Annotated in this window: 46 protein-coding genes and 1 pseudogene; 17 read left to right on the forward strand and 30 right to left on the reverse strand. The window is 57.5% G+C overall.

The window, feature by feature from the left end:
• The 6 genes from BF12_RS0112895 to BF12_RS0112920 form a co-directional block, all read right to left on the reverse strand.
• On the reverse strand, window positions 1-949 hold a 949-nt coding region (locus BF12_RS0112895; protein WP_024952630.1), incomplete at its 3' end, for a 2-hydroxyacid dehydrogenase.
• A gap of 67 nt (window positions 950-1,016) precedes the next feature.
• The gene (locus BF12_RS0112900) at window positions 1,017-1,991 is read right to left on the reverse strand and encodes a sugar kinase (RefSeq protein ID WP_035160126.1); all 975 of its coding nucleotides are present in this window, start codon (window positions 1,989-1,991) and stop codon (window positions 1,017-1,019) included.
• Between the two features lie 82 nt (window positions 1,992-2,073).
• Entirely contained in the window at window positions 2,074-2,949 is an 876-nt protein-coding gene (locus BF12_RS0112905; RefSeq protein ID WP_248623708.1) for a sugar phosphate isomerase/epimerase family protein, read from the reverse strand.
• A 56-nt stretch (window positions 2,950-3,005) separates the two neighbouring features.
• The gene (locus BF12_RS0112910) at window positions 3,006-3,875 is read right to left on the reverse strand and encodes a substrate-binding domain-containing protein (protein WP_500778379.1); all 870 of its coding nucleotides are present in this window, start codon (window positions 3,873-3,875) and stop codon (window positions 3,006-3,008) included.
• A gap of 390 nt (window positions 3,876-4,265) precedes the next feature.
• Window positions 4,266-5,861 carry an aldehyde dehydrogenase (NADP(+)) gene (locus BF12_RS0112915; RefSeq protein ID WP_035160127.1) on the reverse strand — a complete coding sequence of 532 codons (1,596 nt, stop codon included), beginning with the start codon at window positions 5,859-5,861 and terminating at the stop codon, window positions 4,266-4,268.
• 170 nt (window positions 5,862-6,031) lie between these two features.
• On the reverse strand, window positions 6,032-6,808 hold the full coding sequence (locus tag BF12_RS0112920) for an SDR family NAD(P)-dependent oxidoreductase (protein WP_024952635.1): 777 nt from the start codon (window positions 6,806-6,808) through the stop codon (window positions 6,032-6,034).
• A 767-nt stretch (window positions 6,809-7,575) separates the two neighbouring features.
• On the opposite strand from BF12_RS0112920, the gene BF12_RS0112925 reads away from it, so the two are divergent.
• The 4 genes from BF12_RS0112925 (at window position 7,576) to BF12_RS0112940 (ending at window position 11,391) form a co-directional block, all read left to right on the forward strand.
• Window positions 7,576-8,541, forward strand: a complete 966-nt coding sequence (locus BF12_RS0112925; RefSeq protein WP_024952636.1) for a Bug family tripartite tricarboxylate transporter substrate binding protein — start codon at window positions 7,576-7,578, stop codon at window positions 8,539-8,541.
• Between the two features lie 60 nt (window positions 8,542-8,601).
• Window positions 8,602-9,075, forward strand: coding sequence for a tripartite tricarboxylate transporter TctB family protein (locus BF12_RS0112930; protein ID WP_024952637.1), 474 nt, complete (start codon window positions 8,602-8,604; stop codon window positions 9,073-9,075).
• On the forward strand, window positions 9,072-10,571 hold the full coding sequence (locus BF12_RS0112935; RefSeq protein ID WP_024952638.1) for a tripartite tricarboxylate transporter permease: 1,500 nt from the start codon (window positions 9,072-9,074) through the stop codon (window positions 10,569-10,571). The genes BF12_RS0112930 and BF12_RS0112935 overlap by 4 nt, the downstream gene beginning before the upstream one ends.
• A gap of 121 nt (window positions 10,572-10,692) precedes the next feature.
• The gene (locus BF12_RS0112940) at window positions 10,693-11,391 is read left to right on the forward strand and encodes a FadR/GntR family transcriptional regulator (RefSeq protein ID WP_024952639.1); all 699 of its coding nucleotides are present in this window, start codon (window positions 10,693-10,695) and stop codon (window positions 11,389-11,391) included.
• Between the two features lie 141 nt (window positions 11,392-11,532).
• Here BF12_RS0112940 and dauA read toward each other — a convergent pair whose 3' ends face one another.
• The gene (gene dauA, locus BF12_RS0112945) at window positions 11,533-13,320 is read right to left on the reverse strand and encodes a C4-dicarboxylic acid transporter DauA (RefSeq protein ID WP_024952640.1); all 1,788 of its coding nucleotides are present in this window, start codon (window positions 13,318-13,320) and stop codon (window positions 11,533-11,535) included.
• A 403-nt stretch (window positions 13,321-13,723) separates the two neighbouring features.
• Here dauA and BF12_RS0112955 point away from each other — a divergent pair, with 403 nt between their 5' ends.
• Window positions 13,724-13,906: a ribbon-helix-helix protein gene (locus tag BF12_RS0112955; protein WP_024952642.1), complete on the forward strand. Its 183-nt coding sequence runs from the start codon at window positions 13,724-13,726 to the stop codon at window positions 13,904-13,906.
• Between the two features lie 163 nt (window positions 13,907-14,069).
• Here the strand turns inward: BF12_RS0112955 and BF12_RS0112960 are convergent, their stop codons facing one another.
• Window positions 14,070-15,404, reverse strand: a complete 1,335-nt coding sequence (locus BF12_RS0112960) for an NAD(P)/FAD-dependent oxidoreductase (RefSeq protein ID WP_024952643.1) — start codon at window positions 15,402-15,404, stop codon at window positions 14,070-14,072.
• A 311-nt stretch (window positions 15,405-15,715) separates the two neighbouring features.
• The gene (locus tag BF12_RS0112970; RefSeq protein ID WP_024952644.1) at window positions 15,716-17,143 is read right to left on the reverse strand and encodes a sodium:solute symporter family protein; all 1,428 of its coding nucleotides are present in this window, start codon (window positions 17,141-17,143) and stop codon (window positions 15,716-15,718) included.
• Between the two features lie 131 nt (window positions 17,144-17,274).
• Between BF12_RS0112970 and BF12_RS0112975 the strand changes: the two genes are divergently transcribed.
• The gene (locus tag BF12_RS0112975; protein ID WP_024952645.1) at window positions 17,275-18,246 is read left to right on the forward strand and encodes a LysR family transcriptional regulator; all 972 of its coding nucleotides are present in this window, start codon (window positions 17,275-17,277) and stop codon (window positions 18,244-18,246) included.
• Here the strand turns inward: BF12_RS0112975 and BF12_RS22935 are convergent.
• The 8 genes from BF12_RS22935 to BF12_RS0113000 all read right to left on the reverse strand — a co-directional run bounded on the left by BF12_RS22935 (window position 18,203) and on the right by BF12_RS0113000 (window position 25,687).
• Window positions 18,203-18,670 carry a LysR substrate-binding domain-containing protein gene (locus tag BF12_RS22935; RefSeq protein WP_248623709.1) on the reverse strand — a complete coding sequence of 156 codons (468 nt, stop codon included), beginning with the start codon at window positions 18,668-18,670 and terminating at the stop codon, window positions 18,203-18,205. The genes BF12_RS0112975 and BF12_RS22935 overlap by 44 nt on opposite strands.
• Window positions 18,588-19,127, reverse strand: coding sequence for a LysR family transcriptional regulator (locus BF12_RS22940; protein ID WP_248623710.1), 540 nt, complete (start codon window positions 19,125-19,127; stop codon window positions 18,588-18,590). Before BF12_RS22940 ends, BF12_RS22935 begins: the two co-directional genes overlap by 83 nt.
• Window positions 19,128-19,248: 121 nt before the next feature.
• On the reverse strand, window positions 19,249-20,130 hold the full coding sequence (locus tag BF12_RS23185; RefSeq protein ID WP_345917414.1) for a CocE/NonD family hydrolase: 882 nt from the start codon (window positions 20,128-20,130) through the stop codon (window positions 19,249-19,251).
• A complete protein-coding gene (locus BF12_RS23190; protein ID WP_282705502.1) occupies window positions 20,028-21,296 on the reverse strand; it encodes a CocE/NonD family hydrolase in 1,269 nt (422 codons plus the stop codon). Before BF12_RS23190 ends, BF12_RS23185 begins: the two co-directional genes overlap by 103 nt.
• A 1-nt stretch (window position 21,297) precedes the next feature.
• Window positions 21,298-22,698, reverse strand: coding sequence for a BCCT family transporter (locus BF12_RS20085; protein ID WP_248623711.1), 1,401 nt, complete (start codon window positions 22,696-22,698; stop codon window positions 21,298-21,300).
• A gap of 8 nt (window positions 22,699-22,706) precedes the next feature.
• Entirely contained in the window at window positions 22,707-22,880 is a 174-nt protein-coding gene (locus BF12_RS22945; protein ID WP_248623712.1) for a BCCT family transporter, read from the reverse strand.
• Window positions 22,881-23,084: 204 nt separating this feature from the next.
• Window positions 23,085-24,674, reverse strand: coding sequence for an aldehyde dehydrogenase family protein (locus BF12_RS0112995; RefSeq protein WP_024952646.1), 1,590 nt, complete (start codon window positions 24,672-24,674; stop codon window positions 23,085-23,087).
• A gap of 2 nt (window positions 24,675-24,676) precedes the next feature.
• On the reverse strand, window positions 24,677-25,687 hold the full coding sequence (locus tag BF12_RS0113000) for an NAD(P)-dependent oxidoreductase (RefSeq protein ID WP_345917415.1): 1,011 nt from the start codon (window positions 25,685-25,687) through the stop codon (window positions 24,677-24,679).
• Between the two features lie 38 nt (window positions 25,688-25,725).
• Between BF12_RS0113000 and BF12_RS0113005 the strand changes: the two genes are divergently transcribed.
• Entirely contained in the window at window positions 25,726-26,655 is a 930-nt protein-coding gene (locus BF12_RS0113005; protein ID WP_024952648.1) for a LysR family transcriptional regulator, read from the forward strand.
• A gap of 4 nt (window positions 26,656-26,659) precedes the next feature.
• Here the strand turns inward: BF12_RS0113005 and BF12_RS0113010 are convergent, their stop codons facing one another.
• Window positions 26,660-27,565 (reverse strand): LysR substrate-binding domain-containing protein, encoded by a 906-nt coding sequence (locus BF12_RS0113010; RefSeq protein ID WP_024952649.1) that lies wholly within the window; start codon window positions 27,563-27,565, stop codon window positions 26,660-26,662.
• Between the two features lie 133 nt (window positions 27,566-27,698).
• On the opposite strand from BF12_RS0113010, the gene BF12_RS0113015 reads away from it, so the two are divergent.
• The 5 genes from BF12_RS0113015 to BF12_RS0113035 all read left to right on the forward strand — a co-directional run bounded on the left by BF12_RS0113015 (window position 27,699) and on the right by BF12_RS0113035 (window position 32,412).
• Window positions 27,699-28,175 (forward strand): nuclear transport factor 2 family protein, encoded by a 477-nt coding sequence (locus BF12_RS0113015; protein ID WP_024952650.1) that lies wholly within the window; start codon window positions 27,699-27,701, stop codon window positions 28,173-28,175.
• 79 nt (window positions 28,176-28,254) lie between these two features.
• On the forward strand, window positions 28,255-28,896 hold the full coding sequence (locus tag BF12_RS0113020; RefSeq protein ID WP_024952651.1) for a glutathione S-transferase family protein: 642 nt from the start codon (window positions 28,255-28,257) through the stop codon (window positions 28,894-28,896).
• Window positions 28,897-28,924: 28 nt separating this feature from the next.
• On the forward strand, window positions 28,925-31,024 hold the full coding sequence (locus BF12_RS0113025; RefSeq protein ID WP_024952652.1) for a 2Fe-2S iron-sulfur cluster-binding protein: 2,100 nt from the start codon (window positions 28,925-28,927) through the stop codon (window positions 31,022-31,024).
• Window positions 31,025-31,239: 215 nt separating this feature from the next.
• Complete coding sequence (locus BF12_RS20090) at window positions 31,240-31,731, forward strand: DUF2628 domain-containing protein (RefSeq protein WP_024952653.1); 492 nt, start codon at window positions 31,240-31,242, stop codon at window positions 31,729-31,731.
• Between the two features lie 42 nt (window positions 31,732-31,773).
• Window positions 31,774-32,412 carry a DUF1294 domain-containing protein gene (locus BF12_RS0113035; protein WP_024952654.1) on the forward strand — a complete coding sequence of 213 codons (639 nt, stop codon included), beginning with the start codon at window positions 31,774-31,776 and terminating at the stop codon, window positions 32,410-32,412.
• Window positions 32,413-32,534: 122 nt separating this feature from the next.
• Here BF12_RS0113035 and BF12_RS20095 read toward each other — a convergent pair.
• The 6 genes and pseudogenes from BF12_RS20095 to BF12_RS0113065 all read right to left on the reverse strand — a co-directional run bounded on the left by BF12_RS20095 (window position 32,535) and on the right by BF12_RS0113065 (window position 37,271).
• Window positions 32,535-34,227 (reverse strand): annotated as a pseudogene (locus BF12_RS20095) (L-lactate permease).
• A 376-nt stretch (window positions 34,228-34,603) separates the two neighbouring features.
• Window positions 34,604-34,972: a hypothetical protein gene (locus tag BF12_RS0113045; protein ID WP_024952655.1), complete on the reverse strand. Its 369-nt coding sequence runs from the start codon at window positions 34,970-34,972 to the stop codon at window positions 34,604-34,606.
• A complete protein-coding gene (locus BF12_RS0113050; RefSeq protein ID WP_024952656.1) occupies window positions 34,917-35,270 on the reverse strand; it encodes a hypothetical protein in 354 nt (117 codons plus the stop codon). Before BF12_RS0113050 ends, BF12_RS0113045 begins: the two co-directional genes overlap by 56 nt.
• A 168-nt stretch (window positions 35,271-35,438) precedes the next feature.
• Window positions 35,439-35,864 carry a YkvA family protein gene (locus tag BF12_RS20100; protein ID WP_024952657.1) on the reverse strand — a complete coding sequence of 142 codons (426 nt, stop codon included), beginning with the start codon at window positions 35,862-35,864 and terminating at the stop codon, window positions 35,439-35,441.
• 168 nt (window positions 35,865-36,032) lie between these two features.
• Window positions 36,033-36,758 (reverse strand): pirin family protein, encoded by a 726-nt coding sequence (locus tag BF12_RS0113060; protein WP_024952658.1) that lies wholly within the window; start codon window positions 36,756-36,758, stop codon window positions 36,033-36,035.
• A 54-nt stretch (window positions 36,759-36,812) separates the two neighbouring features.
• Complete coding sequence (locus BF12_RS0113065; RefSeq protein WP_024952659.1) at window positions 36,813-37,271, reverse strand: DoxX family protein; 459 nt, start codon at window positions 37,269-37,271, stop codon at window positions 36,813-36,815.
• 105 nt (window positions 37,272-37,376) lie between these two features.
• On the opposite strand from BF12_RS0113065, the gene BF12_RS0113070 reads away from it, so the two are divergent.
• Entirely contained in the window at window positions 37,377-38,285 is a 909-nt protein-coding gene (locus BF12_RS0113070) for a LysR substrate-binding domain-containing protein (RefSeq protein ID WP_248623713.1), read from the forward strand.
• 14 nt (window positions 38,286-38,299) lie between these two features.
• On the opposite strand, the gene tdh is transcribed toward BF12_RS0113070, so the two are convergent.
• From tdh to BF12_RS23195, 6 genes are all read right to left on the reverse strand, one after another.
• A complete protein-coding gene (gene tdh, locus BF12_RS0113075) occupies window positions 38,300-39,325 on the reverse strand; it encodes an L-threonine 3-dehydrogenase (protein WP_024952661.1) in 1,026 nt (341 codons plus the stop codon).
• Window positions 39,322-40,548, reverse strand: coding sequence for a glycine C-acetyltransferase (locus BF12_RS0113080; protein ID WP_024952662.1), 1,227 nt, complete (start codon window positions 40,546-40,548; stop codon window positions 39,322-39,324). The genes tdh and BF12_RS0113080 overlap by 4 nt, the downstream gene beginning before the upstream one ends.
• A 109-nt stretch (window positions 40,549-40,657) precedes the next feature.
• Window positions 40,658-42,145 (reverse strand): Na+/H+ antiporter NhaC family protein, encoded by a 1,488-nt coding sequence (locus BF12_RS0113085; RefSeq protein WP_024952663.1) that lies wholly within the window; start codon window positions 42,143-42,145, stop codon window positions 40,658-40,660.
• A 360-nt stretch (window positions 42,146-42,505) separates the two neighbouring features.
• Window positions 42,506-43,963, reverse strand: a complete 1,458-nt coding sequence (locus tag BF12_RS0113090; protein ID WP_024952664.1) for a BCCT family transporter — start codon at window positions 43,961-43,963, stop codon at window positions 42,506-42,508.
• A 352-nt stretch (window positions 43,964-44,315) separates the two neighbouring features.
• Window positions 44,316-45,749, reverse strand: coding sequence for a BCCT family transporter (locus tag BF12_RS20105; protein ID WP_248623714.1), 1,434 nt, complete (start codon window positions 45,747-45,749; stop codon window positions 44,316-44,318).
• A gap of 14 nt (window positions 45,750-45,763) precedes the next feature.
• Window positions 45,764-45,892, reverse strand: a complete 129-nt coding sequence (locus BF12_RS23195) for a hypothetical protein (protein ID WP_282705503.1) — start codon at window positions 45,890-45,892, stop codon at window positions 45,764-45,766.
• Window positions 45,893-46,444: 552 nt separating this feature from the next.
• Between BF12_RS23195 and BF12_RS0113100 the strand changes: the two genes are divergently transcribed.
• From BF12_RS0113100 to BF12_RS0113120, 4 genes are all read left to right on the forward strand, one after another.
• Window positions 46,445-47,401, forward strand: a complete 957-nt coding sequence (locus BF12_RS0113100) for a GlxA family transcriptional regulator (RefSeq protein WP_024952665.1) — start codon at window positions 46,445-46,447, stop codon at window positions 47,399-47,401.
• Between the two features lie 244 nt (window positions 47,402-47,645).
• Window positions 47,646-48,680, forward strand: a complete 1,035-nt coding sequence (locus BF12_RS0113105) for a YHYH protein (RefSeq protein WP_051510994.1) — start codon at window positions 47,646-47,648, stop codon at window positions 48,678-48,680.
• A gap of 179 nt (window positions 48,681-48,859) precedes the next feature.
• The gene (locus BF12_RS23200) at window positions 48,860-48,994 is read left to right on the forward strand and encodes a hypothetical protein (RefSeq protein ID WP_282705504.1); all 135 of its coding nucleotides are present in this window, start codon (window positions 48,860-48,862) and stop codon (window positions 48,992-48,994) included.
• A 382-nt stretch (window positions 48,995-49,376) separates the two neighbouring features.
• Window positions 49,377-50,342: YHYH protein (locus BF12_RS0113120; RefSeq protein ID WP_024952667.1), on the forward strand; the 966-nt coding region annotated here is incomplete at its 3' end.

Raw genomic sequence — 50,342 nt, forward strand, 5'->3', positions numbered from 1 at the left:
GGCTTATCGGGTCATTACCCGCCAGCGCCAGTAGCATGTTATCCACTGCGCGTTGGGCCATTGAGGACCGCGTCTCATGGGTGGCCGACCCGATGTGAGGTAAGGCAACCACGTTGGGCATATGCGGGAGAGGAGATTCAACTGGCAGTGGTTCCTGCTCGAACACGTCCAGCCCTGCCGCGCCAATTTGCCTCGTTTTAAGAGCTTCAATCAGCGCCTGCTCGTCGATAACCTTGCCACGCGAGATGTTGATAAGAATGCCGTTGGGCTTCATACGCTCCAAGGCAGCTGAATCGATTAGCTTTTCGGTATCTGCATTCAGTGGCACGCTCACGCAGACGAAGTCGGAAGTTGCCAGTAGTTCTTGCAAGTTTAAGCGCAGTGCCCCCAGTTCCTTCTCTAGCTCGGGTTTTGGCGATGCCATGGTGTAGCGTATTTGCATGCCAAATCCCAACGCTCCTCTGCGTGCGATGGCGGCACCGATACGGCCGAATCCTACCATCCCTAGTGTCTTGCCATGAACATCGCTCCCGAAGAGATCAGGTCCAATGCTAGACTTCCAGTGACCGTCTTTTACCCAGCTGGCCAGTTCAACTGCTCGACGTGCAGTCGCCATGATCAGAAGAAATCCAGTATCTGCTGTGGTTTCGGTCAATACATCCGGTGTGTTGCACAGTAGAATGTTTCGTTCGGTCAATGTCGCTAGCGGATAATTGTCGTAGCCCACCGAGATGCTTGCGATGGTTTCCAGATACGGCGCGCTATCGATCAGCTGTGGTGTGACCTTGAGGCCAGCAGTGATGAGACCATGCGCTCTGGAAAGCGCCGCATGAAAGGCTGGGCTATCCGCGTCTTCATGATGCTCGAAGTAATCGACATCGTGATGCTGTCGGAGCTGTGCAAGCTGTTCCTCGTTGAGTCGGCGAAAGGCAACGATACGTTTTCTCATGAGGTGTCATTCCTGTGTCGATAAAAACAAAATTTTTGTGCTGCTTGGTGTCTGCTTGTCAGGCGGGCTATTGGGTGAGATCTTTCAGTTGATCACGGTTTGGCAAACCTTCCATGTCGCCTATAACCTGGACGGCCCGAGCTCCAATTAAATTGGCACGATGCAATGCTTCAGATGGAGTGAAGCCTTCTAATAAGGCGCTGATAAGACCTACGGCAAAGCCATCACCAGCTCCAACGGTATCTAGGACGCGTGTTACCGGAATACCTGCGACCGTGTAGGACTCAAGCTGGCCATTGAGGAGGCCTCGATAGTAGCTACCTTGTGGGCCGAGTTTGATAATGACAGCTCGCGCACCGCGTTCGAGATAGAAGTCAGCGATGGCTTCTGGTCTCTCATGACCGCTTAGAAGCCGCCCTTCAGATAGTCCAGGTAATACCCAATCAGCTTTTGCTGCCAGAGCATTGAGAGTCTCACGCATCACGTTTTCGTTTTTCCACAGGGAGGGGCGTAGATTGGGGTCGAACGAGATACTGGCTCCGGCATCGCGTGCCTTAACCATCATGTATTCTGAAAGCTCGCAAGTGACTGAAGATAGCGCGGGAGGAATGCCTGTGGCATGTAAATGGCGCAATTGCGAGAAGTCGATATCTTTCGCATCTTCAATGCATAGCTGGCTTGCAGCACTGTTACGGCGGTAGTACTCCACCGCAGGATCCTCGCTATCATTGGCGCGTGCCTTGAATACCAGTCCGGTGGAGCGTAGGGGGTCGGTATGCAGGAACTGGCAGTCCAACCCCTCATTACCGAGTGTCTTGCGTAGATAGCGTCCAAAGCTGTCGTCACCTACGCGACTCAACCAACCAACATGAAAACCCAGCCGCGCCAGCCCGATAGCGACATTGGTATCTGCGCCTGCCACTCGGCGATGGAAGTGATCTACGCATTCTAGAGCACCGGTTTCATCGGCTACCAGCATGGCCATCGCTTCGCCAAAAGCGATTATCTCCGGAGAATTTGTTTGAGGGTGTGATTTGTTCATGAATGCTCCTGGAGTGAGTGAGAGAAGAAAGATCCAGCATATGGTAAAGCGGTGACAAAAATCGCGATTAGAGACGAGGTATCTATTGAGTAGTAGTTATCGCTCTCAGTCGCTCGACTTCGCGACGGGTAATGCTTGGCAGGGCGGCTGACAGATAGCGGAAATCGACATTTCCTATGTCGTCTTTCGCAAGAGGGGATGTAGGTTGTAGGGGATATTCAATTGCGCGCATTACATCTTTAGGGAAATGGCGGAATATTGAAGACCACTCGATAAGGTCTGTATCACTTGGTACACGCGCGTGGCATTTTCCTGCGGTGTCAGTACTCACGCCTTTGCAGTGTACATAGCGTACATGCCGGCCAAGGCGCTCCGCGGCATGCTGTGCGCTGGCGCCACACCATTGCCAGTTGCCGATATCGAACGTCATGCCTAATGAACATCCAGCATGTTCGGCATCTTTCAAACAGGCAATCATCGCGGAGAGGGAGCCACCTTGTGAGGTCTGATCGTTCTCGATCAGTATTTGAGGGACTCCGCTATCGGCAAGCAAGGACGACAGCGCTTCCCAAGTATCTCGACCGGCCCCACGATAGTCACCCAGTGCGAACTTGATGCTTTCCGCACCCAGTGCATTTGCCTCGCGTAGTCGCCTAGATACGCTTTCGGCAGGACGCGTTGCATTCCAGAGTCCATCTGCGGTGGAATAAATGACGCCAAGTGCATGTTCTGCGCATTGCGCGCCTAGCATATCGAAAGCTTGGAAGTCAGTAGGTAATAATTCGCGACGAATCTCGACCTTGTCGGCCCCGGCCTCATGTATCCAGTCCAGGCTAGCGGCCTGCCCCCGTGCCAGCATCAAGGTACTACCGAAAGCAGAGGTGCAGACTGCAACCTGCGGAATAGTTGAAGAGCGATCAAGTTTTGGTACCGATACCATATCAAGATGTGAGGTCATCTTTCCTGATCTCCTTATGATGGTTAAGACATGTCTGAAATGAAAAGCTGATTGATTCAAATAGCGTGGGGGTCAGGACAGGATGTTGAGCCACGCTTGATCAATGTTGGGTGATAGCGGATATGGCGTGACTGCCCGACGTAAGCCTCACGATTGCGTTCCAGAAGGCAGGCAAAAGCCCGTCGCCCGATTTCTTCCGTGGGCTGTGCCAATGTCGTGATACCCGGCGTCAATAAGCTGCACCATTCCAATTCATCAATGCCTAGGAGGCCGATAGAGCCGGTATTCAGCTTGAGCTGTTTGAGGCAGCGTGCCGCCATCAACGTCATGTTGCCATTACCACACAGGATGGCAGGTCGACTTGCCGTGGATATGAATTGCTCCACCACGGGCACCAATGACGTCAAGCCAGCGGACATCGATAGCATGAAGGTCTTACCATTGATTGTGCTTTCCTGCGCGGTTAGCTGGTAGGTGAGTCGTGACAAGCGCTCCTGACGTGAGCTTGCGTGGTTCACCGGTTCGCTCAGGTAGAGAATGTCTCGATACCCAGTCTCAATAAGATGCGCTATAGCCATGTCGATGGTGGCATCATTGTCGAGTCCGACCATGTCAGCCTCTACCCCCGGTAATTGTCGGTCCAATAACACCATTGGTAAGCCAGTTGAGGCTAGCTCTGCAAGCTCTTGGCTGACACGTCCGCTGGCATTGACTACCAAGCCTTCAATGCCGTAACTAATTAACTGTGCGATATGGGCTTGCTCAAGGCGAGAGTCATTGTCAGTATTGCAAATCATCAAGGAGAAGCCTTGTTCGCGTGCAGCTTGCTCTATGCCGTGCATGACAGCCACCGAAAAGGGGTTACGGATATCTGCGACCAGCATGCCAATCAGGCCGGTGCGCCCCCCTTTAAGGCTGCGTGCCATTAGGTTTGGGCGATAATTGAGACGGGAAGCCGCCCGCGCGATGCGTTTCTGAAGATCGAGTGACAATTGCTCGCGAGCCCCTCCAAAATAACGTGAAACGCTTGTCTTGGATGCGCAAGCCTCTTGCGCAACTTGCTTTAGAGTAGCGCGGCGACTATGAGCGGGGGGGGCTAAGTTCATCTGGTGGCATGTCACGCTCGTATTATCGAAATAATGGTATCGTTCCCATCGTAGTGTTCCTTAATAAGGTTGCAAGCTGGTCTTTGGTCTTAGGTAATGGGGGCGCATAGTCATTTTCTTACGCCCCCAGGGTTGATCTACATCAGGGAGATCATGTGGTCGTAAGGCTTTTAGGCGGCGCAGACGCGGCTCTGCTTGGTTCAGGTCTCTTCACACTCGTTTGCCGTCCATCAGGCGCGGCAGGGCTTCAGGGTTGGCGTCGCGCAATGTCGGGCTCAGCAGTGCCTCCGGCAGGTCCTGGTAGCACACCGGACGCAGGAAGCGTTCGATGGCGGCACTACCCACGGAAGTCGTGCGGCTATCGGAGGTGGCGGGCCACGGGCCACCATGCACCATGGCCTGACAGACTTCGACACCAGTGGGCCAGCCATTGGCCAGGATACGGCCAGCGCGACGCTCGAGTACTGGCAGCAGCTGACGCACCGCATCGTGATCAGCGTCATCCATGTGTACGGTGGCGGTCAACTGACCTTCCAGGTACTCACAGACGGCACGCATTTCCGCAATGTCGCGGCATGCAATGATCAGTGCACTGGCGCCAAAGACTTCTTCCTGCAGAGCGGGTTCGCTCAGGAAATCACTGGCCGAGGTACGGAACAGTGCCGTCTGACACGGGCTGGCATTATCTGAATCCAGCGCACCACGCGCGACTTCCTTAACTTGCGGCAGACTTGAAAGCTGCTCGACACCCTTGCGATAGGCGTCATGAATGCCGGGTGTCAGCATGGTTTGGCAGCCACTTGCAGCGACGCTGTCGGCGGCAGTCGCGATGAAGCGTTCCAGTGCCTCACCTTCCAGCGCCAATACCAGGCCCGGGTTGGTACAGAACTGGCCTGCGCCCATGTTCAGCGAGCCGATGAAGGCCTGTCCTAGTGATTCGGCGCGTGCTTCAAGTACGGCCGGCATCAGCAGTACCGGATTGATGCTGCTCATCTCGGCGTAGACCGGAATTGGCTGCGGGCGATTCTGGGCCGTCTTGAGCAATGCGGTGCCGCCACTGCGCGAGCCGGTGAAGCCGACAGCCTGAATGCGCGGATCAGTGATCAGTGCCTGGCCGAGAATTCTGCCACTGCCATAGAGCAGAGAGAACACGCCTTCCGGCAGGTTACAGCGCTTGACGGCGCGCTGGATGGCCCCACCGACCAGCTCGGACGTACCCGGATGGGCAGAGTGCGCCTTGACGATTACCGGGCAGCCCGCCGCAAGGGCAGAGGCGGTATCTCCGCCTGCCACCGAGAAGGCCAGCGGGAAGTTACTGGCGCCAAAGACCGCGACCGGGCCCAGAGCAATGCGACGCTGGCGCAGATCGGCACGCGGCATCGGACTGCGTTCTGGCAGGGCGGGATCAATGCGGACATCCAGCCACTCGCCAGCACGTACGACACCGGCAAACAGACGCAACTGACCACAGGTGCGGCCACGTTCGCCTTCAAGACGCGCGCGCGGCAGACCGGTTTCCTGCAGGGCGCGTTCGGTGATCTGTTCACCGATGGCCTCGATTTCCTCGGCGATGGTCTCAAGGAAGGTGGCGCGTGATTCTGGGTCTGTCTCGCGGAAGCTATCGAAGGCGTCATGTGCAAGTTTACAGGCCAGTTCGACTTCTTCTGCACTGCCGGAGGGATAGCCCGGCTCAAGCGTCTCGCCATTGGCAGGATTGATGGCATGCAGCGGCTTGCCAGTGGCGAGCAGGCTGCGCTGGCCGATGAGCTGATGTCCGTGCAATGGCGATTGGTCTGAAAGTGACATATGAAATATCTCTTCTCTGTTGACTGTACAGGGGCGAAACAGCCCCGACACAAACGATGGCCACTGGGGCTTGGCATGTGTCGAGGCGGTGGCATCCCTGGCTTGCGAGAGCTTCTGACCCATTTGCGGTCTTGGTTCGCAAATGATGCTGTCTTATGCGTGACGCTGGTTTACGGACACATCTGGCCGCCATTGATATCGATCACCTGACCAGTGATGTAGCCACTGGTGGCATGCGATGCGAGGAACAGGAAGGTGGGAGCGCATTCTTCCGAGGTACCGAAGCGGCCCATCGGGATGCTGCCAGCAATCTTCGCCCGCAGTTCTTCGCTCTTGTCGGCATGGAAGACGGTGTCGATGGTGCCCGGGGAGACGATGTTGAAGCGCACATTGTCCTTGGTGAACTCCTTCACCCAGTTGCGATGCAGGTTGTGCAACATGGCCTTGGTGCCGCCATAAAGAGAGGCACCCAGGCCGCCACCTTCACGACCCGCGATGGAACCGGTGCTGATGACGCTGGCAGTGGTGCCGGATGTTGCAGCAGATGCCTTGAGGTGCGGCATCGCGTACTTGGTCGTCATGATTGCTGAGCGCAGGTTGAGGTCCATCACCAGATCAAAGGCTGCATCGTCGAGGCTCTCAAGGCCGGCACGAATGCCCAGGCCGCCGGCGTTGTTGACCAGCACATCCATGCCACCGAATGCCTTGGTGAAATCTTCAATGAGTGCGGCACAGCCTTCGCTGGTAGAGAGGTCGCGTGCGAAGTATTCAAAGCGTGCACCGGTGGCTTCCATCTGAGCGATGGCATCCTGTGCAGCCTCATCCTTTTGACGGCTGTTGATGCCGACCAGCGCGCCTTGGCGAGCAAATGCGACGGCAGCTGCTAGACCGATGCCTTTGGTGGAACCGGTAATCAGAACCTTTTTCTGCTGGAGATCGGTGAACATGGCAATTTCCTGAGTGATCAGTGTGTTGTTGTGTGGCCGGTATTAGTAAGCAAGTACTGCGGGCAATTGCTTTAAATGAGCCACTTGGAGAAGTAGGGGAGGAGGGAGGTATTGGCGAATATTGATACCTTCCGACCGGCAGGAGTCACCTTAGCTCACTCTTTTGTGATCGACAAACAAATAATAACAACTGGTGGGCGTGGTCTTCTCTACGTCAACGAAAGGGGATGCCAAAATGTGGTTGTGGTATCAGTTGAGATACACGTTAGTCGTATATCGAGGCAGAGGTGAGCGCATCGGCTGATACGAGTGTGACGAAATTGTTTGTTGTTTCGATATATTTGTTTATTTTCAATAGTTTAATCTTGTTTTTCTGAGTGGTTTTTCACCGAATGGAAAGGAGTGTTACGGCCATAGGATAAGGGTATCGCGATGAAGAGTCAGCTAACCTAGGGGAAGCACTACGGCATTCTCCTTCGAAACCTGTATTGAGGGTAGTCGTCACGATCATTTTTGGATTGGTCTAAAGTTCAAGTTGTCATAACTTGTAAAGTCATCGTATCCCGCTGACACTCATCTCAGTGCCAAGGCAGTGACTGCAACATCGTATCCGCTGCCAAATCGCTCGAGCGCCATTAGATAAGCAGAGTACGCAGTATCTCTGATGGAACCCTGCTCGCAGCTCAAGTGAAGATCGCAACATCCAATGCCTCACTGACAACAGCTCACCAACGCCCCCATAACAAGATAAAGAGAGAGTCCAAGCCATGCGTAAACTGTCACATGTCCTCTGTGCTTCAGTCCTCACCCTATCTGCTTCCGTCGCCATGGCGGCGGATTATCCCTACAAGCCGATTACCCTTATCGTGCCGTGGTCTGCCGGCGGTGGTACCGATTCGGTGGGTCGTCAGCTGGCGGCTGGGCTGCAACAAGAGTTGGGTCAGCCGGTCAATGTCGTCAACAAGACCGGCGGGTCCGGTGTTGTCGGTCATATGACCATGAAGATGGCACGCCCTGACGGTTATACCCTTGGGCTGGGCACGGCAGAAATTGCCACTTATCAGCACATTGGTACCGCTCAGCTTTCCTACAAGGATTTCACTCCGATTGCACTGCTCAATCTGGATTATGCGGCGTTCACCGTGAAGGCTGATTCCGAGTGGGAGACGCTGGATGACGCACTAAAAGCTCTCAAGGCCAATCCCAGCGATTACACCGTGTCTGGCTCTGCGCCGGGTGCTGCCTATCACCTGTCCTTCGCGGGCTTCCTTGATCAGCAGGGCATTAATCCGAATGACGTGACGTTGGTGCCAAGTGAGGGCGCCGCGCCGGGTCTACAGGAACTGGCCGCCGGTGGCGTCGACATGGTGTTCTCCTCCATGCCGGAATCCGAATCCATGCGTGCCTCGGGCCGGGTCAAGACACTGGCAGTGCTGGCCAACGATCGTCTGGACTCCTTCCCGGATGTCCCGTCCGCGAAAGAGTTGACGGGTTCTGAGTGGAACCAGGGGTCCTGGCGTGGACTGGTAGGCCCGAAGGGAATGCCAGAAGAAGTGACTGAGCGCCTTGAAGAAGCGACTGAGAAAGTCTGGAACTCCGAGCAATTCCAGACCTTCATGTCCAGCCGTGGCTTCGGCACTGTCTGGGAAGATGCGGAAGGCTTTGAAGCCTTCATGAAAGACCAGGATGAAAAGAATGCGGTCACCATCGAAAAGCTGGGCCTGGCCAATTGATCGTCCGGCCAATGATGACCTGCTTGTTTTTACTTCTGATGTTTTCATGAGAAACCGCACATGCGTACCAATGACAAGGTGACGGGTGTGGTGACGGCAGCCTTTGGGGCTGCCGTCATATATGCCTCTCTCGATCTGAAAAATCTTCCCCGCCAAGACTATGGTGCTGGCACCTTTCCAACGGTGATTGGCGGCTTGTTGGTGCTATTCGGTGCCATCCTGCTATTGCGCGGCCTCGGCAATCGCGAGGAGTGGCTTGCGTGGCAGCATCCTGTCCCTTTGATGCACTTCATTCTGACGTTGGCTGCCATTTGTGCCTCTGTGGTGGCCTACGTCTATCTGACGCCGGTGGTGGGGTTCCCCGTGGTGTCTTTTGTCCTGCTTTCTTTACTGCTTTATACCTTCCATCATCGGCGCTGGTTGCCGTCGATGGGTATGGCTCTGACAGCGACCGCCATTATCTGGGGCGTATTTGGTCAGTTACTACATGTGCCGCTTGAGCTGGGGCTGCTGGAAAAGGTGATCTACTCATGAGTGATCTACTACAAGCCGCCTCGATGGTCTTCACCTGGGAGGTGTGCCTCATCATTCTGGCCGCTTCACTGTTTGGACTGTTCATGGGCGCCATTCCGGGTCTGACGGCGACCATGGCAACTGCGCTGTTGGTACCGGTGACCTTCTTCATGGATCCGCTGCCGGCAATTGCCGCTATCGTGTCTGCAACGGCGATGGCCATTGTGGCGGGTGATATCCCCGGTGCTTTACTGCGTATACCCGGGACACCCGCCTCGGCGGTATATACCGAAGAAGCCTTTGCGATGGGCAAACAAGGCAAGATTGGTTTGGCGCTGGGTCTCAATGTGACCTGCTCGATGATCGGTGGCGTCATTGGCGTACTGATTCTGGCCTTCTGTGCACCGATGATTGCCGAGTTTGCGATCCAGTTCACCAGTGATGAGTACTTCTGGCTGGCGTTGCTGGGGCTTTCTTGCGCCATTCTGGTATCCGGCGCTGACCCGCTCAAAGGCGGCATCTCGATGCTGGCTGGCCTTGTCATTGCCATGGTCGGCATGGACAGTGTGTCCGGTCAGATGCGCTTCACGTTTGGTAACTACGATTTGCTGGCGGGTATCTCGATCTTGCCGGTGTTGATTGGCCTGTTCGCCATTTCCGAGCTGATTCGTCGCATGCCGGAAACACGTAATCGTGCACCGTTGTCACCACCAATCATCAAGAATCCCTTTGAAGGTGTGGGCAGCGCGCTGTGGAAGTACAAGGGAGGTGTGTTGCGCGGTGGTGCACTAGGCACCGTGATTGGCGCCTTGCCTGGCGCAGGCGCTGACATTGCTTCGTGGATTAGCTATGCCGTCAGTCGCAAGCTGTCCAAGACGCCGGAAAAGTTCGGTACTGGACACCCGGAAGGGCTAGTGTCTGCCAGTGCGGCCAATAACGCGTCTCTCTCGGGTGCTTATATCCCGGCACTGGTCTTTGGTATACCGGGCGATACGGTGACTGCCATCATCATTGGCGTATTGATGACCAAGGGCATTACACCAGGGCCAGATGTCTTTGTGACTCAGGGCCCGCTGGTGAATGCCATCTTCATGGTCTTCATCTTGGCCAATCTATTGTTGTTGCCGCTAGGTTTCATGGCCATCCGTGGCGCGCGTCATATCCTGTCGATTCCGACGGGCATCCTGTTCCCGCTGATTCTGATGTTCTGCATCGTCGGTGCGTTCGCGGCCAACAATGCCATGTTCGATATCTGGATCATGCTGGGTATTGGTGTGATGGGCTTCTTCATGGCCGAGAATGATTTCCCAGTGGGGCCGATGATCTTGGCGGTAATCTTGGGGCCGATCGTTGAGAGCAACTTCATGCGCTCGATCCTCAAGTCCAATGGCGACCTGACGGCCTTTGTCGATCGTCCGATCGCGATGGTACTGGCCATTGCCGCCGTCGCTGTCTGGTCCATGATCATCGTCAACGGTGTGCGTGCCGGTCGCAAGGTGCCGGCTACTGCGAAATGATATGAACGTCCGTGACAGAGGCGTTTAGTGGGGCGGGGCTTTCCGCGCAAGCGCTTGCCCCGTATCCTTCCCCCTAGATGTCGGATTTCCGGCAGGCCCATGTGAAGGATGATCAGTAGAGATGAGTGAGGTAGCCAAGCATTCGCTGGCCTCGGTGGTCTACGAGAAAATTCTCGCAGCCATCATCAGTGGCGATTACCCCGTCAATAAGAAGCTCCCCACCGAAGCACGTCTTTGTGAGTGCTACGAAGTGTCGCGGCCTGTGTTGCGAGACGCCTTGGCCCGCTTGCGTGAAGACAACCTGGTCGTCTCTCGGCGTGGGTCTGGCAGCTTCGTGGTCAATCGGCCGGATAGTGCGGTGCTTGAATTCGCGCGGATCTCGAGCATTGCCGACATCCAGCGCTGCTTTGAGTTTCGCACCAATGTGGAGGCGAGTGCAGCAGGGCTTGCGGCGCTACGTCGAACGGCAGAGCAACTTGACCTGATTCGTGATCGTTACGAGGCGATCAATCAAGCCAATCTGAATCACGCACGTGCCTCTGAAGAAGACTTCGAGTTTCATCTCGCGATTACCGAAGCTGCCAGCAATCACTACTATGTAACGGTATTGCGCTCGCTGAATCAGAGCATCAAGGAGGGCATGAATCTGACGCGTGGCTTGTCGTTGCGCGCCTCGGAAGAGCGCCTGCGCATCGTGCAGGACGAGCATCTTGCGATCATTGCTGCTATTGCCGACAAGGATGCAGTACGTGCGGAAAGTACGATGCGCACGCACCTGGAAGGCGCCAGACGCCGGATGTTCGAGGGTGTTCAAGCGTAGATATCGCTGAAAAGTCAGACGTTCTGGTTTGGCCGGTGCTGTCGTTGGGAACACCTGGCGGCAGCATCAGGTCGTATTACGCACTGTCTGTCGGCTTTCCCTGAGCCGCCATCTCTTCTCCTTCTCCTTATATCCCGACCCCTATCCTTGTCCGGGCCGCCCCTGGAGCTTTCCTTCTCGCCAACGTTGAGCGACACGCTCAGCATGCGTCAGGTCGCGACAGTAGGTCAGTGTCGTGGCGCGCTTGCGAATGCCTGCTCGGCGCAGCTTGAGAATCATGGCCGTGGTGACTCCGCTCAGAATCAGGGCGATTCCCTTGCGTTGCAGGTTGTCGATCAATGACTGAAGCGCAACGATGGCTGTCCCATCCATGCTGGGAACCGCTGACATGTCGATGATCACGGTCGATATTCTGTCATCCACTCGCTGAAGCGAGACAAGGGCCTTCTCCGCCACGCCAAAGAAGAGTGGGCCAGTGATGGCGTAGATGGCGATGTCATCAGGCAAAGCCTCTCGTGACAGATCGTGGCTGGACGATAACTGTCGTGTGTCAGTGATCTGCATCATGCGCCGGATGAACAGTACCGCTGCAAGCCCGATACCCACGGCGACGGCCAGTACCATGTTGAAGAGTACGGTCAAACCGAAACAGACCAGCAGAATTGCCACATCCCCCGCCGGTGCCGAGCGCAGAATGTGCACGACATGTCTGGCCTCGCTCATGTTCCAGGCGACGATGAACAACAGCGCGGCAAGAGTGGCCATGGGCACCATTCCCAGAAGCCCTGTAAGGGCGATCACGGCCAGCAGCACAACCCCTGCATGAACGACGGCTGCCACGGGTGAACGCGCACCGCTGCGGATGTTGGTAGCTGTTCGTGCAATCGCGGCAGTGGCCGTGATTCCCCCAAACAGAGGGGCGACGATGTTGCCCAGCCCCTGTCCGATCAGCTCGGCATTCGGATCATGACGTGTCTTGGTCAGTCCATCCGAGACGACAGCACACAGCAGCGACTCAATGGCTCCCAGCATGGCGATGGCAATCGCGGGCCCCATCAGCGCCTGAATCAGCGCGAAGTTCAGCACTAGGGGAGCGCCATCAGCTCCGGGGAGGTTCCAGGGGGCCATCATGCTCGGTGCAATCGGAGGAATTCCCGTGCCGCTTGTGCCATGGGCCTCCCAGCTGAACCGGGATGCAATGGTCTCGACGGCCATGCCTGCAGTGGCATCTCCCAGCCAATGATTGAGCCCATAGGCGGCAATGGCCCCGCTCATCAGCCCGACCAAGGGCGCCGGGACGAGAAAGCGTAGATGAGGACAAAGACGCGGCCATGCCAGCATCACTATCAGGCTGAAGACGCCGATGCCCAGTTCACTCATGCGAGTGCTCGGCAGGGCACTGAATATCCTTCCCATGTTGTCGAGGAAGTGCTCACCGAGCTTTCCGATGCTGAGCCCGAGAAAGTCGGGTATCTGCAAGACCGCGATTACCGTCGCGATGCCCGCCGTGAATCCCAGCACGACCGGATAGGGCACTAGCTGAATCAGCTGGCCCATTCTCGTCACTCCCATGATCACCAGCATCATGCCTGCCATCATCGTCGCAATGAGCAACCCTCCAAGCCCATATTGTTGAACGATGGGAAACAGAATGACCACGAAAGCTGCCGTCGGGCCAGACACATTGAAGCGCGATCCGCCGGTGAGCGCGATGATGGCGCCGGCCACGATAGCCGTATAGAGCCCGTGCTGTGGCGCGACACCTGCAGCAATGGCCAATGCCATCGACAAGGGGACGGCGACGGTACCGATGGTCAGACCTGCCATGACATCCTGACGTAAATCAGCCACTCCGTAGCCTTCTTGCCAGGCACTGTGTAGCCCTGTGGAGATACGGGGAAGCGTTATGGAGAAGCGACGACGTGCCATGCGTGCCAATTCCTCTTGTGATCGCAAGATGTCATGGCCCGAGGGCAGGCCAGTGGCAGAAAGCAGCGAGAATTATATGATAATAGTATGTTAATTACATTAACATACTATTATCATTCTGTTGGGTTCTAATCCTGCGTAGTGCAGCTGTACAGTCAATGAGTCCGCTGGCTCCATCTCTTGAGGATGGGCATGTCAGGTCGAATCGAGGGTGTTGATGACTGCTACGTGATCAAGTGTTCGTCAGCATTGAGGGATAGAGGCATGAGAGGGGCGGGGCAGAAGGGAGAAAAGGACAAGAAGGACAAGAAGAAAAGGACAAGAGAGGCACATATGCGGTGGCAGCTTGTACCGGGCATCCTGGCCAATTAACATTTGATGATAATGTTTCAGGAGCAGGATAATGGAAAAGAAGACCGCGCGACTCACGCTGATGATTGACCCTCACAAAAAGCAGGCCTTCGAGCAACTTTGCGCCTCTCAAGATCAAACGCCTTCCCAGGTGGTACGTCAGTTGATTCGAGATTATCTCCAGACGCATGGCGTCGAATACGCCACTCAGCCTGAGCGCATCAACGGCAAGTGAAAGAGGGATCGAACACCATTGATATTCAGAGAGATTGTGAGCTGACGCCGTTGAGCCCGCACGAGGATGTACCATCTCGTTGAGTACTTGTCCGTTGCATGCGAGATGGCACGCGGCCTGTCACTGAGCACCTCTGAAGATACGTGCGCGAGGCCAAGAATGCTCATCGATGAAATCGGGAGGGTGACAAGCACTGGACGTAGTCTGGCAAGTCTTCATTTGCCACCAGGCCTGCCACCAATTCCCCGGTCTCTGCCGCCATTGTTAGCCCCAGGTGACCGTGGCCATAGGCGAGCAGCAACCCCGGGCAGCCGGGCATTTCCCCAATGACGGGCAAACCGTCTGGCGTCGAGTGACGTACTCCCATCCAGCGTTTCGATATCTCGAGGGGATGTCCAAACAGTGTCTCGCCCCATGCCTTCAGATATCCCCAGCGCTGGGCGGTGGCGCGGCGTGAGGGTGAGCAGAATTCCGTTGTGCCTGCCAGGCGAATGCCCCCTGACATCGGGGTGGCATAGAAATGATGCGCCAGCCAACCCACTGGACGTGACAAGGGCAATGGCGTGCCAAGTTCGACGTGATAGCCCCGTTCACTGACTACCGGGAGTCGCTTGCCCAGGCCGGCAAGCAGCTGATTGGTGGCAATGCCTGCACATAGCACGACATGCGAGGTGTCATGAGTCTCGCTCCCCATGCTCAATCGCCAGCCGCCACTGGCGAGCGGGGCAAGATGCTCTACTCGCTTCTGAGTGCATTCAAAGTCAGGCGACTGCAGTTGCTGATAGAGCTGTTGGCTGAGGGCCAGTGGGCTGCTCAGATGATGGGTGTCCGGGTAATAAAGCCCACCGTGCAAGCCAGTCGCGTTGAGTGAGGGTTCGAGATCACGAGCCTCACTAGGGCCGAGTGCCTGGCAATTGATGCCGTCAAGGCGCTTGGTCTGTGCCATACGTTCCAGCGCTTTACTCGCCAATGGCGCGTCGCGATGAATCTGCAGGCATCCCGTATCACGACTCAGAGGAGGCGCCGATGAATCCTGCACCTGTTCGATGAGCGCGTGCTGGCGTTCGACGGACTGAGATAGCAGCACCATCAGGTCAGCTTTATGGCGCTGAAAGTTTCTGGGTGTCGCGGCATTGAGAAAGCGCCAGCCAAAATTGGCCAGGGCGGGAGCATGGCGCAAGGCGATGCCGACAGAGGGCATCTTGCTCATCAATTGTCCCGGTAACTGCTGCAGGGTATCGCGATTGGCCATGGGTGAGGTGGCGTAGTTGGCGATCAATCCTGCATTGCCAAGAGAGGTGCTTTCACCTGCCGGTTGAGGATCAAATAGATGGACATGATAGCCACGTGCTCGCAGAGCCCGACAGGTAGCCAGGCCGATGATACCGGCACCAATGACCGCAACACTGCCTTGTCTCGCTCGTTCTGTTTCTCGCGTTTGTCCTGCTTCACTCGTGGGTGCTGGCTGGGCCGTGGGATGAGGGGACTCTCTAGGCATCAGATGTGTTCTCTTGAGGGATGTATCGACAAGTCATTGAATCAGTCGCAAAAGCCATTGGACGTGCATGCTCCGTGTTGTGCATCGAACACGGAGCATTGCCCTATGGAAATCATCGGCTGATGGTAATGTGCCACTCATGACTCAGTTTTTGAGGTGGCACTTGCTGATAGCCTTTGTTGATGGTTCTTGTTGATGATGCACGCTAGTTGTCGCGGTAGAACTTCCAGGAGGCTATCGCGATACCCACGGCGGTCAGGATGCTCAGCAGGCAGATCGCATAGAGGGAAAATCCGAACATGACTGTCTCCTCAAGAGTGAGTGGAGTGAGAGATGGGAGTGTCGCCATTCTGCTCGGGGGCAACGTTCATCAGCCGGTAGACCAGTACGAAGACCACGATATTGGCCGCGACGCCTGCAATCAGGGGCGTGAGTCCTGTCAGAGCTTCAAGTTCCAAGCCGCTCCATTTCCAGACACTGGTCGTCAGCGCACCTGCCAGCATGGCGGCGACACCGGCTCGCTTGCAGCGAATCTTGAACATCACTGCGAAGACGAAGGGCAGCAAGATGGTCGGTGCCCATAGTGCATAGCTCAGTAGCAGGGCGTCGATGATGGAGGTGGCATATAGCGCGAAGATGACAGCACCGAGGCCGATGGCCAGATTGACGCCACGTTCGATCCACAGTTGCTGCTTGCCGGACATCGCGGGATTGATGAAGGGCTTGTAGATGTCCGCCACGAAGATGACTGCGGCAGAGTTGAGGTATGAGTCGGCAGTGGACATGACGACGGCCAGCAATGAGGCCAATACCAGTCCCGTAAGTCCGAGGGGCAAGGCATCACGAATCAGTTCTGGCATGGCTTGATCGGGGGCGATCTGCGGGTAAAGCACCAGTGCGATCAGTCCGATGGTCGAGCTGATCGCATAGAACAGCAGCCCAAACCCGCCTGCCAGTGAATACCCTATCTTGGCATGGCGAGAATCAGGGGCTGACAGTGCACGCTGGGTATAAGGCGGTACCAGCGTTTCCCCCAGCAGGAAGGCGATGAAGATGCTGGCGAACATCAGCGGTGAATAGTCGCCCATGATGCTGAAATGCTCGCTGGGCAGTGCGGCGATCAAGGCCTCTGGACCGCCAATCTTGTCGAGTCCGACAATCATGGTGATCGGCAGGAAGACTGCGAGCATCACGAACTGTACGACATCGGTCTGGATGACGGCCCACATGCCACCCGCGGTGGAGTAGATCAGTACCACGGCCATGCCGATCAAGATCCCCGTACTGATCTCTATTCCCATGATGGCGTTGAAGACAGTGCCGATGGCAAGCGCTTGAGCCCCCAGGATGCCGATACAGAAGATCAGTGAGAAGACGCCTGTCAGCAGCCGTGCGCTACGCCCGTAGTGATGCGCCATGATATCGCCGACGGTCTGGGCACCGGAATAACGCTTGAGTCGCGGAGCAATGAACAGTCCCGCCAGAATGGTGGCGATCGGAAAGGCGGAGGCGGCAAACATGAAGGCGTAACCTTCATCGAAGGCCTTGCCGGCGCGCCCCATGGAAGCGCCACCGCCGAGGAAGGAGGCAGCAAGTGTGGCAAACAGGACAGGCCAGATGATCTTGTTGCCAGCGACGGCAAAGTCGGCACTGCTGGAGGTCTTCTTGGCGCTTCGATAGCCGATATAGAGCAATATGGCGAAATACAGCAGTAGCCCCAGGAGGTCGATCGTGTGCATTGTATGGTGCCCTTTGTTGTTGGTTATGAGGGTCAGGCCAGCTTCCCCTCTCTTGGGGTATAAGCACAACTAAAGGCTATCTATTAAGTCATAAGAACAATTTAGAGCCCAGCCACTAGAGTCAAGTCGCCATGAAACTCAGACATAACCTGCGCCAGCTACAGATATTCCAGGAAGTGGTGCGTACCGGTAGTCTTTCGCAGGCTGCGCGTAGACTTGCCTTGACGCAGCCTGCGGTGAGTACCGCGATCGCCAATCTCGAGCATGAGGTCGGTTTTCTGCTTTTTCGACGCAATCACTATGGCACTCAGCTGACACCAGAGGCGGTCCACCTGGCCGAGGGAGTCGACAAGGTGCTGGCCTCGGTGGGGCATCTGGACGAGCTGACGGATGGTTTGCGTGATGGTCATGCCGGCAAGCTGACGGTCGCGGCGATGCCGGGGTTGTCGCCGACCGTGATGCCCAAGGTGATGGCGCGCTATCTGATGGACTATCCCAACAGTCGGCTGTCATTGCAGACATTCAGTTCGCGCAAGATCGCGGAGTGGGTGGCAGAGGGCCAGTTCGATCTGGGAGTGATCGAGGCAGATGCGGCGGTAGAGGAGCTGGTGCTTGAAGAGTACCGGTTATGCATGACGCTCGCGGTTCCCAAGGGGCATCGTCTGGCAGAGCGCACGTCACTGACACCGCAGGATCTGGCCGGTGAGACCATGATCACTCTGGACCAGCATCACCAGAGTACGCTCAAGCTGGCGCGTGCTTTCCAGCAGGCCGGCATGACGCTGCAGGCGAGCATCGAGACCCATCTGTTCCCCTCTGTCGCGATGCTGGTCAATGAGGGGCTGGGTATCGCATTGATTGATCCCGTGACGGCAGAAACGATGCTGGAACGTCGGGATTGCCACCTTTGCGTCGTGCCTTTCGTGCCGACGATCACACTGGACGTCGCTCTGATCACTTCGCGGTTTCATGCGGTGTCACGACAAGGTCAGCGTTTCATGCCGTATCTGAGAGCGGAACTTGCCGATTGGCAATCGCGCTCAGAAGAGCGTCATGCCATTACGGTGCAGCAGGCTGAGGGGGATGCAACAACCACTGGGTGAAGCGCTGTGCCGGCTGGCTCATGTGTCGATGCTGAGGGGTGAGCAACGACAGCGTGCCGATGCTGGGCAAGGTCTGGGGCAGTGCCTTCACGAGGCGTCCCTGAGTGATGTCGTCTTTCAGCAGCTTCGACCAGCACAGGATGACACCCTGTCCCGCCAGGGCGGAATGCAGGAGTAGCTGGTAGCTATTGGCGCGCAGGCTGTGTGCGGGTTCCTGCCAGTCGAAGCCCAGTGACTCGAACCAGTGCTGCCAGGTCAGCCAGTCCCTGAAGTGATCCTCGACGATCAGCAATGTATGACGAGTGAGCAGGTCGTGTGGGCCGCCAATGGCATCGTGGCACTCAAGATAGGTAGGGCTGCAGACGGCGATGACTTCCTCGTCGTGAAAGATGGGGTCTGCGCTCAGTCCCGGAGTCGATCTCATGCGAGAGGTGGTAATAGATTCCGAGATCGAACTCGGCGAGATCCAGTCGGTAGGGGTCTTCTACCGTCAGGATGCGCAACTCGATGTCTGGATGGGCCTCACGAAACAGCGGGAGCTGCCGCGCCAGCCAGGTCGAGGCTATCGCCGGACTGGTGGCCAGGGTGAGCTGACGCTCATTGCCACGACGTCGCTGGCGGGTGGTCTCGTCAGCCAGTTCGCGTAATACGCGACGCACCACGCGATAGTAGTTTTCGCCTGCCGGTGTGGGTCTCAGGCCATCATGGTCACGCGCGAACAGCGGGCGGCCGAGATCCTCCTCCAGACGTTTGATCTGGCGACTGATGGCGCTCTGGGTCAGATTCAATTCGCGTCCGGCTTGCGTGAAACTGCCATGACGAGCCGCGGCTTCGAAGGCGCGCAGGCATTGCAGAGGGGGGAGAGCATCACGGGCCGACATGTGAATCCTTGAGGATTGAGCGGGAGAGTGCTGGCTCAAGGATATCATGATGGCCCGTGATGCTTGTGGCGCGGATGCCTCAATGGCGTATCCGCGCCTGCCGGTGGCTGTCTCTATCGACCTATACCGCCGTTCTGGGAACGCTGCACTGCCAGTCACGGCGGTGAACTTCCTCACCGTCTTCCCAGGCAATCTGTTCGGCCTCGAGATGGAAGTGCTCGGCGTCACAGCGCATGCGGTAGTGACTCTCGACGCGGACATCGAATTGCCCCGGTGTCGTCTCGTCTCGCGCACTATCGTGCGCAGACTGATCACGCCCTGCATGATAGTGCCAGACGATCTCGGCGCGAGTGCGATCCGCCTCGTCAGGGTGCGCCGTATAGCGTTCGGTGCAGCGCTGCTCGACACGCAAGCCGGTATCGTCAAACGTCATCGCCCCCATGTCGTCCTCGACGATGGTGGTGATCTCGCCACTGGCCACATCTTCCATCACGCTGCGCGATGGCTGGGCCACGCGCTGCTCACTGATATTGGCTGGCGGTGCTGATTCGGGCGCCGCGAAGGGATTGGCTATCGCCTGGCCTTCAAAGATCGGCAGCTCCAGTGTCTGCAGCCCCGGCAACAGCGTCAGCGCCGAGCGCCTGGCCGCCGGCCATAGCATCGGAAAGCTGGAGGAGGCGAGCGCGACGCGCAGGCGATGCCCTGCCGGTATCTGATATCCGATCATGTCGAGTTCGAAGGTTATCTGGAGGGGCTCGCCCGGTACGAGGCGTTGTGGCCGATCATGATCACGCACGATCAGATTGAGCGCGCCGTAGGTGATGCGCGCTACCTGTCCATCCGGCTGCACGTCGCTCAAGCGCACGATCAACTGGCCACAGTCCTGGTCACTGGCCAGTGTCAGATGCACCTTCGGCTTGCCGAGAATGTCCAGCGGCGCCTCCAGTGGCGCACTGTCAAAGCAGACGGCCAGGGCATCATCGATGCGCTGATCAGCCGGCAGATCCGGGCCAAACCAGATGGCGCAGTATTCGCCTGATGACGACCCGCGGTCAGCGGCGAGTCGATCACGACCGGTGTGGTGAGGGGCTGTTCGTCATGCCCCAGCCCCGTCTCACTCAGTGACATCTCGTGCATCAGGACATTGCGGGCGGGCCAGCCATCCGTCTGCACCCAGCGCCCCGGACGCTCGGCATACATCGTCTTCGGTGGCAGGGAATCCTGCAGGTAGAAGGTGGCGGACGGCTCATCCATCACGCCGTTTTCCTCGCCCTTGAGCCAGTGGTCCCACCAGCGCAGCGCTTCCTGAAGAAAGCCGATGGCTGGGTGGGGGACGGCAAAGTGCGGATACTTGTGAATCCACGGGCCGATCAGTGCCTTGCGCGGGCAGCTGAGGTTTTCCATCATTCGACTCACGGTATTCTTGTAGGCATCACCCCAGCCGCCGATGGCATAGACCGCCGCTTCGATATTGGCGTAGTCGGTATTGATGGAACCTTGCCTCCAGTAGTCATCGCGATGCTGATGCGACAGCCATGTCTCGGCGAGCAGTGGCATGTTGTCGAGACGTTCGTGCCACATGGCCCGCCACTCATCACCCACCAGGCGTGGGTCCGGCGGCGCAGCGGAAAAGCTGAGCATGGTTGCCGCCCAGGCCAGATTCTCGTTGAGCAGGTTGCCGCCCTTGTAGTGGATGTCGTCAGTGTAGCGATCGTCAGTGGAGCACAGCGTGATGATGGCCTTGAGCGGTTCTGGCGTGTGTGCTGCCAGTTGCAGCGAATTGAAACCGCCCCAAGAGATGCCCATCATGCCGAGCTTGCCGGTACACCACGGCTGCTGGGCAATCCAATCGATCACTTCCAGCGCATCGGCCTGCTCTAGTGGCAGATATTCATCTTCCATCAGTCCCTGGGATTCGCCGTTGCCACGCATGTCGACCCGTACGCTGGCATAGCCATGCCCGGCGAAATAGGGATGCGTCAACGCATCGCGCGGCGCAGTGCCGTCATTCTTGCGATAGGGCAGGTATTCCAGAATGGCGGGTACCGGTGCCTGTTCTGCCCCCTCTGGCAACCAGATTCTGGCGGCTAGGTGCGTGCCATCCGAAAGCGGAATGAGGAGGTGTTCTATCTCGCGGACGGTATACGGGAAGTCAGTCTTGACCTGCATGTCACGTGTCCTTGTGGTCAGGGGTCATAAGAGCGCTCGCGGCATGATCAGGTGCGGAGGGCATCTCGCCCTTGAGCTCAAGCAGCTGTGGTTGGCTCATCCAGTGCCACAGAGAGCCACTGGCGAGCAGAATGATGATCAGTGCCGGCAGTCCGCCCAGATTGGACAGCATCTTGACGCCATCGATACCCACGAAGCTTGTCATCACCCAGGCGATCACACCGACCATGGCACCCCAGAGTACTTTCATCGGTACACCGGCATTTGTCTCGGTGTCGGCGGTCAGGCCGCGCGTGCACAGATTGCCGATGGCATCGGTATTGGAATCCGCCGCCGTCACGTAAGAGACGAAGGCGATGAACAGCAGTAGCGGAATCCACAGGCCGGACAGCGGCAGCTCATCGAACAGACGATAAAGGACGTGCTCGACGCCTTGCTCATTGAGGACACTGTTGAGGTCCAGGCCCGTGTGTAGCTGGAAGTAGAGCGTCGCGCTGGAGAAGATGGTGATCCACGCCACGGCAAATAGGGCGGGGTACAGAAGATTGATGCGCAGGAATTCACGTACGGTATAGCCCCGTGAGATGCGCCCCAGAAACAGCGCGGTTACCGGCGCCCAGGCGAACCAGATGGCCCAGTAGAAGATGGACCACCAGTACGGCCATTGGTCATTGCCCGCGGCACCCGTGAACAGGCTGCGCGTGAAGAAGTTGTCCAGGTAGGCACCAAAGGATTCCACGCCCAGCTTGAGCATGAAGACGGTAGGGCCAAACACGAAAACGAACAATCCCAGTGCCAGCAACAGCAGAGCATTCAATGACGATAGACGTGCGATCCCTTTCTGCAGGCCACTGGCGGCCGAGGCCACGAACGTGACGACGATGATTGCGATGATGATGCCCAGGCGCAGTGGACTGGTATCGCCTTCGATATATTGATTCAAGCCACCTGCAAGCGTGATGGCGCCGGTACCGAGTGTCGACGCCATGCCGGCGACCAGCGAGTAAAGGGCGAGCGCATCGATCAAGCCACCGTAGCGGGTGATACGCGTCCCGAAGACGGGTTCCAGCATGCTGGTGATCGAGAAGGTCTGGCGACGATTGTAAAAGGCCAATGCGAAGACCAGTGCCGGGACGGCGTAGATGGCATAGGGCGTGAATGACCAGTGCAGGAACATGGTCGACATGCTGAAGAGGATGGCTTCCTTGGAACCGGCTTCGATCCCCAGTGATTCTGGCGGCCCCATCAGATGATAGAGCGGCTCAGCCGTGGTCCAGAACAGCACGCCTACCGCCAGCGTGGTGCAGAGTGTGATGGAGAACCAGCGCGTCTTGCTCAGCAGTGGCGTCGCTGCATCCCCTCCGATGCGAATATTGCCCAGTGGAGAGAAGTAGACGATCACTGCCAGTATCAGCAGATAGAGACTGCCAAGCTGAACAGCCAGGCAAAGTTGTCGAGTATCAAGGTGTTCAGCGCAGTGGTCGCGCCGAGGAAGGCTTCGAGATCCATCAGACTGGCGATGACTGCCGCAATCAGAACTAGAAAGGTTGGCCAGAAGACCAGATGTCGAATAGAACGCACCATACGCTAGTACTCCACGTTTGTTGTTGGTGTGGTGGTGTGACCCGCTACCTTATCGGCTCATCGGGGGGGCGGCCGCAAACGCGAGTTGTGTATGGGGGTATGACGCCCACGCATATTCACCTAACGTCGCAAGGCGCCACTGTTGAAGCTACAACGAATGCAGCAACAGTGACGCCTTGTCGTTCAGCAGCATGCGGGCGCGGTTTATTCCAGACTGGCGCCATAGCCGAAGTTGGCCGCCGGTTGTGCTGCCGTCTCGACCCACACGCTTTTCACTTCACTGTATTCGCGCAGTGCATCCAGACCGGATGAACGCCCATAGCCGCTCTCGCCGTAGCCACCAAACGGCGAGCTGACATGAATGGTCTTGTAGCTGTTGACCCAGAAGGTGCCGGCACGCACCTGACGTGCCACGCGATGCGCGCGGCCGACGTCGCGTGTCCACACCGCGCCTGCCAGTCCGAAGCGGCTATCGTTGGCGATGCGGATGGCATCGGCCTCATCCTCGAAGGGAATCGCGATCACGACCGGCCCGAATATTTCTTCCTGAGCGCATGTCAGCGCGTTATGCCCCGTGAGCACGGTCGGGTTGATGTAGTAGCCGGGGGCGTCGGGAATCGGGTCCGCTGACGAGCCTTCCAATACGGCGCCTTCCTTTAGGGCGCCAGTCAGCATCGCTTTCACATGCTGATACTGCTTGGCATTGTTGATCGGGCCGATCTGAGTGTCGGGATCCAGCGGATTGCCGACCGCGAATTGCGTCGCAGCCTCGGCCAGTGCCGCAGTGAATCTGTCAAAGATCGAGGCCTGAACCAGCAATCGTGAACCGGAGACACAGCTCTGACCGGCACCGGAGAAGATGGCAGCCTGAGCACCGCGCAGTGCGACCTCGAGATCGGCATCCTCGAACACGATATTGGCCGACTTGCCGCCCAGTTCCAGCACGACCGGGATGCAGCGCTGGGCAGCTGCCGTGGCGATGTGACGACCGGTGGCGGGTGAGCCGACGAACACGACCTTGCGAACATCCCCCTCGGCAATGAAGGCCTGGCCGATGGTATGGCCGTAGCCGGCGATGACGTTGACCAGTCCGCGTGGTACGCCCGCGCGCTCGATCAACACGCCTAGCACCAGGGAAGACAGTGCGGTCAGCTCGGACGGTTTGAGAATCACGGCATTGCCGGCCGCGATGGCCGGGGCGATCTGCCAACCGGCGGTGAAGATCGGGGCATTCCACGGTGTGATCTGCAGTACCGTGCCCAGCGGTTCGTAGGTCACGTAGTTGAGGTGTGAGGTCGGTACCGGAATCACCTCGCCGTGCAGCTTGTCTGCCCAACCCGCGTAGTACTCGAACATCTCCGCTACCTTGGCCACCTCGACTCGCGCATCACGGATCGGTTTGTTGGCCGTCAACGACTCAAGTTCAGCCAGCACACCTGCCTGCTCGCGAATCAAGGCACCGACGTGATACATGGCGCGGCCACGCGCTTGAGCGGTAAGCGCCCACCATTCGGCCTGCGCACGCCGAGTGACCTGCGCTGCCAGCGCGACCTGTGAAGCATCCGCATCGGGATAAGACAGCATCAGGCTGTCATCATGGGCGTTGCGTACCTCGATGGGCGCACCCGTACCGATGACGAAGGTGCCATCGATCAGGCTGCCGATCACGCTATCCGCCATATCGGCGTCCATGCCGTCGGCGCCCTGTACGCAGCGACCCTCTCGGAAGGGTTGCATCAATTCTTGAATGCGGTGTGACACGCGTGTGGACTGAGGGGCTGTCATGAGCGACATGGTCATTCTCCGTGGCCGTAGAGGGTAGGGTCGGTACGCTGAACGATGGCGCAGAAGTCTTCGCTGTCATCCAGCGTGGCGCTGCTGTCATCCCACAGCTGCGCGACGGTAGCTGAGAGGGGCAGCTCCATCCCCAGGCGTGCCGTCAGATCACTGGCCAGTCCGACATCCTTGCGCATCAGTCCCATGCTGAAGCCAGAATCGTAGGCCTTGTTGATCACCCAGCTGGGGAACATGACCTGGGTCGCGCCGCTACGTCCCGATCCCGCGTTCAATCCTTCGAGCAGCTTCTCCGGTGAGACACCGGCCCTGGCGGCCATGGAAACGGCCTCTGCCGTGCTGATCAGATGGCAGGCGGCAAGCATGTTGTTGGCAATCTTGGCGACATTGCCTGCGCCGCAGCTGCCGACGTGTACGCGGGTACCACTCATGGCTTCCAGTACCGGCATGGCGCGTGCGAGCACGTCATCCTCGGCTCCGATCACCATCGACATGCTGCCAGTGGCAGCGCCTTTTGGGCCACCGGAGACGGGAGCATCAATGAAGTCGATACCGCGTGTGGCCAGGGCTGCCGCTACCTTGCGACTGGTCTCGGGGGTGGAGGTGGTGGTGTCGATCACGATCAGCCCCGGCTTGCCCAGGGCCAGCAGACTGATGGCGTCCTGTTCGTTTTCCTGAGCGCCTTCCCTGCCCAGACACAGCTGCTCCACATGCTCTGCCTTGGGAAGTGAGAGGATCACGATATCGATCGTCTCCAGCAGCTCGGCAAGCGAGCTGACCGGTGTGACACCTGCTGCGGCCGCTTTCTCACGCGCCGCCTCCGAGAGGTCAAATCCGAATACAGGGAATGCATGACGGGCGAGGGTGGCGGCCATGCCGCCGCCCATGTTGCCCAGGCCAATAACACCGACGGTTGTTGTCATTATGTCTTCCTGCGCAGTGTGATCTGTTGAGTGGGATGCTGTGTTGAAGAGTATGGACAGGGAGTCTCTGTTCCAGCAATAATCCAGAATTCACATTCATGTTGCTTTAAAAGCAACACAGGAGGCTCATGAGTCTGGTGCAAGAGCGACGTATCGGGCATTTCTATGAAGCGGCCAGGTTGGGCAGCGTTCGCGCCGCCGCGGACTATCTGAACGTGGCGCCTTCTGCCGTCAGTCGTCAGATCACACAGCTTGAGCACGAGCTGGGCACGCCATTGCTTGAACGTCATCGTCGAGGGGTCAAGCCCACCGAGGCGGGGGAGCGGGTATTACAGTACTACCGGCAACGCCTGGCGCAGCAGGAGGTATTGCTGGAGTCATTGCAGTCGCTGAAAGGCCTGCAGAGTGGCTCGTTGATACTGGCGATCGGAGAGGGATTCATCGAGGGGCTGGCGGGGCCGCTCAGTCAGTTCTCGACGCGGTATCCGGGCATCGAGATCAAGGTCAATGTCTGCGGCACCAATGAGGTGATCCGTCAGGTCGTCGAGGATGAGGCGCATCTGGGGTTGGTCTTCAATCCCACCGGAGATCCAAGGATTCGTGCACACGCCTCACAGCAACAGCCGGTATGTGCTGTCGTCAGTCCTGAGCATCCACTGGTGTCGACCGCCACTTCCGCAACGCCGTTGCTGACGCTTGAGGCGTTATCTGCCTATCCGCTGGCATTGCCGGAGGTCTCCTTCGGCATTCGTCAGATTCTGACGTTGGCGGAGCATCAGGCAGGCGTCATGTTGCGTCCGACACTCACCTGCAATGCCATCGCGATGCTCAAGCAGTTCGCACTGCATGGCGGGGTGACCTTGCTGCCGGAGTTTGTCGTCAATGAGGAAGTCAATGCGGGAGGACTGTGCCGGATTTCCCTTGAAGGAGACCTGTTCGCCAGTCCACATGTTCGGCTCATCAGCCGTCTGGGGCGGCAGTTGAGTGTCGCGGCCAATCGCCTGTTGATACTGCTGCTGCAAGACATGTCGGCCTTCAGTCATTCGCGCTCTTCGTGAGGAGTCAGCCCGGTGTATCAAGAACGGCCGTATCTCTCAGACGCTTCGCGGCAAGATCGAGAAAGGTACGCACCTTGGCGACGGCACCACGCCCTTCGCTATGCAGAAGGTGAATGGGCAAGGGCGGCGGTTCGAGGGATTCCAGTACGGTTTGCAGGCGTCCCGCCTCAAGATCCTCACCCACCTGATAGGAAAGCACTCGCGTGATCCCCCAGCCCGTGCGGGCCGCTTCTATGCAGGCCGCTATGCTGCTGACGGTCAGACGGGGGCGGATACGTATCGTCTGCTCTCGTTCACTGCCAAAGCGCCACTCCTTGCTGTTGTTCAAGGTGGTGGTCGTGATGATGCGTTGTGTGGCCAGCGCCTCAAGTGTGATGGGTGTGCCGTAGCGTGCGAAGTAGTCAGGGGCGCCACAGACCACGCGGCGTACACTCCCCACACGCAATGCCGTCAGCCCCGAAGAGGGCAGCGCGCCAATGCGCACGGCGATATCAAAGCCTTCCTCGATCATGTTGACCACGCGATCGACCATCACGATGTCGGCTCGCATGTCGGGATAGGTATCGAGATATTCCATCACCAGGGGCATGACATGGATGCGCCCGAATTCGGTCGGGCAGGTGATACGCAGGAGCCCTGTCGGGCGTGTCGCCGCACCACTGACGCCATCATCTGCTGCCTGAAGCTCCGCCAGAATGCGCCGAGCATCCTCCAGATAACGTGTGCCAATATCCGTCAGTCGCACACGGCGGGTTGTCCGCGTGAACAGTCGTGCGCCCAGATGGCTCTCAAGTGCATTGATGCCGCGCGTCACTGATGGCGCACTCATGCCAAGTACGCGGGCACCCGCTGTAAAACTTTCGGCATCGGCCACGGCCACGAAGATTTCCAGGGTCTGTAGTCTGTCCATCCTCGCCTCCTGCGGCGGTTGATTGTTGTCATGTGGCGGAATAATGAATTGTGTCTGCTGAGGATTCTAGCAGCCAGATGAGGGGAGTAGTGTGGGGGATGTGTTTGATTCCCCAACCGCTGGAGCCTTTGTCATGTCAGCCAATCTTCCCCGCCATCCCTTGCCACCGTTCACGCCAGACACTGCGGCACACAAAGTGCGTCTTGCCGAAGACGGCTGGAACAGCCGTGACCCCGAGAAGGTAGCGCTGGCGTATTCGCCGGACACCCGCTGGCGCAATCGTGCCGAATTCGTGACCGGCCGAGATGAGGTCGTGGCCTTCCTCACTCGCAAGTGGGCAAGCGAGCTCGACTACCGCCTGATCAAGGAGCTGTGGGCCAGCGCAGGGGGTCGGCTCGCCGTGCGTTACGCCTATGAATATCGCAATGACAGCGGCCAGTGGTTTCGCGCCTACGGCAATGAGAACTGGCAGTTTGATGAGCAGGGTCTGATGACCCACCGCCACGCCAGCATTAATGAACACCCCATCGCGCAGAGCGAGCGCAAGTTCCATTGGCCATTGGGGCGCCGACCGGATGATCACCCGGGGTTGAGCGATTTCGGCTTCTGAGTCGTCATCGCCAGTCACTTTTCCTGCAGCGCACTGCGCTTGCCGCCCTTGGCTCTTTCCTCACATTGTCAGGTGAATCATGAACTCACGCTTTGCTGCCACATCAGCGCCCATCCGTCTGTTCCGCAATCCGAAGTCCGGCCACTGTCATCGCGTTGAGCTGATGCTGGCACTGCTCGAGCTGCCCTATGTCACCGTTGATCTCGACATGGCCAATGGGGCGCACAAGTTCCCTGAGTACTTGAAGATCAGCCCGTTGGGGCAAGTACCGGCCATCGAGGATAACGGTGACTTTCTCAGCGATTCCAATGCCATTCTGATCTACCTGGTGCGCCGTTACGCGACCGATGATCGTTGGTTGCCGAGTGAGCCGCTGGCGGCAGCGGAAGTCCAGCGCTGGCTATCCATCGCTGCCGGTGAGATCGCGGCGGGTCCGTGTTCAGCGCGATTGGTGACGTTATTCGGTGCATCTCTGGATCATGAGCAGGCTATTGCCCGAGCCCATGCGCTCTTTGTTGTCATGCAACACCACCTCGAACAGCGCTCTTACCTGGCAGGCAGCAGCATCACGCTGGCGGATATCGCCGGCTACAGCTATATCGCACATGCTCCCGAAGGCGGCGTCAGTCTGGCGCCTTATCCGTCAATCGTTGCCTGGCTGGCACGCATTGAGGCACAGCCCCACTTTGTCGGCATGGCCCGTAGCCCCGCGCTGGCATGACGCGCCAACGTTATTTGAGGTAGTCATCATGACGTTTCATCGGCAGGTATTTCACGAAGGTGAACGCCGCGTTCAAGCGCGGGCGGGCGTTCCTGGCAGCTATGTGGATCAAGTGGCACCTTATGTGCGCGGCAAGATGCCTGATCAGCATGTCGCTTTTTTCGAGAGCCTGCCGGTACTGTTCCTGGGCGTGCCAGACAAGCAGGGATGGCCGTGGGCTATCGTGGCTTTTGATGCGCCCGGTGAACTGTGCGAGGTGTCACCGAATGAGATGGTGATTCGCAAGACGCCGCCACTTGCCAAGATACTTGATCTCGAGATTGAGCCAGGGGCCAAGCTTGGGCTGTTGGGGCTCGACATGAGCAGCCGACGACGCAATCGTCTGAACGGCACTGTACTGTCTCACGACGAGCATGGCGTGCGGCTCTCGGTTGATCAGAGCTTTGGCAATTGCCCCCAGTACATTCAGCAACGCGAGGTGGATTGGCAGTCTGGTACGGCGCGCGCACCGACAAGTCATGCCGTCTCAATCACGTCCTCGTTCAGTAAAAGGCTTCTGGCACAGGCCGATACCTTTTTCATCGCCACCCGCGCCGCCGAGCTGGATGCAGCGTCGCATAATGGCGTGGATGTCTCGCACCGTGGTGGCAAGCCCGGTTTCTTGCACCTGAATCCGGATGGCAGTCTGTCGTTCCCGGATTTCGCCGGGAATCGCTTCTTCAATACGCTGGGCAACATTGAACAGGACTCACGCATCAGTCTGTTGATTCCTGATTTCGCCAGCGGAGAAGCGCTTGTGCTGAAGGGGCGGGCGCGTGTGGACTGGAATCCGCAACGTGCGGCATTGATTGAAGGTGCCGAGCGGATTGTGGATGTCGTGCCCGAGCAGGTCCTGCATGTCAGGGATGTCCTTCCCGCGCAGGCGCGCTTGATCGAGCTGTCACCCTCGCTGGCACAGACCGGCGAATGGCCACGCTCAGCGACGCTTCCTCAGATATTTCGTCGTCTGCGTGTCACACGCAAGATCAAGGAAAGTGCGTCGATTACGTCGTTCCATCTAACGCCCATCGCACATGAGGCCGAGACGGTGGAGGCCTATCGGGCGGGGCAGTCTCTCACCCTGCGGTTGTCGTCGACGCCATCACAACCTCTAACCAGTGGCTCGATTCCGGTCATGCGCAGCTACAGTCTGTCTCAAGCGTGGCATGGCGATCTCACGGGCTATCGAATTTCGGTCAGGCGTGACCCACAGGGCGTCGCCTCCCGGTTGCTGCATGATGAGCTTTTAGTGGGCGATGTGATCGAGGCATTGCCGCCGACGGGCGACTTCACGTTGCAAGCAGCGTCCGCACCGATCGTGTTGCTGTCATCTGGCGTCGGTATCACGCCGATGATCGCCATGCTGGAGGAGCGGATCCGGCAGGTAACGGCGGGTGATACCGAGCCACATGAGGTGTTCTTCGTTCATGTCGCACGTGATGACGAAGAACAGGCCTTTGCAGACGAACTCGAGGCATGGGCACACAAGCATTCATGGTTGCACCTGCATATCGCTCACTCACGATCGCCTGCCAGCGCGACGTCCTCGTCTCGTCATCATTCGCGTGGACGCTTGGCGCTATCATCGCTGATGCACTGGTTACCGGACATGGCCCATAGCCATGTCTATCTGTGCGGTTCGGAAGGTTTCATGAGAGCGCAACATGCCGCGCTCATGACGCTGGGATTACCGCGTGAGCACTTGCATCACGAATTCTTCGGGCAGGGGGCGTTGGACTCTGAGGCACCGTTTGGAGATGGCGCATCTTCACTGCACACGTTGCCGGAGCGCGCAGAAGTCACCTTCATACCGCGGGCTCAGCGCGGACGACCCTTGCCGCGGGAGGCTGCCACGATTGCCGAATGGCTCCCCGAGAAAGGCACCTTGCTGGAGCTGGCGGAACAGGCTGGTCTGGCGCCCTTGTCGAGTTGCCGATCCGGTCGCTGTGGAAGTTGTGCCTTACGTCTGGTGTCGGGGGAGGTTCAATATCCTGTTGCGCCGCACGCAGCCATCGCGCAAGGGCAGGTGCTGATGTGTTGTGCCTATCCTGCCACTGAGCAGCCTGTGGTCATTGGCCTGTCTGGATGATCGTCCCTGCACACGGCGTTCATGCATCTGGTGCGCAGCACGCCTCCGTCCGTGGAGGAGGCGGAGTTCATGGTCCTGACAAGTGCAGATGTTTATAGTGACAGGCTTTGAGGTGTCGATGAGGCCATGGGTGTCATTGGCACAGTTCATCTGTGACCTGCGTGTTCAGCACGTGTTCTGCGTGTGGACGAGGGCATCTGACAAGGATTTTCGTGATGGCGACATACCGTATTTTGGAGCATCCCCTGCATGGTCCCCGTGCCGTCAAACAGGGCTGGTCATGGCCCGCCTTCTTCTTCGGGGTTTTCTGGGCGCTATACAAGCGGATTTGGATACTCGCGGCCAGTCTGTTCGGTTTCATCGTGCTCAGCTCAGTGCTCATTCCGGCAACGGTGGAAGGACAGCTGATATCCAATGTGCTGTTTCTTGGCTTGAACCTCACGATTAGCCTCAAGGGCAATCAGTGGTACGCCAGCCTTTTGGAAACTCAAGGCTATCAATATCAGATGCAGGTGGAAGCACGTAATCCGAATGAGGCGCTGGCGCGCTCAGCTGAGCAAAAGGCTGCAATGGCGAATGACGCCATTCAGGGCAGCTTCCGTGATGACGACCAGCGTACTGAGCATGACGACAACGATCATGATAATGACCAGAATGGGGGTGGCAATGCTGGGGGTGGCAAGAGCACTGGCACCTTTGTTGGCTAGAGATGGCCGCTGGACAATGACACACGGACGAGTCGCTGGCACATGAGCCTTCAAGGAAGATTGACGCGCTGGAACGATGACAAGGGTTTTGGCTTCATCAAGCCGTCATTGGGCGGGCAGGAGGTGTTCGCTCATATTAGTGCGTACAAGGGGCGCGGACGGCCGAAAGCCAGTGCGCAGGTGCATTATCAGTTGGGCATGGATGAGAACAATCGCCCACGTGCCACACGCTTTCGCACGCTTGGGGCAGGAGCTTCCACTACTTCTGCTGGAGTGGGGCTTGCATGGTTGATGATGCTGGTCGTGATGGTCGTGCTCGGGGCAGGCTGGCAGCAGGGGCGTCTGCCCTGGATGTTGCCAGTGGCGTATCTGGGCATGAGTCTGGTGACGTATCTGGCCTATCGAGTCGACAAGCAGGCCGCGACATCAGGGGAGTGGCGTGTGTCCGAGGGGAAATTGCACCTCATGGAGCTGCTGTGTGGCTGGCCGGGCGCGTGGATCGCCCAGCAGAGCCTGCGCCACAAGACGCGCAAGACAAGCTATCGGGTCGTGTTCTGGTGTGTGGTATTGATCAACATCGCTGCCGTGAGCTGGCTGACTCTCTCGCCGGATGCCGCGGCCATTCGCGATCTGCTCGGCTTTCCTGTCATGGCGGGAGAGGCCATGATCCGCTGGTCATGAGCGGGTATCGTCAGTACCTATCAACGACAAAGGGGCCTTTCGAGGCCCCTTTGTCGTTGTGGATCAACCCCATCCAGCACACCGTTGTCTGCGTCTCCACGGTAGCTGCTGAAGTGTCTGTTCTAGCGCATCAATCCATCCACTACGCCGATGCCATGGAAGGCAATCATGCCGATGATACCGGCGAAGATGACGTAGTAGAGCGTCGGTAGAATCGTCTTTCTCAGCGTGATGCCTTCGCGCCCCAGTAGGCCCACGGTGGCAGAAGCGGCGACCACGTTATGGATGGCGATCATGTTGCCGGCAGCAGCACCCACGGCCTGTAGCGCGACCATCATGGCGCTGGAGAGGCCCAGAGCTTCGGCGACGTTGAACTGGAAGTCAGCCAGCATCAGATTGGAGACGGTATTGGAGCCGGCGATAAAGGCACCGAGCGCGCGACAGCTGGCGCAAACAGTGGATAGATGTCGCCGACGCTATCGGCAATGAACTGTGCCATCGCGACGGGCATCGAGACCAGGTCCGCCTCATTGACGCCCGAGTTGATCAGGATGCGCACCATCGGGATGGTGAACAGCAGTACGAAGCCAGCGCCCAGAATCGTGCGGCTGGACTCCGAGACTGCAGCGCCGACATCCTTCATGCGCATCCGGTGAAGCACGGTGGTCAGCAAGACCACCACGACCAGGATACCGCCGGGCAGATATAGCGGTTGCAGGCTTCCGGAAATGTCACTTTCACCTAGAATGCCGTTCCAGCCGAAGCTCAGGGAGGTCAGTGCCTCCTTGAGAGGAGGGATGACGCGCGAGAGTACCAGTAGCACGGCAAGCAGCACATAGGGCATCCAGCCCATACCGACGGAAAGCGGCTTGCGGCCTTCTACGGGCTCCAGTGTCATGTCCAGCTTGCCAATCCACTCCTGCGGCCAGCTCTCGACTTTCGGGAAGTCCCAGGTGGTGGTAGGAAGCAAGAAGCCCTTGCGCGCAGCAGGCACGACAATGGCCAGTCCCACCATGGCACCGATCATTGACGGGAATTCCGGGCCGAGCAGCATGCCGGCCAGCACATAAGGCACCACGAAACACACACCGGCGAACAGGGCGAATGGTGCCACTTCCAGGCCTTCACGCCAGGAGCGATTCGCTCCGAAGAAGCGCACCATCACAGCGACCATGATCAATGGCATGCAGATACCGATGATGCCGTGCGTGATCGCGACTTCAGAGGTGATCAGCTGGAAGTAGCTATCCCAGCTGGAGCCATTGCTGGCCAGAGTTTCGCTGACACCTGCCTTGTTGAGTCCACCTGATACCCCGACGACGATGGGTGTGCCAACTGCGCCGAAGGACACGGGAGTTGATTGCACCATCATGCCGACGACGACAGCGGCCAGTGCCGGAAATCCCAGCGCTACCATCAGAGGGGCGGCAACAGCGGCTGGCGTACCGAATCCAGAGGCACCTTCGATAAAGCACCCGAACAACCATGCAACGATAATGGCCTGTACGCGACGATCAGGCTGATGCCGGAGAAGCCGTTGCGAATCGCGGCGATACCGCCGGAGTGCTTGAGTGTATTCAGCAGCAGCAGAGCGCCGAAGATGATCCACAGGATAGCGACGGTCAGAATCAACCCTTGCAGCGAGGAGGCAAGTACGCGGTTGAAAGTCATGTCCCACGCCAGTAACGCAATCAACGCCGTTACTACGAAGACGATAGGCATGGCGATACGCGCGGCCATGCGAAAACCGATCAATAGAATTCCCGCAAGTAGTAATGGCACAAAGGCTAGTAGAGCCAGTAGCGACTGATTCATGTGCAGCACTCTCCGTGATGTGGCGCAGCGAACGTCATTATTGTTGTGGGTGAATGCGTCATGTTCATACCTGTGATGCTAGCTCAAGGTAAGAGAGTCGATTTGTTTCTGCTACTGGAGGTCATCTGGTAATACCAGTGGGGTTTTAGGCATTTCAATGGCGCAATATGTTGAATGTAATGATGTTTAAGGGATTGTGGATGTGCCTTTATCTCGCGGAGTACCACAATGATTAGACTAATAGGCATGCTGCCGTGAAGCTCAGTGGTGGGGCTTGGGGCGTTACGAGACGATCAGTGATAAAAGAAAAATGGCCCGACTGCAGGACAGACGAGGCATCAGAGAGGCGAGGGCGGTGAAGCTTGCGGTATGCCGGCTAGCTACCCGCTGCAAGGAGTGGACGACTGGCATGGTGAAAGAAGTCGTTCATGGTCAGCAGTAAATATTTCTTCATCATGTTCTGCGCTGGTAGAAAGATGCGATTTCCAAAGTCGAAATTCCCCGCTTGATGAGGCACGGAATCCTTGACCGCATAGTCCTTGCTGAAAAGTAGTCGCTCGTTCTTGTCATAGAGCCGATATTCGACATTGAAGTCAGCAATGATGTCGAAGTCTTCATTGGCAATGCCGAACGTCAGCAGGTTCTTGGGCAGATTGATGGCCATCAGATAGTCGAGGTAGACCGGGCCCCTATTCTCGTGCGCCAGAATCTCGACCTGCAGGCGATAATCGCCCGCGCGCATCATGAGTGATGCTCGAGCTACTCGGTAGCTGTTCGCGCAATAGCTGATCGAAGTGGGTCATGGCTGGCGAACAGACGTACGATAACTTGACGCTGCCAAGGGGCTGCATGGCTTGCTGAGCAACGCCAGAAAACAGGTCAGCCTCGGGCTGGCTGTAATAAATATCGGGGAAAAAGGTCTTGTTCTCGTAGGCTGGAGCCTGAACAGGCTGTATCACGGGAATATCAATCTGTGCGCGCGAGACACAGCCGGTCATCAGGAGTGCCGCCAGACCCACAAGTGCGGGTTTCATCAATGTCATGGAGGTTTCCTGAGTGTTCATGTCTCTAGCGATTGTCTCTAAGGGCTGTCTCTAGCCAACGCTTCTAGGCAATGACAAGGTCAAGGTGACAACGGCCGTCAGGATATCATGCTGACGGCAAGCGACTGAACGTAAGGCAGGGAGTGCGTTTCAACCTTTCCGAGGACATCAATCAAACCAGCGCTTGAGCACTTTATCGGCTCGCTCGGCATGCTCCTGCTTGATGTGAGCTGCCACAATGGCAACGGCACCGGCCATTAGAGTGAGATCATCCGTATAGCCCAGCAATGGAGTGAAATCCGGTAGCGCATCAATCGGTGAGATGAAGTAACCCAATGCGCCGTAGATGGTGGTTCTGGCCCAGATCGGCGTGTCGGAATCCTGAGCCGCAAAATACATGCGAAATGCGGGATTAAGAACGGTTTTGCCGGCCTTTTTCGCCACCTTCGAGACCTTGTCCCAGAAACCTTCGGTGGAATATGCGTCAGCGTGCACATGAAGGTTTGTCTGAGCATCAGATACGCTCTCCGCGTACCTAGCGGGGACCGACTTGTCTGCCTGAATGATGACGGGGGTACGAGTGTCGGTTGTCATGACACGTCCTCCTGTAAAGATGATCGTCTGCGTCGTTGGCCCGAAAGACTCGACGGTAGAATACTAAAGCGTGGGACAGATTAGTCGTGAGTGAGTTCACCCTCTGACTATTCTGCCCCACGCAGTCGATCATCGTGACGCTTATGTTCGATATGGTGTTCCGTCGACTCAGGCGGGTAGATCGAACAGTAAGGCATGCAGGGATTGTGCGCCGCTCAGTACCAGTGGCGCGTCTTGCTTCGTATTGACCGCGGCTGCATCGCCCGCCTTCAGGGTTTCGCCTTGCAGACTTACCTGGCCTTCGATGACATGCAGGTAATAGACACGATTCGGGCGCTGTGGCAGTTCAAGATCTTGCCCATCAAGCTGGACGCGATACATCCGTGCGTCCTGATTGATGCTTAGCACGTCAGCGTCAGTGTTAGCGTTATCGGCGCCAGTCTTGTCATCTGCTGGCGCGATCAATAGCTGCAGACCTGGCGTGGGCTCAAAAGGTTGCTGCTGATAGCGCGGCGTCAGCCCTTTGGCGTTCGGTGTGATCCAGATTTGCAGGAAGTGTAGCGAATCATGCTCTGAAACGTTGTACTCGCTGTGCTCAACGCCAGTACCGGCGCTCATCACCTGTACTTCACCTGCACTCAGCTTTCGGTGCGAGCCCAGCGTATCGCGATGCTCGATGCTGCCTTGTAGCACGTAGCTGATGATTTCCATATCGCGATGCGGGTGGGCATCGAATCCCGCACCTGGTGCCACGATATCGTCATTGATGACGCGTAGCACCGAAACCCCCATATGCGCGGGATCGTAGTAGCTGGCAAAGGAAAAGCTGTGACGGCTTTCGAGCCAGTCGAATCTGGCGTGGCCGCGCTCATTGTTACGACGTAGGTACATCATGACGAGTCCTCATCTGTTGAACGGGGGGATCAATCGGCGAGTCTTCGCGGTGGGTTATCGAGCCGAGAATAGCAGCCGATCCAGCGAGGCCTTGCCGCCGCCCAGTAGTGCCAGGGCGACCGAGGTGGTCATCAGTGCCAGTGCATACTCATAGCCATTGTTGCTGGCAAACAGACCATTGCTGATATGAACGGTGAGAATGGCGATCAACATGGTAAAGGCTAGTACCGCGGCAGCCGGGCGGGTCAGCAGGCCGATCAGAATGGCGAGACCACCGAAGAATTCACCACTGCCGGACAACAGTGCCATCAGGTAGCCGGGCTCGATACCCATGGAGGCCATCCACTGCCCGGTGCCTTCCAGGCCATAACCGCCGAAAGCGCCGAACAGCTTTTGCGCACCGTGCGCCATGAAGATGATGCCGGTGGGCACGCGCAGTATCAGGCTGGCGACGTTGTCATCAGCACTCAGCAGACGAGAAAGTGTGGACTTGAATAGGGAAGGTGTGGACATGATGTTCTCCATTGAGTGAGTTATCTTGATCAATGGATGTACTATAACGACTGACATAATGAAAAAATAACGGAGGTTTTTGACCTAAAAGGTCAAATTTTTTGAATGATGACATCACCCATCACTCTGGATGCACTGCGCGTACTGGATGCCATCGAACGACGCGGCAGTTTCGCCGCCGCTGCCGAGTCGCTGTATCGCGTACCGTCGGCGGTGTCCTACACCGTTCAGAAGCTTGAGGAAGAGATGGGCGTGCCGTTGTTTGATCGCTCTCGACGTCGCGCAGCACTGACCGATGCCGGGCGTCTGGTGCTCGAGCATGGCCGCCGAATCCTGTTGGCGACCGATGAGATGACGGCCTTGGCACGCCAGTCTGGTGCTGGTTGGGAGGTCGAATTGCGCATCTGTGTCGATACCATTCTCGAGCCGGATGCCCTCTATCCGTTGCTGGAAGCGTTTCAGTCCATCCAGCCGCGGACGCGGGTCGTGTTGAGCGAGGAGGTGATGGGCGGGGCGTGGGACGCGTTGCATGACAATCGCTGTGATCTGGTGATCGGCGCGCCGGGGGAGGCGCCGGTCTCAGGGTTGGCAAGCCAGCAATTGGGTGAGGTGTCGCTGGTCTTTGCCGTCGCCCGTGGTCACCCGCTGACAGGTATGCCGCAGCCGCTGTCTGCCGAAGTCTTGCGCGATTACCCGACGGTAGTAGTGGCTGACAGCTCACGCAGCTTGCCCAGTCTCTCATCGGGTTTGCTGGATGGGCGTAGTCAGATCATCGTACCGACCATCGCTCAGAAGATCGAGATTCAGCACAAGGGACTGGGAGTGGGCTATCTGCCGTTGCATCGCGTGCAGCGTCAGATCGCGGCGGGGAGCCTGGAGATACTGGCCTTGGAGGTGGATAGGGCTCCCGTCACGCTTTCCATTGCCTGGCGCAGTGGTCGCCAGGGCAAGGCGCTCAAATGGTTCATCGAGCGCCTGTGCGCGCCGGGCATGGGCGCAGCCTTCGGTCTATGAAAGGACCGCGGTGACTAGCCCCAATCGAGCACGACCTTGCCTGATTGCCCCGAGCCCATGATCTCGAAGCCCTGCTCGAAGTCGTCGATGGGTAGGCGATGGGTAATAATGGGCGATAGATCCAGCCCCGATTGGATCAAACTGGCCATCTTGTACCAGGTCTCGAACATCTCACGGCCATAGATGCCCTTGATGGTCAGACCCTTGAAGATGACCTTGGTCCAGTCGATGGCCATCTCACCGGGCGGGATGCCCAGCATGGCAATCTTGCCACCATGATTGATGACATCCAGCATCTGGCCCACGGCTGACGGCACGCCGGACATCTCAAGCACGACATCAAAGCCTTCGTGCATGTGCAGTTCCGCCATCACATCCTTCAGCGATTCGCGGCTGACATTTACGGTGCGGGTCGCGCCCATCTTCTTGGCCAGTGCCAGCCGGTAGTCGTTCACATCCGTGATCACCACATGGCGGGCCCCGATGTGCCTCACCACTGCTGCTGCCATGATGCCAATGGGGCCAGCGCCGGTGATCAATACATCTTCGCCAACCACATCGAAGGCCAGTGCCGTATGCACGGCATTGCCAAAGGGATCAAAGATGGCGGCCAAGTCATCACTGATCTCATCCGGCAGCTTGAATAGGTTGTAGGCGGGCAGGGCGAGATATTCAGCAAAGGCACCGGGGCGGTTGACGCCGACGCCCTCGGTATTGCGACACAGATGGCGACGCCCCGCGCGGCAGTTACGGCAATGTCCGCAGGTGATGTGCCCTTCGCCGGAGACGCGATCGCCAATCTCGAAACCGCGAACTTCACTGCCCAGTGCGACGATTTCGCCTGCGTACTCATGTCCGGTCACCATCGGCACTGGCACGGTGTTCTGTGACCACTCATCCCACTGGAAGATGTGCATGTCAGTGCCGCAGATGGCGGTCTTGCGGATCTTGATCAGCGCATCGTTATGGCCGATTTCCGGTATCGCCGTATCGGTCATCCAGATGCCCGGTTCTGGTCTTAGCTTGGCTATCGCCTTCATGAACGTTCTCCCGGTGACGTACTGATCACGCCCAGCTCGCGGCCGATGCGTGTGAAGGCAGCAATCGCGGTATCAATCTGCTCTGGTGTATGTGCAGCAGAAATCTGGGTGCGAATTCGCGCCTGCCCCTTGGGGACGACGGGATAAGAGAAACCGATTACGTAGATACCAACGTCCAACAGGCGATTGGCGAACTCCCCCGCAAGGCGAGCATCGCCCAGCATCACGGGAATGATGGCGTGACCCGCTCCGGCGAGGGTAAAGCCGGCAGCCTGCATGCCACTGCGGAAGCGTTCGACGTTGTCCCACAGCATTTGGCGCGACTCGCCATTGTCCTCAATCTTGTCCAGCGCCTTGAGGGTCGCTGCGACAATCGGCGGTGCCAACGAATTGGAGAACAGGTAAGGGCGTGAGCGCTGACGCAGCCACTCGACAATCGGCCCGCGTGCCGCTGTCACACCGCCAGAGGCACCGCCCAGCGCCTTGCCGAAAGTGGTGGTGATGATGTCCACCTTGTCCATCACGTCATGATATTCGTGGCTACCACGCCCGTTGGCACCGACAAAGCCGGTGGCGTGAGAGTCATCCACCATGACCAGTGCGTTGTAGCGTTCTGCCAGTTCGCAGATACCCTTGAGATTGGCGATCACACCATCCATCGAGAAAACGCCATCTGTCGCGATCAACGTGAAACGGGCACCTGCGGCGGCCGCGTCCTTGAGACGCGCTTCAAGCTCGGCCATATCGTTATTGGCGTAGCGATAGCGCTTCGCTTTGCATAGGCGAACGCCATCGATGATTGAGGCGTGGTTGAGGGCATCCGAGATGATGGCATCTTCAGGGCCGAACAGCGTCTCGAACAAGCCACCATTGGCATCAAAGCACGAGGAGTACAGGATGGCATCGTCCATGCCCAGGAAGTTCGCAAGGCGTTTTTCCAGCACGCGATGTTCCCGGTGGGTACCGCAGATGAAGCGTACCGATGCCATGCCGAAGCCATCGCGGTCCAGCGCCTGATGTGCTGCTGCGACCAACTCAGGATCATCAGCCAGGCCCAGATAGTTGTTGGCGCAGAAGTTGATGACCTCATCCCCTTCTTGTCCGCTGGCGACCCGAATGCTGGCTCGTTGGGGCGAGGTAAGCTCGCGCTCCTGCTTGTAGAGACCTTCTTCGTGTAGCTCGGTTATCTGGCGGTTGAGATGCTCATTGAAACTGGCTGGCATAGGGCGCTCCTGTGTGGGGACTGTCATCAACGGCCATCAATGAGTGTGATGGCCGTTGATGACAGTGTGCTGGTTTTCAGAATAGTCGGAGGGGGCCGAGAATGAGATGTTATTGCGCGGGGCGCTCCTTGACCTCATTGCCGTCGTCATCCTCGAAGGTTAGCCCCCAGCCAGTGATAGCGGCCAGCAACATGATGATGACCAGGAACCAGCCCTGGAAGACAAACGGGAAGACCGCTGTCGGGGCCACGGCGGGTAGCCAATCGTAGGTGCTTTGCATTGATTGGATCGTTGACCAGCCCAGTAGTACAGGCGCCCCCCACGGAAAGATGTAGCCCAGCGCAGAGGTCACCGCGTCCAGCATGTTGGCACGACGATAGCGGTGGATGCGATAACGGGTGCCCAGCTCACGCACGAAGGGCGCAGCAGCGATTTCAGCAGCGGTATTGATGGTGATGGCACTATTAAGCAGTGCAACGATGCCCCAGATAGCTAGCTCGGCACGGCGAATGGAGTTCTTGATCCAGCGCATCAGCAGGCGGGTGACATGATCCATGGTGCCGCCGAGGGTCATCAGATGCGCAGCACCGACGATCAGCAGAATCAGGATGCCCATGTTGACATAGCCTTCCACGCCGCGGACCAGCGCGCCGGTCATCACGCCATCAGCATTGGCATCGAAGGCAATGATCTGTGAGAACTCTCCGGTCCCTGCGATCAACATGACAGGAATGGCCGTCAGAATGCCCCAGGTCAACGAGGTCAGCAGGTGCTGGCCGCGTAGCGCCAGTATCAGCACCAATGCGAAGGGAATCAGCATCACCAGCCCCAGCGGATTGGTAGCCTGTTGCATTGCCTGAACGGCGGAAGGATCGGCGACACCGCTTTGATCGCCACTGCCGAAGATCACGAACAACGCCATCGCTGGCACGGCAGCCATGATGGAATACTTGAAGCGACTTCTGACCACTCCTGGCACGTCGGCACCCTGCGTCGTGGCAGAGACAATGGTGGTATCTGATACTGGTGCCAGATTATCGCCGAAGATCGCGCCGGACAGGATGGCAGCAAATAGAAACGTCGGATCACTACCGACCACGATTCCTGCCGGATACATCAGGGTGCAGAAGGCTACGGTGGTGCCGTAACCCGTGCCGACTGCTGTCGAGAAGATGGCAGCAAGCAGGAAGGTCAGCCCGACGAACCAGCCACCAGTCATGTCTGAAATACTGCCCAGCCATACCAGGCCCTCGACTAGTCCACCGACCTGCAACACCTGAGCGAACATGCCAGCATAGAACCAGGCGACGATAGCAACGACGCCGATGGGTTGGGTCAAACCGTCAAACAGGCCATTGGCATAGTCTTCCCAACGGCTGGTGCAGAAGAACAGCCCAAGCGTCAGGCCGAACAGTGCTCCCATCACTAGCCCGATTTCTGAGGACAAGCCCAATATGCTCGTAGCGATTGCCCACACCACAAAGAAGACCAGTGGAATGGCAGCCCCCCAAGCGCCGAGCCGGAAGGTGAGAGTGGGCTGCTTAGTGTGGGGCGCGGAAGTGCTGTGCCCGGTGTCACTGCTTGCAGAGTGAGGCATGGAAGTTACCTGTACGCGTCATTGTGATTATTGGATAGCGATGGGTGGCAGGCGACTGCATGAGTGTGGCGCAACCTTTGAACAAGCCTGGGACATGGCATTATTTCAGCAAAGGCATGTCAGTTTTTGTCGATAAGCCAGCGTTAAGCACTACATGAATGCTCGCCTGTCAGTGATATCAGCCTATCAGTTGATGCTGATGGACTGTCAATTCACCGAAAGTGAAATAGAGGTCGGTAGAGGAGAGAGTGAACATAAAGGTGTCTCGCAAACGTGACACGGCCCTGCGCTCATATGAGGGCAGGCCGTGGAGGAGTCGCTGCATTCCGACTCACTGTCGATGGTCACTCACCTACGATATTACTGATTCGTGATGATCGCGGTGCTAGCACGTTCACGCCGTACGCGAACCACGAAGGCGATGACGAGTGCGAAGATACCGAAGGCAACGGGTATCGCGGCGACTGAAATCAGGCTCAGCAGGGTCTTGTAGACATCACCGCCCAGCCAGTTGACCACGATGGCCAATGCCGCCATGGCGATGATCCAGAAGGCGCGTGAGCGATTGACGGTCAGCATCTCGCACACCAGGCCTGCGGAATCCGCGCTGGTGATGAAGAACAGCAGGATGTTGAGTGTCAGCACCACGGACAGGATGCCGCTGGTATCGATGGTGTCGATCAGCTTGAAGACATCCTCGGCACCGATGCTGAGGCTGCCGAGACCGAACACCACGAACCACAGGCACGAGAAGAGTGTCGGTACCAGCATCACGCCCAGCACCATGCCGCGTAGCGTGCGGCCTTTCGAGATGCGCGCAATGAATACGCCGGTGAAGATGAACCAGCCGTACCAGGCGGCTTCGAAGGCGTATAGCCAGTCAGCCAGCCATGCTTTGCGTTCCGGGTCACCCAAGCCAATATCAGTCGCCATGGCGGGATATTTGAGCAGGTATTCCGGGACTAGCCGCACGAAGGTCGAGAAGATATCGCCCGGTACCGTGAGCACAAGTACGCCGACCATCAGTGTGATGGCGAACAGGGTGTTGTAGTTGCTCAGCCATTTGATGCCGCGTTTGAGGCCGGAGGCGGAAGAGATGATGGCGCAGGCAGCCAGCACACAGATGATCAGCGTCGGGCTGAATTCGATCCCGAGGAGCTTCTGAAGGCCCTGCTGAATCGGGATAGTGGCGTAGGTAAACGACAGTGACAGGCCAATGACGGTCGAGACGACCAGACTAATCAGATTGAGCTTGCTCCAGATGCCATTACCCAGCAGCTCCTCGGCCGGCTTGGCCATCTTCATGTTGTACATGGCGTGCGCAAATAGTGCGCCAATCGCTAGATAGCCCGCCCATGCCAGTAGCCCCCAGTGATTGAAGGCGTTGAGCAATGCCATGTCAGTGCTCAGGCCCGCATCAGTGTGGTACTTCGGTTCCAGCACGCCCCAGGTCAACAGGCCAATGCCCATACCGGTAGCGAATAGCATGCCCATCCAGCTCAAGGTATGAAATTCCGGTGGGCCTTCTCCAAAGCGCAGCTTGCCAAGCGGCGTAAAGCAGACCACTACCATCAGCAATGACACGGCAAAGGCTGGCCAGGTGAAGATAAAGCCCAAGTTGCCGATGACTGAGGTCTTGATGAGATTCAGGCTATCGAGAAAGCCAGTGGGGAAGATGGCAGCGGTGACGATAAGCAGTGCAACAACCGCTACCGTGGCGACGGACGTCAGGTATTTATCCGCCGCAGGCGCTGAATCACCAAGGCCGCAGGCCGGTCCTTCTGGAGAGGGGGATTGCTCGGATGAGGATGTGGTCATTGTTGCGCTAGTCCTGATGTTGTCGTTGTTATGGTCGGAGAAAGAAGCGAGCGAGAACGTGACGTGAGAGGGGGCAGCGAATGATCGATGGTGAACTCCTGAGGGTGGCTATGACGCTTTCAGACTATCCTGACTCTCTTGAGTATTTTGAGTGTGGGCGACGTTTAGTTGTCATCAAGCGACGACTACGCCCAAAGGATAAGACGTACAGCAGCCTCGCGACGGCGGTATGCATCGCTTTATGAACACAGAGGGGGTGCCAAAAACGACAATACCCGCTGAGGCGGTAAGCCCCGAGCGGGTATTGGTGACATTTACTACTCCAATGCGGCAGCACGGAGAGCGATCAGCGTCAGCTGGTTTCGACTTGTGTCTTTGCCTTGCGTCCCTTGCCCAGCACATTGCTGGTCTCCTGGAAGAGCGCGACTATCATGCCCAGTGTCATGGCAAGAATCACGACGCTGACCGGCAGTGCCGCGATCATCAGTACCGTCTGCAAGGCTTTGAGCCCACCGGCCATCAAGAGCACTGCGGCGACCAGACCAATGCAGACACCCCAGAATATACGGTGACGTGCCAGCGGCTCTTCATCACCCATCGACAGGATTGTGGTCACGACGAGTGTGCTGGAATCTGAACTGGTCACGAACCAGCTGATCAGCAGGAAGATCAGCAACGAGGAGAGAATGGTGCCCAGGATGTCGTTACCCGCCAATGTATCAGCCGTCGCAAACAGCGCTTCCGGTAGATTCCAGTCACGAATCATGCCCATCAACTCACCGGTACCAGGGCCCATGGCAGCGTTTAGCTCCTGATGCAGCGCAGTCCCGCCGAACAGTGCCTGCCAGAGGAAGATGATCAACGGCGGAGCAAACAGTACCCCCAGAATAAACTCGCGCAAGGTACGGCCCTTGGAAATACGCGCGATGAACAGGCCAATGAACGGGGCCCATGCGAGCCACCATGCCCAGTAGAAGATGGTCCAGGCGTCTTGCCATTCGCGTTCACCCGGTGTGCTGGCGACCCACAGGCCCATCGGTACGACGTCGCGTACATAGGCGACGAGTGTCTCGCCGAACAGGCTGATCAGCCACAATGTCGGGCCACCGATCAGGAAGCTACCCACGACAATGACGGAGACACCGACATTGAGCTCGGAAATGATCCGGATACCGTATTTGACGCCGGACACCGCAGACGCGATGGAGATCGCGCAGATGGCGGCAATCAACGCCACCTGAGTTGGCAAGCCAGGGTCTATTCCGGTCAGTCGATTCAGGCCCACGGCAATCTGACTGACGCCTAGCCCGAGCGAGGTCGCAATACCAAATACGCAGCCTAATACGCCGAGAATATCGACCGTGTGGCCAATCGGGCCATAGATACGATCACCAATCAGCGGATACAGCGCAGAACGCAGTGCCAGAGGCAGGTTACGACGGTAGGCGAAGTAGGCCAGCGACATGCCGACCACCACGTAAACAGCCCAACCATGCAGCCCCCAGTGGAAGAAGGCGAGCTTCAGTGCCTCAACTGCACGCGCATGATTCATCGCTGTCACGCCGTCCAGATCAGCATGCGGGTTGTTCGGGTAGCCGAAGGCGCCGGAATCATCGAAGTAGAACAGCGGCTCCGCGACCCCGAAGAACAAGATGCCAATCCCTACACCCGCGGACAGCAGCATCGAGATCCAGGTGAAACGGGAAAACTCGGGGCGGCTTTCAGGTGTCCCCAAGCGCAGCTTGCCCCACGGCGATACCACGAGTACGAGGCAGAAGCCGATCAATCCTACGATGGTAATCAGGTAATAAGTGCCGAAGGTCGTTTCGATCCACAGGCGGCTGCGCCAAAGAGTGTCGAGGAGATATCCGGCGCGAAGCCTGTCGCCAACACAAAGACCAATAGCAGGCCTGCAGAGGTGAGGGTCATGCCTTTATGCATTCCCTTGAGCCAGCCGGATTGTTCGACTTGAATGCGAGGGTGGGAAGGGGGCTCATAAGGAGCGGGCTCAGAATGCGACATGGGGTCAGGTTGTGGTGGTGTCACGCAATAACTCCTGTTTGAGCGAATCACTCGTCTCTTATTGTTGTCGTTTTGGAAACGTTGTGAAATAAGTAGCGCTTATGGAAAAGAACGGTAAGGTGCTAACCTCCTTAAAGTATTACATTATATTATGAATATAATTGTTTTCTATGGCTATGGGTTCTAGAGAATCGCTGTCATATTCCAAGCGCTATTCATTTTCGCGTGATGCTTCTGTAGAAAGTGTGACGAGGTATTCATCGTCAGCCTAGAAAACAAGAAAAGAGAGATTTTTCTTGAGGCGACTTTTTATTGTCTTTATGCGACATTTATCGTGTGCAAGAGAACGATCGCGTGCTGTTACGCCCGATATGCTCCCAATAAGTCAGCGTGCTGACTCGCCACGCTGAGCGATATCGACAGTGAACTTTTTTTACTCATCAGGGAGGCACAGGCGTCATGCGTCTCGATTATTCCGGTCCCTTGCCCGAAACCATCGGTTTTTTACTGTTACCGCGTTTCTCGATGATGGCGTTTTTTGCCGCGGTAGAACCGCTGCGTATTGCCAATCGCATCAGCGGCCAAGCGCTATTTCGCTGGTTATTGATCAGTGAGGATGGTCAGCCGGTCACGTCATCCAGTGGAATGACGCTGGTAGCAGACCACAGTATTCTGGATATTCGCTCGCTGCCGTCGTTGGCGGTATGCAGTGGATTCGAGCCAGAAGCGCACCTAAATCGTGCACTGAGTGGCTGGTTGAATCGCCTGGATGGCGCAGGTTGCGTGCTCGGTGGGTTGGATACCGGCTGTTTCCTGCTGGCCGCAGCAAGTTTGTTGGATGGCGAACGCGTCACCTTGCATTGGGAGAGTCTGCCGGCCTTTCGTGAGCGCTTTCCGACCATCAGCACATCAGACGAGCTGTTTGAGCTGGGGGCGCGGCGTTTCTCGTGTGCTGGCGGAGCCGCTGCGATGGACATGGCGCTGGATGTGATCGCTCGCCGTCATGGTACGGCGCTGGCGGTGGATGTCTCGGAGCAATTGGTGCACGACCGCATGCGCACCCGCACCGATCAGCAGCGCATGACATTGGCCAGGCGGCTTGGCACTCACAAGCGTCAGCTCGTCGATGCGGTAGCACTGATGGAGCAGCATCTGGATACGCCATTGACGCTGGAGGAGCTGGCGCGCCGTTGCCGAGTCTCGCTGCGCCAATTGCAGCGCCTGTTCGAGCAGGAACTGGCCACTTCGCCGCGCGCCTGGTATTTACGCCTGCGCCTCGAACGCGCTCGCCATCTACTCAAGGAGACTGATCTGGACATATTGTCGGTGGGTCTTTCGAGTGGTTTTACCTCAAGCTCCAGTTTCTCGCGTGCTTATCGCAACCACTTCGGTCACTCGCCGCGTCAGGAGCGCTGACGTCTGCTATATCCCGACGTCTTGGCTCTCGAACTCTGGCTCCTTGCATTCATCGTATCGCCCCCCGTAATCCTCTTGCGCGAATGCTTGATGAGTCATTGGCACCGAAAGGCAAGATGGCATTGATTGTGCAACATGCCGGGGCGAGCCACGCTCGGCTCGTCAGGTCATTACACTTGGTGCAGACATACGCTGCTCAAGCAGTGATGTCACAAGGGAATTCAATACCGAGGTAGTGAGAATCATGAAGCGAGCGTTCAATACCACGTTAGGCATTGGAGTGGTGGGTATGTTGATGCCGACCCTCGGTTTGGCACATGGGCCAGTGAGCACCTCAGACCGACTGGCACAGATCCAGACGATGTTTGATTCTGACAACATCGTGGAAGGACCCAAGGTGGTGGACTGCACTCTGTCTGGCGGTACCGAGGCGCAATGCTTCAGCATCACGCTCAAGAATTCGCTGACTCAGCACGAGATGGGCCCCTGGTGCCCGGGCAATATCGCCGATGATGCCGAGAAGGGCGGCATCTGGGTGCGTGATGGCGTGCAGTATGATGTCGATGGCGCCTTCGTCGAGAATCTCGCCACCTTCTACGACGACCCCAAGTGGCAGTTGTTTGACAAGGACTCGGGCAAGATCAAGGTGACCGACACCCAGAAGTCCTGTGCTGGTGCTGCGGTGGTAGATGTTGATGAGCAATACAACAACTACTGCGTAGAGTGCAGCACCGAGTACATGGACGAGGCCGTCGAGACGACCTATGTCCTGCCGCTGGTGCCGGTGCCGGCAGAAGATACTCTTGAAGTGGACCCGCACATGGGGCGTGGCATCGCCTTCAATGGCGTCAAGTTCGATGCCGCGGCGCCGCAGGATGTGATTCTCGCTGCGCATACCATTGCGCCGTTCGATGACTGTGGTGGCCACGTGAATCTGCATGTTGGCTATCACTATCACGGTGCCAATGGATGCAGCCCCAAGGAAGAGATGGCCAAGGCTGATGCACCGATGATCGGCTTTGCAATGGACGGCTATCCTATCCTGGCCAAGCTGACCGGCGATGTAGCGAAGGAAGAGGGTCTTGATGCCTGTAGTGGTCATGTCTCGGAAGGTATCGGTTACCACTATCACGGCAACAGTGCTGACAAGAATGAGATCCTTGGCTGCTTCCACGGTGAGACAGGCTGTTCGCTGGATTCACCGGATGCTGTCTGTACCGCCAATGATCGTCCGGCCGGCCCGCCGCCGGGAGAAGAGAACGCTGAACAGGCAGAATGATCGTCGTTCAGTCTGTCGTGCGTGTGATGCCTGAGACTGCCTGATGGTACGTGCCTCATCTCGCTATATTGCTACTGTTTTCTGACACATTACTTGCACAGTCAGGCAGCAAACTTTGGTTATCAAAACGTTGTTCAGCAACGGTTTATTCATCAATACATCTTCACAAGGAATGCACGATGACGCGCACTCATCTGTCGGCCAATACGCAGAAAAGCGTACGCACCGGCGCAATGCTTCTGATGACGGCAGTACTGATGACAGTGAGTGGCATGAGTGCTGCTCAACAACCGCCGAGTGGCAAGCCGCCTTAGGAAGCCTTCGATGCCTGTGCCTCCAAGCAGGCAGGAGATCAGTGCCAGATGACACTGCCGGACTCCGACAAGTTGCTGCCAGGCCAATGCATGGCGCCACCGGAAGGTGGCAAGGCTGCCTGTCTGCCAGATAACGCCCCACAAGGTGGCAAGCGCTGATCATTCGTGCCATCACTGCTGACGCGCCCGTCCCGCACGCCAGTAGTGACTCTGATATTCCTGTTTTGCTGTTGCTGCATGATGAACGTGCTCATTGTCGGGGCTTGCGATAGCACACGTTCGGTAATGAGCCCGCTCGTCCCCCATGTTCCCTTTACGCCTGTCATCCTGATGATGTCCTCATTGATCAGGATGACAGGCGTTTTTTTTTCAGGAGTTCTCCATGAAGCTCGCTGCTCAAGGTCGTCTCTCTCCGCGATTTATCATGAGGTTGCTACCAGCCTCTTTGCTATTGGCGAGTGCTGCGCATGCCGAAGTCGTGCCGGAGCAATTCTCTGAAGCTGCGCTGGTCAAGGCGCCTGAGACGGTGAGTTGTACTCTCGAGAATGGCACCAAGACCCAATGCACCAAAATCGTGGTCAAGCACAAGCCGGACGACCTCAAGACCGGCCCTTTCTGTCCTCCTGCACTTGATGATGAAGGCGGTATCTGGGATTGGGATGGCTCCAACCCAGGACTGTATCGCCTGGATCGCAGTTTCTTTGAAATGCTCGATACCCTCGGCTTCCATTTCCATGATGAGGACGAAAGACTCCACATCATGACAGACCTGAGCAAGAAACCGGTCGAGGCCAACAACTGCCTCAACGTGTCGCCGGATGAGAGTGTCGAGATGACGATCCTGTTGCCACTGGAGCCAGTGGAAGCAGAAGAGCCGATCTCGTTGGGTACCGTGGCCAAGGTGGGTCTGGCGCTGGACGGTGTGCCCATCTTCGCGGATGCACCTTCGGTGCTGGATACCGGTAATCTGCCGGCACTGGATACCTGCGGTGGCCATGTCGATCCGGGTGGCTGGTATCACTGGCATGCCACTGCCACGGATATCGACTCGATCTACTCTGAAGAAGGCGTGGATGCACATTGCCAACTTCCCCAGAGCCATAGCGCTCAGTTCGCCTATGCCTTCGATGGCTATGCGATGTTTGGTACCCAGGACCCCAGTGGCAAGACGCCAACGGACCTTGATTCCTGCAACGGTCATTTCGGGCCGACCCAGCGTCATCCCGAAGGCGAGTATCACTATCACGCCACCTCAGAATTCCCCAATCTGCCCAAGTGTCTGACGGGGGTCGTGGCCAAGGACAATTTCGTCACCAATGCCAAGATGGGGCTCTTCGACGCCAGGTGT

Source organism: Cobetia crustatorum (genome assembly GCF_000591415.1).
Taxonomy (GTDB): domain Bacteria; phylum Pseudomonadota; class Gammaproteobacteria; order Pseudomonadales; family Halomonadaceae; genus Cobetia; species Cobetia crustatorum.

What these genes read in the sequence shown, in the direction of transcription:
- BF12_RS0112900 (WP_035160126.1), bottom strand. Translation starts at nt 1,991, where the DNA reads ATGAACAAATCACACCCTCAAACAAATTCTCCGGAGATAATCGCTTTT.
- BF12_RS0112905 (WP_248623708.1), bottom strand. Translation starts at nt 2,949, where the DNA reads ATGACCTCACATCTTGATATGGTATCGGTACCAAAACTTGATCGCTCT.
- BF12_RS0112910 (WP_500778379.1), bottom strand. Translation starts at nt 3,875, where the DNA reads ATGGCACGCAGCCTTAAAGGGGGGCGCACCGGCCTGATTGGCATGCTG.
- BF12_RS0112915 (WP_035160127.1), bottom strand. Translation starts at nt 5,861, where the DNA reads ATGTCACTTTCAGACCAATCGCCATTGCACGGACATCAGCTCATCGGC.
- BF12_RS0112920 (WP_024952635.1), bottom strand. Translation starts at nt 6,808, where the DNA reads ATGTTCACCGATCTCCAGCAGAAAAAGGTTCTGATTACCGGTTCCACC.
- BF12_RS0112925 (WP_024952636.1), top strand. Translation starts at nt 7,576, where the DNA reads ATGCGTAAACTGTCACATGTCCTCTGTGCTTCAGTCCTCACCCTATCT.
- BF12_RS0112930 (WP_024952637.1), top strand. Translation starts at nt 8,602, where the DNA reads ATGCGTACCAATGACAAGGTGACGGGTGTGGTGACGGCAGCCTTTGGG.
- BF12_RS0112935 (WP_024952638.1), top strand. Translation starts at nt 9,072, where the DNA reads ATGAGTGATCTACTACAAGCCGCCTCGATGGTCTTCACCTGGGAGGTG.
- BF12_RS0112940 (WP_024952639.1), top strand. Translation starts at nt 10,693, where the DNA reads ATGAGTGAGGTAGCCAAGCATTCGCTGGCCTCGGTGGTCTACGAGAAA.
- dauA (WP_024952640.1), bottom strand. Translation starts at nt 13,320, where the DNA reads ATGGCACGTCGTCGCTTCTCCATAACGCTTCCCCGTATCTCCACAGGG.
- BF12_RS0112955 (WP_024952642.1), top strand. Translation starts at nt 13,724, where the DNA reads ATGGAAAAGAAGACCGCGCGACTCACGCTGATGATTGACCCTCACAAA.
- BF12_RS0112960 (WP_024952643.1), bottom strand. Translation starts at nt 15,404, where the DNA reads ATGCCTAGAGAGTCCCCTCATCCCACGGCCCAGCCAGCACCCACGAGT.
- BF12_RS0112970 (WP_024952644.1), bottom strand. Translation starts at nt 17,143, where the DNA reads ATGCACACGATCGACCTCCTGGGGCTACTGCTGTATTTCGCCATATTG.
- BF12_RS0112975 (WP_024952645.1), top strand. Translation starts at nt 17,275, where the DNA reads ATGAAACTCAGACATAACCTGCGCCAGCTACAGATATTCCAGGAAGTG.
- BF12_RS22935 (WP_248623709.1), bottom strand. Translation starts at nt 18,670, where the DNA reads ATGAGATCGACTCCGGGACTGAGCGCAGACCCCATCTTTCACGACGAG.
- BF12_RS22940 (WP_248623710.1), bottom strand. Translation starts at nt 19,127, where the DNA reads ATGTCGGCCCGTGATGCTCTCCCCCCTCTGCAATGCCTGCGCGCCTTC.
- BF12_RS23190 (WP_282705502.1), bottom strand. Translation starts at nt 21,296, where the DNA reads ATGCAGGTCAAGACTGACTTCCCGTATACCGTCCGCGAGATAGAACAC.
- BF12_RS22945 (WP_248623712.1), bottom strand. Translation starts at nt 22,880, where the DNA reads ATGGTGCGTTCTATTCGACATCTGGTCTTCTGGCCAACCTTTCTAGTT.
- BF12_RS0112995 (WP_024952646.1), bottom strand. Translation starts at nt 24,674, where the DNA reads ATGTCGCTCATGACAGCCCCTCAGTCCACACGCGTGTCACACCGCATT.
- BF12_RS0113005 (WP_024952648.1), top strand. Translation starts at nt 25,726, where the DNA reads ATGAGTCTGGTGCAAGAGCGACGTATCGGGCATTTCTATGAAGCGGCC.
- BF12_RS0113010 (WP_024952649.1), bottom strand. Translation starts at nt 27,565, where the DNA reads ATGGACAGACTACAGACCCTGGAAATCTTCGTGGCCGTGGCCGATGCC.
- BF12_RS0113015 (WP_024952650.1), top strand. Translation starts at nt 27,699, where the DNA reads ATGTCAGCCAATCTTCCCCGCCATCCCTTGCCACCGTTCACGCCAGAC.
- BF12_RS0113020 (WP_024952651.1), top strand. Translation starts at nt 28,255, where the DNA reads ATGAACTCACGCTTTGCTGCCACATCAGCGCCCATCCGTCTGTTCCGC.
- BF12_RS0113025 (WP_024952652.1), top strand. Translation starts at nt 28,925, where the DNA reads ATGACGTTTCATCGGCAGGTATTTCACGAAGGTGAACGCCGCGTTCAA.
- BF12_RS20090 (WP_024952653.1), top strand. Translation starts at nt 31,240, where the DNA reads ATGGCGACATACCGTATTTTGGAGCATCCCCTGCATGGTCCCCGTGCC.
- BF12_RS0113035 (WP_024952654.1), top strand. Translation starts at nt 31,774, where the DNA reads ATGAGCCTTCAAGGAAGATTGACGCGCTGGAACGATGACAAGGGTTTT.
- BF12_RS0113045 (WP_024952655.1), bottom strand. Translation starts at nt 34,972, where the DNA reads ATGATGCGCGCGGGCGATTATCGCCTGCAGGTCGAGATTCTGGCGCAC.
- BF12_RS0113050 (WP_024952656.1), bottom strand. Translation starts at nt 35,270, where the DNA reads ATGACATTGATGAAACCCGCACTTGTGGGTCTGGCGGCACTCCTGATG.
- BF12_RS20100 (WP_024952657.1), bottom strand. Translation starts at nt 35,864, where the DNA reads ATGACAACCGACACTCGTACCCCCGTCATCATTCAGGCAGACAAGTCG.
- BF12_RS0113060 (WP_024952658.1), bottom strand. Translation starts at nt 36,758, where the DNA reads ATGATGTACCTACGTCGTAACAATGAGCGCGGCCACGCCAGATTCGAC.
- BF12_RS0113065 (WP_024952659.1), bottom strand. Translation starts at nt 37,271, where the DNA reads ATGTCCACACCTTCCCTATTCAAGTCCACACTTTCTCGTCTGCTGAGT.
- BF12_RS0113070 (WP_248623713.1), top strand. Translation starts at nt 37,377, where the DNA reads ATGATGACATCACCCATCACTCTGGATGCACTGCGCGTACTGGATGCC.
- tdh (WP_024952661.1), bottom strand. Translation starts at nt 39,325, where the DNA reads ATGAAGGCGATAGCCAAGCTAAGACCAGAACCGGGCATCTGGATGACC.
- BF12_RS0113080 (WP_024952662.1), bottom strand. Translation starts at nt 40,548, where the DNA reads ATGCCAGCCAGTTTCAATGAGCATCTCAACCGCCAGATAACCGAGCTA.
- BF12_RS0113085 (WP_024952663.1), bottom strand. Translation starts at nt 42,145, where the DNA reads ATGCCTCACTCTGCAAGCAGTGACACCGGGCACAGCACTTCCGCGCCC.
- BF12_RS0113090 (WP_024952664.1), bottom strand. Translation starts at nt 43,963, where the DNA reads ATGACCACATCCTCATCCGAGCAATCCCCCTCTCCAGAAGGACCGGCC.
- BF12_RS23195 (WP_282705503.1), bottom strand. Translation starts at nt 45,892, where the DNA reads ATGACCCTCACCTCTGCAGGCCTGCTATTGGTCTTTGTGTTGGCGACA.
- BF12_RS0113100 (WP_024952665.1), top strand. Translation starts at nt 46,445, where the DNA reads ATGCGTCTCGATTATTCCGGTCCCTTGCCCGAAACCATCGGTTTTTTA.
- BF12_RS0113105 (WP_051510994.1), top strand. Translation starts at nt 47,646, where the DNA reads ATGAAGCGAGCGTTCAATACCACGTTAGGCATTGGAGTGGTGGGTATG.
- BF12_RS23200 (WP_282705504.1), top strand. Translation starts at nt 48,860, where the DNA reads ATGACGCGCACTCATCTGTCGGCCAATACGCAGAAAAGCGTACGCACC.